Genomic DNA, 53,951 nt, shown 5'->3' with positions numbered 1-53,951 from the left:
TTTTTTCTCCTTCTTTTTTAGAATGATATCGCTTTCTATGGGACTATTATACTACTTTAAAAAGTTTTTGTACTTCTGAGCGCATGAGGTAGCGCCACCTAGCAAAGTTAGGACTGAGTGCGGCAATACTAAAAGTCTATCCCTTCAAAAAAGTCACCTCACAGGTGACTTTTACACTTATACAATCTTACTTTAAATGAGGCAGTGGTTTTTTCCATTCGTTTAGCCCAGCAATCAGCCTTTACGACGTTTAGAAATTAAGTCATAAGCTACGGCAACGATAACGACAAGCCCTTTGATGATAGAAACGATATCTGAAGAAACTCCCAAGATAGAAAGTCCCATATTCAGAACCCCCATGATAAGGGCACCAACAAGAGCGCCAGGAATTTTACCAACACCACCAGCAACAGCTGCTCCACCGATAAAACAAGCAGCAATGGCATCTAGTTCATAACCATTACCAGCTTGAGCTGACGCAGATGCAAAACGTGACAAGTCAACAATCCCTGCAATAGCAGCAATTAGTCCCATATTGAGGAAGATTTTCATATCAACTGCTTTAGAGTTAATCCCAGACAGAATCGCCGCTTTACGATTACCACCAACTGCATAAATGTCACGGCCCAAAACCATACGATTCAAGACAAACATATAAACAGTGACAACGGCAGCAATAACCACCAGAATAATTGGAATACCACCAGCGCTCTCATTACCAGATGAGGCAAACAGATAAGTGGCATAACCAATAACAAGGATACCAATAGCCAGTTTAATTCCTAACCAAGTGCTTGAATCCGCTTGTAATCCTTCGTGAAGATTATGATTGCGCTTACGAATTTGCAAATACACAAAAGCCACAATAGCAATCAAGCCTACAACGATTGAAAGTCCGTCAAAAGGTCCCCAGAAACCTAATATATTAGGCAAAAAGTTTGTTGAAATAGCAACAAAAGGACTTTGTGGATCAACTGGGATAGACTGACCCGCAACGTGTGTCGCAAGTCCCCGAAAGACAAGCATACCACCAAGGGTCGTTACAAAGGCAGGCACGCCAACATAAGCTACCCAGAAACCTTGCCACAAACCAACAATCAAACCAAGTGCAAGCATTAAGATTATCGCAAGCACCCAATTCAAATGCCAACTTTGCATGACATAAGCACCTATACCTCCGATAAAGGCAACAACCGAACCAACCGACAAGTCAATGTGTGTTCCGATGATGACAATCAACATACCTACAGCCAAAATCATGACATAGGCATTTTGTTGGAAAAGCGCGACAAAGTTATTTGGTTTTAAAAGTGTTCCTCCTGTTAAAAATTGGAAGAGCAGAACAATCACAACCAAGGCAAGATAAATTCCGTATTGCCGAGCATTTGCAATCAGATAATTTTTAATAGACTGTTCAGGAGCAGCTTTTGGTGCTGCTAAAGTCTTTGTTTGATTTTCAGACATTATTTACCTCTCTATTTTTGAGCCACAAGGTCTTCTGCAAAAACACTGTCACTATCAATCGGTGTCGTTGAAGTCATATACTTCATCAGTTCCTCTTGATTAGTCGTTTTAGCATCCAGACAAGCTGTTATAAGCCCCAAATTCATGGTATAAATTCGGTCACAAACCCCCAGTAACTCTGGCAATTCAGAAGAAATCACAACAACCGCTGCACCAACATCGGCAAGTTTATTGATAATCTCATAAATATCGTATTTGGCACCAACGTCAATACCACGCGTTGGTTCATCCAAAATCAAGACACGCGGACTTGTAGAAACCCATTTGGATAATACGACTTTTTGTTGATTACCACCAGACAGATTTCCTGCTGGAACTTCGATATTAGGTGCTTTGGTACGAAAATCTTTACGGAATTTTTCTGCCATTTTGATTTCCACATCTTGGTCAATCACACCGTGTTTTGAAAGATTTCTTAAATTGGCAAGTGAAGTGTTTTCACGAATAGTCGAAATAAGATTCAGACCATAAGTTTTTCTGTCTTCTGTTGCATAAGCTACACCTGCATCAACCGCCGAACGGACATTTGGAAAAGCGACCTCTTTCCCGTCAAGGAAGATCTTACCAGAAGCATTTGTCCCATACTGACGACCAAAAATAGACATGGCAGTTTCTGTCCGACCTGAGCCAACGAGTCCTGCGAAACCGATAATTTCGCCTGCTCGTACATTGAAACTGACACTCTTAGCGACCAGACGGCTGCTATCAATCGGGTGCTTCATTTGCCAGTTTTCGACACGGAAAAGTTCTTTACCAATCTTAGGTGAATGGTCTGGATAGCGATTATCCAAAGGGCGCCCTACCATATCGCGAATCAAAGCGTTTTCGTCAAGTGGACGCTCTGGCGTGATTTCAATATGAGAAATAGTTGTGCCATCACGAATAACTTGAACAGAATCCGCAGAAGCCGCAATTTCATTAAGCTTGTGCGAGATAATGATTGCTGTAATGCCTTTTGTTTTCCTGAGATTATCAATAATGCCGAGCAAGTGGAAAGAATCTTCATCATTAAGTGCGGCAGTCGGTTCGTCCAAAATAATCAATTTTGGATCTTTGATGAGTGCTTTAGCAATTTCTACAAGCTGTTGCTTACCGACACCGATATTAGAAATCAAGGTATCTGGGTCTTCTTTAAGACCAACTTGTGACAAGACATCTTGTGCTATTTTACGTTGTGCGGCATCATCTACTGCAAGTCCTTTTTTCATTGGATTACCAAGGAAAAGGTTGTCTGCAATCGTCATATAAGGGACAAGGGCAAGTTCTTGGTGAATGATGACAATCCCTTTTTCTTCTGAATCACGGATTGTCTTGAATTGGCAAACTTCGCCGTTGTAGATAATATCTCCCTCGTAAGTCCCATAGGGATAAACGCCTGAGAGCACATTCATCATCGTAGATTTTCCAGCACCATTTTCACCACAAATAGAGAAAATCTCGCCTCGTCTAACTTTTAGAGTAACATCTTTGAGTGCCGTAACAGGTCCGAAACGTTTGACGATATCTTTCATTTCAAGAATAATATCTGAATTATTTTCTTCTGTCACCGAATACTCCTTTCTTTACCAATGATAAAGTGTGTGGATACTTCAGTAGCATTCACACACTCATCGTCATATAAATTGCTGTTTGTTATTAGTTCAAGCCAGCATCTTTAGCAGAAATGTATCCTGTATCTACCAATTCAGATTTAACATTATCTTTTGTGATTGTTTGTGGTGTTAATTGAAGTGTAGGAACATCTTTTTTACCGTTGTTTGAGTTAGAGTCTGTTTTTGGTGTCTTTTTATTGTTGACATCAGAAATGATTTGCGAAACAGCATCTGCCAATTTCACGTCAGATTTGTAAACAGACATATATTGTTCACCTTTAACGATAAGTGGCACATTTTGAGTTTCACAGTCTTGACCTGTGATGACAACTTTCGTTGGGTCAACGCCCGCAGCTTTAAGGGCAGAGATGACACCAAAGGCTTGAGCATCATTAGGCGCTAAAACGGCATCTAATTTTTTACCACCATTGTAGAATGAAGTCAAACGAGTTTGCATTTCATTTTGAGCGGCTTTTTGTGTCCAATCAATGGCTACTTGTTGGAAATTATCATTCATTCCTTTTTTAGATTGGGAAACCAACGCACCTGACTTGAAGTAAGGGTCTAAAACGCTCATAGCACCTTTGAAGAATTGTGGTGCATTGTTGTCTGTTGCAGAACCACCGAGCAATTCGATATTAAAAGGTCCTTTAGCCCCTTTGTCCAAACCAAGTTTTTCGACAATACTTTGGGCTTGAAGTTTACCGACACCTTGTAGATTATAGGTTGCATAGTAATCTACATCAGGTGTATTCATGATTAAACGGTCATACGCAATGACTGTGGCTCCGTTTTTCTTAGCTGCTGCAACGGCTGGACCGAGGGTTGTACCGTCTTGAGCAGCAATAACAATATATTTTTCTCCTTTGTTTGCCATATTTTGGACTTGTTGAGATTGAGTAGAGGTTGAAGAATTGGCATATTGGATATCCAATTTGTAGCCTTTTTTAACAAGATCTTTCTTCAAATCCTTCGCAGCTGATGGCCAGCGTTGTAACGCTTTGTCTGGCATAGAAATCCCAACAGTGATACTTTTAGGATCTGTTGAACTAGAGCTGGAACGCGAATTTGAACACGCTGCAAGTGATAATGCAGCAAATCCAACTGTTGCAGCAAGTAATACTTTTGATGTTGGTTTCATATTTTAAAGCCTCCTTGACTTTAAATGAGTGGTGTAATCACCATAAAATTCTTAGCTGGTTAGTGTTTCTCTTACCCATAGGGTAAGAGAAAGGACGTCCTTTCTCTTACCCATAGGGTAAGAGAAAGGACGTCCTTTCAAATTTTTAAAATTACTTGAGTGGGGTAACTCCTCTCTTATTTTGCTTAATCGAAGCGCGATTCACTTGCTTTCCAAGTGTATGCACCGTCTTCGAGGACTTTATCGCCAAGTTCTTTATAATCAAAATCATAAAACTCTGCTTTGGCATCGTAGCCTGCGTAGTCAACAACTGCAAGACCAACGAATGCGCCTGTGAAGAATCCACCGTAGCTTTGGAGAACGTAGTCATCAGAGAGAATTGCTGCGTCTAAAGTCACAGGAATCTCCGTGAAGTTTGTGCCGTCAAAGCTGTATTCATAAGTGTAAGATTCTTTGCGAACTTTTGTACGGAACCAGACGTATTCAGTGCCTTCTGGGATTTTAATCGCATCATCTTTCAGGTACGAAGTGTAGTTTCCACGGTTATTTTCGCCAACTTCAATGACGTGACCGTTAATTTCGTTCCATGTGATAAATGCAAAGCTCCAATGGCGGTCGTTGTAATAGTTGGTCAAACCTGCCATTTGTTGGTAGCTGAATGGATCAAATTTTACTTTGACTTGAGCGTCAAAGTAGAAGGCTTGCCAACGGCGGGCAATCAATGACAAATCATGAGTGTTGGCAAGTGAACCTTGTCCAACCAAAGTCAATTTGCCGTCGCCTGTCGTACCCATTTTTTCGGTAAATGGGACACGCAGAGTATTCCAGTTGATATCAAGAGTTGGGCTTGTGAAGTCATCGTGTTGACTATGGTCTGCTGGTGCTTTTGTTAAGATAGCATCTTTTGGTCCTTCGACAAATGTAGTACCGCCATGTCCGCCAACGATACGTGGCCAGCCTGCTTCGTCCCATTCGACTTTTTGGATAGACGTTTCACGACCAAGTGTTGACCAACCGCGTGGGTCTGTGCTTGATTCATTTTTGTGGTTCCAAGGACGAGCCATGAGGGAAGCATAGTACCATTCTCCGCCAGGTGTTGAGACCAAACCACCGTGTCCTTGTTTTTGCACGTAGTTGTCTGGGGTATCAAGGTTTGTCAAGAATGGATCGCCTGGTTCTGTTTCAAAGCTGTAAGCATCCAAAGATTTAGAACGTGCGACTACTTCTTGGTGAGTGAAGACTGTACCACCTTGGGCAGCAAAGAGGTAATAGTAATCATTGATTTGATAGAGGTGTGGGCCCTCAACGAGTTTGACATGAGTACCTGTGTAGATGGTACGAGCTGTTTCTGGCTTCAACTTCATGGTTTCAACATCAAATTCAGTCAATGTGATACCGTCAAATGGATGATGATATTCGCGGTGATCCCAAGTTTGTTGAACGAGATATTTGCGACCGTCTTTATCATGGAAGAGTGAGGCGTCAAAACCGACACCGTTGAGTTTAATTGGGTCTGTCCATGGCCCTTTGATGTCTGTGGCAGTTGTCAGATAGTTGGTCATGTCTTTGAAAGCACCTTCTGTGACTTTCACGTCGGTATAAACCAACCAGAATTTACCGTCAGCGTAAGACAAATCTGGTGCCCAAATTCCTCCTGATGATGGATTACCTTTCATGTCAAGCAGGGTTGTAGTGGACAATGGGCTTGGCAAGAGATTCCAATGTTCTAAGTCTTTCGACTCATGCAAACGTACACCGGGGAACCACTCAAAAGTTGAGTTTGCGATGTAATAAGTATCCCCCACACGAATAATGCTTGGGTCAGCATTAAAGCCCGGAAGGATTGGATTTTGAATTGTTGACATTTGTCAAATCTCCTTTGTTTTAATTCTGTCAGTCCTATCAAATGATTGGGACTTTGTGAAGCTGACGAAAATGTCGTCAGCTTTCAAAATCTCGATCTAATGAATCACTTTTGAAACTATCCTTTCAATTCTGCACGTTTAGCATCAAGTTGTGTGTTGATGTCAACAATGTCTTTGTCAGAAATTGGGTAGAATTGCATGATAATCATTGATACGATAGCAAGAGCAGCTGGAATCCAGATTGCAGTCACGTTGATCCCTGCAATGGCATTAGCTGTTTGTGTTGCTGCTGCTTCGTTGAAATGGAATACAGACAAGAGTGCAAGTGGCAAAGCACCACCGAGTGTGAAACCAATCTTGAAGAAGAGTCCCATGATTGCGTTGATGATTGCAGCGTTACGTTTACCAGATTTCAATTCACCATAAGAAACGACTTCAGGTACAAGTGCCCACATGAAACCAGTTGCTGATGTCAAGCCCCATTGTTTGAGGAATGTTGACACGTAAGCCAGCCAGAGTGCATCATGCATCCCGTTCATTGACCAAACCCAAGTCAAGAGTTCACCAACGATGAACATACCAAGGAAGAAATGGAAGAAACCTTTTTTGCCAAAGATTTTTTTCAATTTAGGCCAGAAAACTGGGAAGACGATACCAGGAATAGATGAGACCAAACCAACGGCACCCATCCAAGGGCTGTGTTGGACAACGAATTGGTTGAAGAAACCATTTACAGTATTCATGAAGAACATGAATGTGAATGCCAACATGAAGAACAAACCAAGAATAACCAATGGGCGGTTGTTTTTCAATTCGACGAAAAGGTCGGTTGTTTTAACTTGTGCTGATTGCTCTGCTGTGGCTACGACACGTTCTTTTGTGAACTTGTAGCAGAGAATCAATGCAATGGCACCAAGAATAGCGTAAACCAGATAGACTGAGAACCATGCGTGTTGAGCTGAAGGGTCTGTATAAGTCCCCATGTGGAGTTTCAATCCAAAGAGTCCAGTATCTTGAAGTTTGTTGTCTTTTGGCGCTGCCATTTGGACGAACATTGGGAACAAGGTATAAACCAAAAGATTGGCGCCATTGGCAAGCATCATCCGTGTTGAAGTCAATTTGTCAACGGATTCTGGGTCACGAGTCAATGAAGCATTGAGGGAGCCGTAAGGAATGTTAACAACGGAATAAACTAAGTCCATTAAGAAGTAAGTGATAAATGCAAATGGAACATTTCCTTTGATACCAGGAAGTGGTGCAAACATCAAGAGGGCGAAAATCATCAGCGGAATACCTGCACGAAGCAACCAAGGACGATATTTACCAGCTCTGGACGTGTGCTTATCGACAAAAGTACCGACGAATGGATCCCAAACCACGTTGATGATACGCACAATCAAGAAGATTAAGGCTGCAGTCGCTGTACCAATGGCATTGACGGTAGTCATGTAAAGTGCCAAGAAGCCCCCTACTGTACCGAAAGTTAAGTTTTGGGCAAAGTCACCAAGACCATACCCGACACGTTCGCCAAGTGTGAGCTTTTTATACTCATCTTCGCGAATTTGAGTTGTTGTTTCACTCATATTATTAGTTCTCCTAACTAATTTTTAATAAAATATAAGCATTTTAAGTTACTGACAAATTTGCCAGCTAATTTCTTGAGCTTCTCCTTAGGAATTCACTCAAATTTTATTCTGCAGTGAAGACGAAAGTGCTGTGATAGCTCTTTTTCTGTCCTGCTGGCAGAGTGATGTCGCCCCATTCGGGATGATGAACGAGGTCTGGAATTTCTTGAAATTCTATGGCAATGCCACGATTTGCAGACATTGGACTGCCGTCAATCATAGACTGAGTTTCAGGATTGGTCGCCGTATAGATGACCACGGCTTGACGGTCTGTGGTAGCTGTCAATTGACGTCCAGAAGTTGGTTCGTAAAGGACTAATTTTTTCTCTGCTGCTACTTTGTCGAAAATAAAACAGTCGTCAAATCCTGTGGGATTTTTGGCTAAAATGTCCTTGATTGAAGCGCTTTCTCGCAAGTCATAAGAGGTGTCGTCAACATTAAGCAGACGACCCGTTGGTATATTTTCTGAATTTGTTTCAACTACAAAATCAGTATTGACTTGGAGGCGGTGATTTTCTGTTGTTGAACGACCTGCTGAGAGATTGAAATAGGGATGCCAAGCGGGATTAAAAATAGTGTCTGTTCCGGACAAACCTGTCAGAAAAACTTCCAATTTATTATCCGTTAATTTGTAGGTCACAGTTGCTTCAATGGAGCCAGGAATGCCAGATTGCCCGTCCGTCAGACTAAAAGTAATACCGATAGAATGTTCGTCTTGGAACATTTCATAATCCCAAAATTGTCTTTCCCAGCCGCGACTTCCTGAATGCAGTGAGTTTTTTCCTTCATTTGCCTCTAATCTGACAGATCCATAAGTAGCGCCTGCGATACGGCCAGCTACTGGGCCACAGATTACACCATAATATCCTCCGTCATTTGCATAGGATTCGGAATTGTCTTTGGACAAGAGGATATTTTCAAATGTTCCATTTTTATCAGGTGTGAGAATTTTGTGAACACGCGCCCCGAAATCATGGACGACAATGGTGAGTTGTTCATTTGACAGGGTAATCTGTCTGATAGACCTGTCAGCATTAAAAGGCAAGTTTTCTTCAGAAATGGTAAATGTCATAATTAGCCTTCTTCGTTAAAATCAACTAATTCGTGAGAAAGTCCAGCTGTTGCTTGGTAGGCTTTCTTCCAGATTTGGTAGACTTTTTCATAACGAGCAACATTAGCTGGTTTTGGTGTGAAAGTGGCTTCTTTGTAGTGAACAAAGGCTTTGGTTACTTCTTCCAATGTGTCGTAGAAACCACAACCGTAAGCGGCAATCATACAAGCACCAAGACCTGGCCCTTGCTCAACGGTCAAACGAATCATTTCAGCATTGAAGATATCTGCTTGCATTTGCATGATGTCTGGGTTTTGCGCCCCACCACCAACTGAAATCAATTGTTTAAATTTCTTCCCTTTGGTTGCTTCCATAATATCTTTGGAATCACGCAGTGAGAAAGTAATTCCTTCAAGAACAGCGCGTGAAAAATGACGTTGTTCATGATGTGCTGAGATTCCTACAAAACTACCACGAATTTTGGAATCAAAATGGGGTGTGCGTTCGCCAACGATATATGGTGTGAAAAGCAAACCTTCAGAACCCGGTGCAACCGTGTAGACTTCGGACAAGAGTTCGTTGAACGATAAGCCTTTGCCAAATGTTTCTTTGTACCAATTGAGCGAATTTCCAGCGGCTAAGGTCACACCCATTGAGTAATAAGCTCCTGGTACGGTGTGATCAAAGAAGTGTAATTTTCCTTTGTAATCTGCAATCTTTGGCTCGTAAGCTGAGACTACACCTGATGTTCCCATGGAAATCAAGCCGACTTCTTCGTTTATCAGACCCACACCAAGTGCGGCTGCGGCATTATCTGCTCCACCAGCGAAAACTTTGACTGCTTTGGTCAATTTGTAACGCTCAGCAATTTCTGCTTTGATAAGACCAGTTTGACCAGTGGATTCGGTCAATTCTGGCAAAATAGACAAATCAATATTGAAAGTTTCGGCAATTTCTTTAGACCATTCTCTTTTTTCAATATCAAGCAATAAAGTTCCTGCCGCATCAGAATATTCCGTATAGGCATTTCCTGTCAGCCATAGGCTTAGATAGTCTTTTGGCAACATGATTTTTTTCACGCGCGCCCAAACGGCTGGTTCGTTTTCTTGCAGCCAGAGAATTTTGGGTAATGTGAAGCCTTCAAGGGCAATATTTTTGGTGATTTCAAGCAGACGACTGCCTAGTTTGTCAGTGATTTCGACACATTGTTTGCTTGTTCTGACATCATTCCAGAGTATCGCTGGATAGACAGGGGTATTATTTTCATCTAGGACGACCAAAGAGTGCATTTGCCCAGAGAATGAAATCCCTGCTAGGTTTTGTCCAAAGTCTGAAACTTCTACTGACAGACCTGTCAGTACTGCTTCTAGGGCAACAACCCAATATTCAGGACGCTGCTCAGAATATCCTTGTTTAGGGGTATCAATCTTGTATTCTGCTGATTTGGTAGTGATTAAATCACCCGCTTCATTCATCAGAATTCCTTTTAGACTGGATGTTCCTAAATCAATTCCTAACACATAAGACATTATAGTTCCTCATCTTTAAAAATGGAGTTGAGGGGAGAACCCTCAACTCCTCTTTATTTCTAAACTGTTTTATACGAGATAGTCGTTCAATACTGATTTAACGTGTTCCAAGTGGTTAGAGTCAAGCTCGATATCATCACCATGTTCAAGGGCGAAGGCTGCCAATGTTTCAAATGTGGCTGTACCATTTTCGATAGATTGACCCACTTCAGTGTTTTTATATGAAGCGTAGCGTTCTGCAACAATGTCTGACAAGAATTTGTCTTCGACGATGGCTGCTGCACCTTTGAGGGCACGGGCATAAGTATCCATACCAGCGATGTGAGCAAGGAGCAAATCTTCAGCTTTGAATGAAGTACGACGTACTTTAGCGTCAAAGTTGATTCCACCTTTACCAAGGCCACCATTCAAGAGAATTTGATGCATCGCAAGGGTAATGTCAATAACGAGTGTTGGGAATTCATCTGTGTCCCATCCAAGCAAGTAGTTCCCTTGGTTCGCATCGATTGAGCCCAAAGCGTTGAAGCTACGTGCTGTGTTCAATTCATGTTCAAAGGTGTGACCTGCCAACCAAGCGTGATTTGTTTCCAAGTTGAGTTTGAAGTAGTCAGTCAGGTCATATTTTTGCAAGAAGGCCATCGCTGTTGCTGCATCGTAGTCGTATTGGTGAGTCATTGGTTCTTTTGGTTTTGGTTCGATCAAGAAGATTGGCAAATGGTCGATTGATTTAGCGTAATCAACTGCCATATGGAAGAATTTAGCCATGTGATCCATTTCAAGCGCCATATCTGTATTCAAAAGTGATTCGTAACCTTCACGACCACCCCAGAAGACATAGTTTTCACCACCGAGTTTTTTAGAAAGTTCAAGTCCTTTTTTAACTTGAGCAGCACCATAAGCGAATACTTCAGCACGGTTAGATGTTGAAACACCGTTCATGTAACGTGGGTTTGAGAACATATTTGCTGTGTTCCAAAGGAGTTTGATGCCTGTTTCTTTTTGTTTTTCAAGGAGGTGGTCTGTGATTTCGTCAAGGTTGGCGTAAAATTCTTTCAATGATTTTCCTTGAGGAGCGATATCAACATCGTGGAAGCAATAGTATTTCACGCCTAATTTTTCAGCGATTTCAAAGAAGGCATCAACACGACGGTGAGCAATTTCAAGTTCTGTACCGCCTTCAAGATCCCAAGGACGTTCCATTGTCGCACTACCAAATGGGTCAGCGCCATCCATCGTGATGGTATGCCAGAATGCAAGGGCAAAGTGAAGATGTTCTTCCATGGTTTTACCAAGCACCACTTCTTCTGGATTGTAGTGACGGAAAGCAAACATATTTTTTGTTTTTGTGCCTTCGTATTTGATTGGTGCGATGTTGTTAAAGTAAGCCATTTTATAGCTCCTCCTAAATTAAATTATTTTAATATTTTTCTAAACTCTGATATGTCTTGCACTTTTTTATGATACAATAGCTATCAGGAGGTAATAGACGTGAAAAATGAATTGGAGACTGTTACTCATCAACGAGTAAATAATCTCACTTTTTTGTTAGTGGATATTGCTTATCGCAGACCACACTTGCATTTTGATGTAGAAGTTTCTTTCCTACTTGAAGGAAGAGGCATCATCAGAACTCAAGATACTGAGTTTGAAATTAACCGCGGGGGAGGAATCATTTTTAATAGCTGTCAAACGCATGAGTTTGTTTCGATTGAGCCGATGAAATTGCTGATTTTGCAGTTTTCATCGACGCTTTTGGATGATGTTTATCCTCAGCTGGGTAAAATGATTTTTGAGAGTAAGCCTTTTAGCTTTACTGCCTCCCCTGAAGTGCTTCGTTTTGTCTTGCAAGCTGCGATGAGTTATTTTGAAACGTCGCTTAATTCGCCACTGCGTGTTTACGGTTATGCTTCTTTGGTTCTGGATGAACTTTTGAAACTTTGTAATCATGCAGTACTTTCGGGAACACAACAAAATAAACTGATGGATTTGCAGGAGCGTATTTCTCGTATCACTTCGTATATCCATGAACACTATACACAAAAGATTAGTTTGGATGATTTAGCTGCTCGCGAAAATTTTTCACGCACTTATTTTTCTCATTTCTTTAAAGCTAATTTTGGTATTACTTTTAAAGAATATTTGGATAATCTGCGTTGTGAAAAGGCTCGTTCTTTGCTTGCTTCAACAAATGATAGTTTGTTATCAATTTGTTATGCGTGTGGCTTTTCAGATATCCGCACGCTTAATAATGCTTTCTCCAAATGTTATGGGATTTCACCAAAACTTTTTCGTAAGCAACAAGGACAAACGGAGCTTTCGCTGCAAGCTTCATCTAATCAAAACTTTGATAATCAAGATTTTATTGATAACCAAAAGTTGTATGATGAGGTGGAAAGTTATCGTTATCTCCAACGTTTGTTCAAATCGAAATTTTCACAAAATCCTTTTGAGTTAACGGACTGACCTCTTTCTTACAGTACTAATGATATCGCTTTCTGTTTGCTTTTTCTTACAAGTTTTTCGATTTTAAAGTGGAATCGTTGTCATTTTCTGTTGAAAAATGCTGATGGTGCTTATTATTACTAGTTGGGATGACTTTTTTACTGACGGATGCTACGACAAGGGAGAGATTTTGCTGACGAAAATTTACGTCAGTATTTTCTCTGCTGGCTGACAAATCCGTCAGTGGTAGCTTTGGACTTTTTTACTGACGCGTTTGCGGGTAAGAAAAAACACATCTGCTTTATGAGCAAATGTGTTTTTTTATTACCAAATCTGAGTTTTAGAAATTGCTTCAAGGGTTGCGGCAAAGTCGTCCGTTAAAATCGTGAGGTGACCCATTTTGCGATTATGCTTGGCTTGGCTCTTGCCATAGTCGTGCTGATGCCAGTCGGGGTGCAGCTCAAGCAAATTTTCCGTGGGTGCAATGTGTTGGCCCAAAACATTGAGCATGATGGCTGGTTTTAGCAGTTGGGGAGTGGGCAACTTGTGTCCCAAGATTCCTTTGATGTGCAAGTCAAACTGATTGAAATCGCAGGCTTCAATGGTGTAATGCCCACTATTGTGTGGTCTCGGGGCTAATTCATTGACAAAAATTTCGCCGTCAGCAGACAAAAACATTTCTACGCACAAGGTGCCAGCCAGTTGTAATTTTTGGGCGATAGATAGGGCAATCTGGCGAGCTTGGTCAGCAATTTCTTCACTGACGCGTGCTGGGGCGATGGTTTGGTGCAAGATGTTTTCGCGGTGTTCATTTTCAGCGAGGGGAAAAGTCACAAAATCTTGACCATTTCCGCTGATGATGACTGAAATTTCTCGGTCGAAGCTGACGAAATCTTCAAGTACGCATTCGGCTTGTTCCGTCAGTAATTTCGCTGCGACCAAATCCTCGTCAGTGCTCAAAACGACTTGTCCGTGACCGTCATAGCCTCCTGTCGTTGTTTTGAGGACTTGTTTTTTTGTGACTTCTTCTGGCAAATCAGCCGGCCCTGAAATCAGCTGCCATGGGGCCACGTTGACCTTGGCTTCTTGGGTTAAAAATGTTTTCTCGAACTTCCGATTTTGACTTATTTCAAGCAGCCGAATCCCTTGTGGAATCTTCACACAGGATTCAATTTCATGAAGTGCTTCTGCCGAAACATTCTCAAACTCGTAAGTCACCACATCACAAGTGTAGGCCAATCCCAGCAGATGTTCGACGTCATCATAAGCAGCAATAATCATTTCATCAGAAACTTTTGCGGCTGGACAATTGGGGTCAGGATCAAGCGTGATCACTTTATGCCCCATGTATTGAGCTGCGATTGCCATCATTTGACCGAGCTGCCCACCACCGATAATTCCGATTGTTTTTTTCTTATTTTTCACGGCTTTTCCTCTCTTTTGATTTTTAAATCAATGCGTCGTTAGATTGCTTGACTAATTCAGTGGCTTGCAGCCGATAATGAACTATTTTTTCATGCAAAACTTCACTCTGATTGGCCAATAGCTCTACGGCAAACAGCGCTGCATTTTTTGCTCCCGCAGGACCAATTGCCATCGTCGCCACAGGGACGCCAGCAGGCATTTGCACAATCGAGTAAAGGGAATCCAGCCCAGATAAAGCGTTTGATTTTACAGGAACTCCAATCACAGGAAGCGTTGTTTGAGCTGCCACCATACCTGGCAAATGTGCCGCGCCACCAGCGCCAGCGATGATGACTTTGTAGCCATTTTCTCGAGCATTATTGGCAAATTCAGCCATTAGAGCTGGCGTGCGATGTGCTGAAATCACTTTTTTGTCGTAATTTACTTCAAATTCGTCGAGTAGATTTGCTGTTTCTTTCATTGTTGCCCAATCTGAGCTTGAACCCATGATAATCGCTACTTCTGCCACTTTTTCTCCTTTAGTTTAAGTGTTTTGCGCTTGCTTTATTTTACCGCTCTTGAACCAATGTCATGCCGGTAAAAAAAGCCCGTATGATCTAATTTTGCTAATTTTTGATAAAGCTTTTCTTGCGTGCTGGCTACATCTGCACCCGTTTGGGCGACCAGATAAACTCGCCCACCTGCTGAAACAAGTTGCTCTTGTTTTTTTGTCACTCCTGCATAGTATACTGTCAAATCTTCAGGTAGTTCTGGGAGCGCAAAGCCTGTTTTAGCTTGGGTTGGATAGCCTTCAGCTGCCACAACAACACCCAAGGTAATCCCTTTGTCCAACCATGTCAAGACGGGTGGCCGTTCGTCCAAAATATCAAGAATTGCTTGTGCCAAATCACTCGTCAAGCGAGGAAGCACTACCTGCGTTTCCGGATCGCCAAAGCGGGCATTGAATTCAATCGTTTTAGGGCCATCTTCCGTCAAAATCAACCCTGCATAAAGTACACCTGTAAAGGATTTTCCTTCGGCAATCATCCCGGCAACTGTTGGTTTCACAATTTTTTCAAGGGCTTCATTGATTACCTCTTCTGAGATATGGCTGACTGGACAATAAGCCCCCATCCCTCCAGTATTTGGCCCTTTATCACCATCAAAAGCTCGCTTGTGATCTTGCGCCAAAGGCATCGGGTAAATTTTTCCTGCGTGTACGAAACTAAAGAGTGAAAATTCTTCGCCATCCAAAAATTCTTCTATGACAACTTTTCCATTTGGCTCGGAAAAAATGGCCTCAAGTGCTGTTTCAGCAGTGGCGATATCAAAAGCTACCGTAACTCCTTTTCCCGCGGCTAAGCCATCTGCCTTGATGACAATTGGCGCACCCACTTGATGCAGATAAGCTAATGCAGGCGCTAAAGCTACAAATGTGGCATATTGAGCCGTTGGTACACCATATTTGGTCATGATGGATTTGGCAAAATCCTTTGATCCTTCCAGCTCTGCTGCTGCTTTCTTAGGTCCAAAAATCTGCAGATTGGCTTTTTCAAAAGCATCCACAACTCCATTCATCAAGGCTGTTTCCGGACCAACAAAAGTTAACGAAATGTTTTGCTTTTGAGCAAATTCTACTAATTTTTCGTTTGAAAGTTCGGAAATATCAACCAGTTGAATTCCTTCTTGAACCATTCCTAAATTCCCTGGTGCCACAAAGACTTCATCGACTTGTGGACTTTCCATAAACTTCCTTGCAATCGCGTGCTCTCGACCCCCAGAGCCAATTACTAAAATTTTCATTTCCCAACTCACTTTCTAATTCTATCTTATTTTAATTTTCAAAAATAGAAAAGTCTGAATAAAACATTCCACAAAGAAATTCGTTTAATGTTCGGAAATAGTCAAGAACTAAAAAAAGCTCACCGGCTGATGAGCTTTTCTTTTTTACTGAACAATTTCTTTTAAAACTTGGGTAAAAGCGGCTGAATCGTTAAAGGGATGAACAAAATCAAAAATTTCTCCGCCATTTTCAAGGAAGACTTTTTTGTTTTCAATTTCAAGCTCATAGCGTGTTTCTAAACAATCCGCGACAAAGGCGGGGGAGCAAATCAAGATTTTTTTGATTCCTTCGGAAGAGAATTTTGCCATACGTTCAATGGTTGCTGGGCCTAGCCACTTGTCTGGGCCAAATTTTGACTGATAAGTATGCTCATACTGCTCAGAATCAAGTCCTAATTTTGCCACAAGACGACGTGTTAGAGTTTGACATTGGGCTTTATAAGGATCTTTTTTCTTGGTCACATAAGCTTCTGGAATGCCGTGATAACTAAAAATAACTTTATCATAAGGCTGAGTCTGCCATTTTTCTCGAATGGTTTGTGCTAGTAAATCAATATAACTTTCGAACTGATAAAAATCACGAATCACTTTGATTTGAGCATCCACTTTTTTAACTTGTTGGATGATTGGCTCAACTGTCGTCAAAGAATACATTGGATAAAGCGGAAGGACGGTAATGTCATTCACTCCTGCTTGACGCATTTTGGCAATCGTTGTGTGAATCCGTGGTTCACCATAGGTCATCGCAAAATGGACTTCTTTTTCTGGACAGAGCCCTTGCAATTGTTTTGTTTGAGCGATGGTGTAAGTTAAAAGTGGTGAGCCTTTTTCTGTCCAGACTTGTTTGTACATTTCGGCTGATTTTGCAGGTCTTACCTTTAAGATTATTCCATTCAAAATAGGGAGCCACAACCAGCGCGGCTTTTGAATGACGAGGGGATCACTCAAAAATTCTTTCAAATAAGCTTTGACATCTTCTGTTTTATAAGAACGAGGTGTGCCAAGGGCGACAAGTAAAATTCCTTTTTTATTATCCAATTTTATTCCTCTCTATTTGTATTTTATTGAGCAAAAAAACTCATCACAAAAGATGAGCTCTTTTATTTTTATTGATCAACCAAAAGGCGCACTTTTTTGCCTTCGACAGGGACAAAATAAACCACTGTACGAATGGCTTGGATAATACGACCTTGTCGACCGATAATCCGCCCAATATCGCCTTCAGCGACTTTGAGATGATATTCCATAAATTCTTCGCCCTCAATGAGCTCCAAGGAAACTTCATCTGGTTGGGTAACCAAAGGTTTTACGATGGTTAAAACAAGTTCTTTCACATCTTTTTGCATTTCTTACCTCTACTCTGACTTAGTTGTTAAGTCCATTTTATGTGATTTTTTAAATGATTCACGAAAAGCTGCTAGAAAGCAGCTTTTTTCAAAATTATTTAGAAAGTTTTGATTCGTGGAATTTTTTCATAACGCCAGCTTTTGAAAGGAGGTTACGAACTGTATCTGAAGGTTGTGCACCGTTAGCCAACCATGCCAAAACACGTTCTTCTTTCAAAGTAACTTGGTTTTCAGCAACAAGTGGGTTGTATGTTCCAACTGTTTCGATGAATTTACCATCACGTGGAGCACGTGAATCAGCGATGTTAATACGGTAGAAAGGTTTTTTCTTAGAACCCATACGAGTCAAACGAATTTTTACAGACATTTATATATTTCCTATTTCTAATTTTTTAGTACTTCATTATTATAGCAGATGAAAAGAGTGCTGTCAAGAAAAAAACTTGACAGGTCATTTTATTTTTTAGGTGCTTTGCGAATGTCAGCCAAAAGCTTTTCTGCTACCGCTTGGTTCATTAGTTTTTCTTGGCGGAGACGGCTGGTGATTTTGGCGACTTCATCGCCTTTTGCTCCTACTGATAAAGCTAATGAACGAGCTTGTAAGCTCATGTGTCCTTGTTGAATGCCTTCTGAGACTAAGGCACGCAAGGCGGCTAGATTTTGGGCCAAGCCTACTGCGACGATGAGTTGGGCAAGTTTTTTAGCTTCGGTAATGGTTAAAATTTCCATTGCGGCTTGAGCTTTGGGTAAGACTTTCACGCCCCCGCCCACGGTGGCAACGGGTAATGGGAGTTCTAACTCTCCCACTAAAACATCAGCTTGCACACGCCAAGTGGCTAAGCCTTGATAGTGACCAGATTTTGCGGCATAGGCATGAATGCCCGCAGCAATGGCTCTTGTGTCATTACCTGTGGCCAAAACAACGGCGTTAATTCCATTCATAATTCCTTTATTATGAGTGGTGGCACGGTAGGGATCGAGTTTTGAAAACTGGGAAGCGGCAGCAATTTTTTCAGCAACTTCTGCGCCATTACTTGTTTTAGAGAGTCTAGCGACGGGGATTTCACAGCTGACTTTGACTAAAGATTCCGTAGCAAAGTTAGAAAGGATGCTAAATAATATTTTTTCTTCTGGGAACCATTCACGAAAAAGCTCGGCAACTCCTTCCAAGATAGAGTTGACAATATTAGCCCCCATTGCATCTTGAACATCAACTTTAAAGTCTACCGATAAAAACGACTGCTCATCAAAAAAGCGACTGGAAATACTGCGTAAACCTCCACCACGTTTGATAATTGAGGGATAAGTCTTTTCAGCGTGAGCAAAAATTTCGAGCTGATTTTCAGTGATTTTTTGAGCGATTGCTGTCGGATTTTTAACCTCATAAAAAACAATCTGTCCCCGCATAAGTCGCTCTTTTATAGTAGCAGTGAAATTGCCCGCAATTTTTGCACCATTGCTTGCGGCGGCAATAACTGAAGGTTCTTCCGTGACCATTGGTACAAGATAGCGTTCGTTGTTAACGATAAAATTTTGCGCCAGCCCCATTGGTAATTCAAATTCAGAAATTTGGTTTTCAATGAGATTGTTGGCAATGTCATACTCTAGGGTCATTTGGCTCAGAATTTGCTCAGTTTGGGCAGATAAATTAAGCGTTTGTCGGCGCTCATCTGGCGTCATTTGATAAAATTTCTTTTCCATTTTTTGCAAAAATGCCCAGAAATTCTGGGCAAATCCTCCGTTTTTGACAAGATGATTTTGTTAGCTTTTATTTTTTATAGTTTGGATTTTTGAGCAAAACAGCAAGTCCCAAACCACCACCGATACACAAGCTAGCAATACCGTATGCTTTTTGTTCGTGTTTTAGAGCGTAGCTCAAAGTCGTAAGAATTCTTGCGCCACTTGAACCAATCGCGTGTCCGAGTGCAATTGCACCGCCGTAGATATTGACTTTTTCCGCTGGGAGTTCTAGTTCTTGATTAACAGCGAGGCTTGATGCTGCAAAGGCTTCGTTGATTTCAAAGAGGTCAATTTCTGAGAGCGAAAGATTTGTGCGCTCTAGGAGTTTTTTGATAGCTTTGATGGGAGAAACACCCATGATTGCTGGGTCGATGCCGACTTCAGTGCTATCAATCAACTCAGCCAGATAAGGGATATGGTGTTGTTCAGCATAGGCTTTGGTTGCCAAGATGACTGCTGAGGCGCCGTCATTGACTGGTGATGAATTTCCAGCAGTGACTGTCCCGTTTTCTTTGAAAACTGTCCGTAAGGTTGCTAATTTTTCTAGGCTAGAGCTTGGACGTGGTGTTTCGTCGTCTTCAAGGTTACCAAGAGGAACGATTTCGGCTTTGAATGCTCCTGCTTGCGTGGCTGCGACGGCTTTTTCTTGAGAGTTTTGGGCAAATTCGTCTTGAGCTTTGCGACTCACGCCAAATTGTTCAGCGATTGTTTCGCCAACGATTCCCATAGAAATTCCTGAAAAGGCGTCAACTAAACCATCATTGAGCATACTAAGATTTTCTTCTTGCGTTTTACGGTTTTTAAGAATAGGAGCGTTAGACATTGATTCTGTGCCTCCGGCGATGACGACTTCGGCTTCTCCGAGTTGCAGGAGTTGTTTGGCAAGAATAATGGCTTTCATGCCTGAACCACATACTTCGTTAATGGTCGAGGCTGGAACTTCGTTTGATAAACCGCTTTGGATGGCGATTTGACGGGCGATGTTTTGACCGTTGCCTGCTTGGAGGACATTACCAAAAATGACTTGGTCGATGTCTGTTTTGAGTTGTTCATGTCTTTTTAGAAGGGATGAAACAACGTGCTGGCCTAGGTTTGCTGCTGTATATTCAGCGAGCGCACCGTCGTATCTTCCAACTGGGGTGCGCAAGGCGTCAATGATTACTATTTCTTTCACGAGTAAACCTCCGAAAGTCATTATAGCATATTTTGCTTATTTTTTGTCAAAAGCTCTTTACATTGTCTTTGCTGTGCAAAAGAACCTGAATTAGGTTTTCCTCACTTTTTATGATAAAATTGATACATTCGCAAAGAGATTTGAAAGGAGTTTCTCATTTTTAGGAAATGAGAAAATTTTTAAGATATGAAAGTCGGTATAGATAAACTTGCCTTTTTTGTTCCTGATACTTTTGTTGATATGACGGACTTAGCGCTGGCTCGTGGGGTAGATCCTGCGAAATTTCACATTGGTATCGGGCAAGACGAAATGGCAGTCAATCCTGCAACTCAAGATATTATTACTTTCGCGGCGAATGCGGCGGCAGGAATTTTGGATGAGGCGGACAAACAGGCGATTGACATGGTCATTGTCGGAACGGAATCAAGCGTGGATGAATCGAAGGCTTCGGCTGTGGTGGTTCATGATTTGCTCGGAATTCAACCTTTTGCTCGCAGTATTGAGATGAAGGAAGCTTGCTACGCAACGACTGCTGGGCTTATTTTGGCGCGAGATCATGTGACGTTGAATCCTGAGGCAAAGGTGCTTGTGATTGCTTCTGATATTGCTAAATATGGCTTAAACACAGGCGGAGAACCTACTCAAGGTGCTGGAAGTGTGGCTATGCTCGTGACGGCAAATCCACGAATCTTGGCTTTGAATAATGATAGTGTGGCGTTGAGCCAAGATATTTATGATTTCTGGCGTCCTTTTGGTCAAGCTTATCCTTCGGTGGATGGGCAATTTTCAAATGAGACTTATATCAATGCTTTTGCTCAGGTTTGGCAAGAATATACTCGTCGGACTGGCCTTGCTTTTGAGGATTTTGCGGCGCTTGCTTTCCATACCCCTTATACTAAAATGGGGAAAAAAGCCTTGTTGCCTATGCTTGAGGCACATCAGCCTGACAATGCGGCTGAGTTGATGGAGCAATTTGAAAAGGGGATTACTTATAATCGCCGTGTGGGTAATCTTTATACGGGTTCTCTCTACTTGAGTTTGATTTCACTTTTGGAAAATTCTGAGCAGCTTGTGGCTGGTGATCGACTGGGCTTGTTTAGTTATGGTTCGGGTACGGTCGCTGAATTTTTCTCAGGAGAGTTGGTTGAGGGCTATGAAAAACACTTACGTAAGACTGAACACCTGAACTTACTAGATGCTCGTAAACGCTTGTCAATTACGGAGTATGAGCAAATGTTTGATGAACATTTGGACTTGAATCACAATACTTCTTTTGCTGACGAAACTGCTTTTTCTGTGGCGGAGATTTTTGAAAATCATCGGCTTTATAAAAAATAACCACTGACTTAGGTCAGTGGTTTTTTTGAAAAATTTTGCTCCAGACATTTACGTCAGTAATTTCTCTGCGTACATTTGGCTAGAGAAATTGCTGACGTATTTTTTGAAGGGTAAAAAAGTCCCAAAGTGGACTTTTTTTATTTATTTTGTCAAAAGTGATGCTGCAGCTTCGTCAGCGATAACAATCACATTGTCATGTTTTTGAAGAATTGATGCTGGAAGGTCAACTGTTACTTCACCTTCTACCATACCTTTGATTGCGTCAGCTTTTTCTTTGCCGTAAGCCATCAAGACGATGTTTTTAGATTGCATAATTGATGCCAAGCCCATTGAAATCGCTTTACGTGGTACGTCTGCTTCTGTTTCGAAGAAACGTGCGTTTGCTTTGATTGTGCTTTCTTGAAGATCAACGACGTGAGTTGTGATTTCGGCTGGTGTTCCTGGTTCGTTGAAACCGATGTGTCCATTTTGACCGATACCGAGGATTTGCCAATCGATTGGGTTTTCAGCGATGATTTGGTCGTAATGTTTTGCTTCAGCTTCAAGATCTGCCGCTTTACCATTTGGCAAGAAGTTTTCTTTAAATGGTTTTTCTTCAAACAAATGTTTGTTCATGAAATAACGGTAAGATTGGTCGTTTGATCCGTCAAGTCCTACGTATTCGTCCAAGTTTACTGAGGTCATGTCTGTAAAATCAAGATCTGAGTTAACGATTTGATTGTAAAATTCAACTGGTGTTGAACCTGTTGCCAAGCCAAGTGTTTTTGTGCCATTTTCCATGGCTTCTTTAAGCAAATCGAATCCGATTTTTGCGCCTTCAAGTTGGTTTTTTACGACGATAACTTTCATTTTATCTGCTACTCCATTCTTAAATTGGTATATATCAATTTATCTACACTTTTATTATAGCATAAATTTTCATCCTGTCAACCGCTTTGTGTCGATTTTAACTAAAAAATAATGCCTGAATTGAGACATTATTTTATGTTCTTTTTTTAAATTAGTGACTAGAAGCACCTGTATCTGCATCGGCTGTTGTGTCAGATACTGGCGCTGAATGGTGTGATGCCGAGGCGCCTGTTGAAGCGTCGGCTTCTGGTGCTGAACTGTTTGTACTTGCGCCTGTCGCCGCATCTGTTGGCACGGCGGAAGAGTTTGCGCTAACTAAGCGTTGGCCTGTTTGTTGCAAATACCAGTCCAGCCAAGGTTTAAAATTGAATACAATTTCATTGATTCCGCCGTAATTGCCGTTTGGATAGTACATGGCTTGGTAGTTGTGGGTATTGATAAGCTTAGTGTGATCTCCAGGAATCATCGTTCTCACGTATTCTTCGTTACCACTACGCAGGCTAGCAATAACCCATTCCACATTTTTCATCCTTTGAGGAGGCAATGACGAATGAACGGTGCCCAGACGATTGCCTGATTGTTCGGGAACCCGTTTGGCCAGCATACTATTTGGGTCTTGATGGGCATTATTGTAATACAAAAACTGATTATTGTCATCTGCATAAGTCAGTTCAAAGGGCATTGATTTGAGGAACATATCAATCTGATCAACGGTTAAAATTCCGTGGTCAAGTTTGACATAAGTATTACCAGAAACGGCATTGGTCACAGCGGCTGCTTTTTCTACCCAGTCTGGGTCATCTGGATCAATTCCTTCAATTGTGGTCGCAATCGGTTTTGTGACATACAAGTCTTCTGGTTCTAATGGTTTTGGTTTTTTCAATGTTGAAACAACGCCAACATATTTCACAAAATTATCCAAGCAGAGCTCTAAAAATTTCACTGTGCCTGCATTTGTGATATTTCCAGCTGCGTCAAAAGCTTCTTTGGCTTTGCCAAGTAAAAATTCATTGCCAGGCAGAACGTAAGCATTAACTCCTGGCGCGTCCAAGATTTGGCGCAATTGCAGTTGGGCACGAGACGATCCTTGATCATAATAAGAGGCACCAACAATCATCACTGGCTTGCCTTCAAAGGGATGAAGATCGAAAGAAAGCCATTCTAGCAAGCTTTTCAGGGCGACTGGAATCGTGTGATTATGCTCTGGCGTAGCAATAATGACGCCATCAGCACGCGAGACTTTATTGTAGACAAAGCGTAAATTGAAATTATCTGACGCATCAACATCTTGGTTGAACATTGGAATCTCTGTAATTTCCAAAAGTTCCAGTTCGAATTTTTGTTTAAAATGGGATTGGATGAATTGTAACAACATCCGGTTATAAGATTGCTCAGCATTTGAGCCAACAATACCAACAAATTTCATCATGTTCTCCTTAAAAATACGGGAAGTTTACTAAAGGTGTACAAAACGCTTGTAAGTTTTGGGGCGTTTTTTCTCAGTTTTCTTTCCGAAAGTTCCTTATAAATTTTCCCAGTCAAAATTTTCTGCTTCTTTGTGCAGTAATTTTTGGGCGCTTGTAAGTTTGGCCGTCATTTTGACGTAAAGTCGAAAATCGGTAAAGAGGGCTTCTAGCTTTTCAACGGTTTCCAAATCAATTAAATTGCCTTCGCCGTCAAAAGCTTGCAATGAGTGAGCGAGCAAAAATTCTGAGCCTGGCATCACGGAAGCTTTGAGCTCTGGCGAGTTTAAGATGATACGCAATTGTGCTTGGGCGCGGGACGAGCCGAGCGTTCCATAAGATGCCCCTGTAATCATGACGGGTTTGTTGAGTAGGGGAAAAATGCCGTAAGATAGCCAAGCGAGTGCGTTCATCAAGACGGCGGGAATCGCGTGGTCATATTCAGGCGCACCGATAATGACACCATCTGCTTCGTCAATTTTTTGGGCAAGAGCAAGAACATTTTCAGGGAGAATTTTGCTTTCGGGCTTGTTGAACATGGGCAAGTCTTTGATTTCAACCACTTCAATCTCAGCTTGATTGGCAAAATGTTTTTGCATATATTGTAACAACTGTCGATTCGTTGATTTTTGGGAGTTTGTACCAACAATCGCGATAAGTTTCATGGTTGTTCTCTTTTCTATTTTTAAATATGAATTTTAGTTTCTTATCAAAAATGATAACGATAACAAATTCAGTTTCATTATAACATTTTCCGGTTCTGTTGCAAAGTTTGAAATTTTAAAATAACGTTTCTGCCCCGTGTTCCTCTTAAGCTGTTATTCCCATTAAAATTTTTATTTCAGTAGAGACCGAAAAGCCGAAGAGCGTTCCATTTCTTCGGTTCTTTTTGTATATTCCTCGAATGGTCTCCATGCCCTTAATCGTGGTTGAGGCAGTCCGGAGACTTCGATAAAATTTATTGCGACGTTTGACTGGTCTATGATCTTGCTCAATTAAGTTATTGAGATATTTCACGGTTCGATGCTCTGTTTTGGTGTATAACCCATTTCTCTGTAACTTTCTAAATGCAGAGCCAATAGAGGGTGCTTTATCAGTTACGATGACTCTAGGTTGTCCAAACTGTTTATGGAGCCTTTTTAAGAAAGCATACGCCGCCTGCGTGTCTCGTTTCTTTCGTAACCAGATATCTAAGGTTAAACCGTCCGCATCAATTGCTCGATAGAGATAATGCCAACGACCTTTGATTTTAATATAGGTTTCATCCATTTTCCACGAATAGAAGGACTGTCTATTTTTCTTTTTCCAGAGATGATAGAGCACTTTACTGTATTCTTGAACCCAACGATAAATCGTAGTGTGACAAACATTTATTCCACGGTCATAAAGCAATTCCTGAACTTCACGATAGCTCAGATTGTAACGGAGGTAGTAACCTACTGCGACAATAATCACATCTTTTTGGAATTGTTTGCCCTTAAAATGATTCATTTGGAACCCCTCGCTCTCTTTTCCCTTCCATTTTATAATAAATCTAGAAAACTTGGAAACTTCGCAACAGAACCGCTACTAGTACTACTACTCGCTCCTTTCTCCAACAATAAAAGGCTGCCCATTGGGCAACCTGTAATAAAATAATAATAGCAAGTCAGGGAATCGAACCCTGAGCGCCTACGTTCCCGTACCGTGCTTGCTACTAGCATTAAGTATAAACTCGCCACTTGTTATTTATACGTTAGTGATAAATAACTCCAAGCCTGCTATGTTTTAAATAACCCCGTTGTGAATGTAACGACAATCACTGTACAGTCGCAAGTTACCAAGCTGTTTTTATGGATTCAAACCATGGGAATATTATTATCAACCCATTATGTGACTGAGTGAGATTCGAACTCACGCCTCTGCATTAAAAGTGCAGTGTCTTAACCCCTTGACCATGCAGCCACAACAACGAAGTATGTCCAACCGAATAAATTGTAATTTTGCGCTTTCGTTGATAACTTCATGCTACCATTATCGCACTTAAATTCGGATATAAACGGGCAAAAAACGGGTTAAAAACGGAAAGTAAAATCAGCCCAAAGTACTTCTCCATAATCCATCTCTCAGTGTTTTTTTAAATGATGCATATTGTTTTCTTGCAGCATCTTCATCTAAGAATATCCTTTGTCCAACTTTTGACCACGACAAACGATATTTAAAACGAGCGATTATAATTTCTTTTACTTTTGTTCCGTGTATCACTTCCATCAACTCATCGAGTGTTTGCTTCTGATCATTAAGTCTGCCAAGTTCCTTATCAGCCTCCTTAATCAAATAGTTGCGCTCTTGTGGTGCGGTGTTTGAACTACTCCCACCGCTTCCGATTCTTTCCTCATGTTTTTCACGAGTGATCCAGCGTTCTCTCGAATTGATTTTAACTTGAAGCATACCTGTCATGTAATCACTTAATAACATATCTAATCTATCCGCCAATTCAAAAGCCTCCTGTGGTATAATAAGATTAGATGCAATCTTGCCGAAGCCCGTTCCCAGCGGGCTTTTTTTGTTTACCATAAAATTTGAATGAATGATTTATAAGTCTTAATTCCTAAAAAATTCTCTCCATGGATTTCTCTAAATGCTATGGCAAAACCATCACCGAGCTTTTCTTTTAAAAGAGAAGTTGTTTCTTTATTCCCTAGTCTCAACCTTAAATAACTATCACACTGATCACTTACTTGAATTCTAAAACCTGTATATCCTTTTTCGGCTGAAATCCTGATATTATTTTCTAAATTTGCTTTTTTGTACCATCTCTCAAACCATTTTTCATGCGATTCTTTTTGAGATGATTTAATTTCATCAATTAATGTCATTTTATTCTCCTAATATCCAAACCACAACATTTTTAGTAATAACAGTAATGCTGAAAATAAAAGCAGACAGACCAGAATAATTAATATCCAGGCGATGATATAACCAATTGCACTACTTATCTTCTTCATTTTTCTCCACCTCAATCCATGTGTTTATCAAGCCAAATATCAAGCCATCTTACTTGCAGCCCACATCTCCTGCAATATGGGTGAATATTATACAGACAATTGAATCTTAAATCATGCCCGAACAGCTTACACATTAGTTTCATTGGTTGTCCTCCTCAAATACTGATTGCAAATATTCATCAGAATATGGACAATAATTTTCATCATCAGTCATCCGTTTTTTCAGTTGTTGCCAGTTTGAAAACTGACCAATAATTAAATCATTGTCTCCACAAATATCACAAGTATCTTCGGCTTCTTCTAATTCTTCTCCTGGAGTATCTTCTGGCATCAGATAGATTCCTCCGTCCAAATGATTTTCAATTACCCAATATTGTTTCATTCAATCCCTCCAAGTTAAGTCTATCGCCAACTAATTTAATAGCACTTTTTATAAATTCTTTCTCTGATTCATTTGCTTGAATATAAGTTTTAATAATCCAATCTAAGTCAAAATCTTGAGCGCCCTCGTATCGAACTGGCATATCAGTATAGCCAAGTAGATATTTTACATCTACATCGAAAAAATCTGCAAGAATTTGAGCTTTTTCTGCATTAGGATTAATTCCTCTTGTTTCATAGCTTGATATGGTAGATTTTTTTATTCCTATTTTTTCTGCAAGTTCTACAAGGGTTATCCCCCTTTTTTTCCGTAGTTCTTTAATTCTATTCGAAGTTGTTGCCATTGCAGTACCTCCTTTCATCATCCCCACCAGTCATTGACCAGCGATATTAGTTTGTCGGTCATTCAAGCCTCGTCAAATAAACTCATCTGTCCTTTCTTTTCTTCTATGAGTGGAATCCAGTCAGGAAATTTACTTTCAATATGTTCAATTGCCTGTTCCGTCCATTCATGAATCCCTAAAAATTCCATTGCATCTTTGCTGTGAGGGATAACATTTATCTCTGAGAAACCAATCGGATTATTAGCACTGTTTTGAATGAAATAAACTTGCTTCACGGCCATTTCCAATGCATCACCATGAATGATTACACCATTCATTCCTCGAATTGCAAAAGCATGAATCAAGAATGAAATAGCTTCATCTGATAATTCTAATGCCTGGTACCAATAGTTACTCGGCAAATAGTTAAAAAAGTCAGTATTCATTCGGTCATCTTGCCATTTTTGAATGATTAGAGTTCCTGTTCCAGCTCCAGTTAAATCAGCACCTCCAGAACCACCTACAAGCAACGCTGTGAGCTTACCAAGTGCATCTGGTGTATAATGCTGTCCTTTTGCCGAAACAGCTGAGTGAGTCATAAAATAATCTCTGAAAAAATCAACACTCATGTCATGGTGGATATTTAAGATTTTAGAGTAAAATTCTTCACGTCCTTTTTTATCAAAAACAAGCTCTTGAATTTGATTTGTGAAATTCATATGTTCATCAACATTGAGCATGTCATAGAATTGCTGCTCAGTAATTGTCATCTATCCCCTCCAGTATTTTTAGTAATTTATGGAACCTTATAATATTATTCTTGAAAGAAGTCATTGGAGCTTTGTTTCTATAGCGTACTTATCCAATTTCATATTATTTAAACTCCTTTGTGTGTTTGTTTTCTTTTCGTGCGATGAAAGCCCCAACGCTTGCAAGGAGCATGATAACCACTCCTACAATAGTTGCGATGTTTGATAAGCTATCATCTGTACCAGTTGTTGGTAGTATTGCTGTGGCTAATCGTGGGGTCTGTGTTAGCGTTTGAGTTGGCTTTGGTGTGATAGGTTGGCTCGTTGTTTTAATGCTATCAGCTTGCTTTTGTGGGGTTTGCGGGGCAATACTAACAATTGTTTCAATTTGTTCGACTGGTTTTGCGTCCTTTGTTGGCTCGCTTACCGTTTTAATTGGTGCTGTTTCGGTTGGAACTTTAATTGGTTCAACTTTTTCAGTGTCTTTAATTGTTGTGGTTGGGAAAGTTTCAGGTTTTTGAGTTGTTTCAGTTGCTCCTTGCGTAATGTTAGACTTGTTCGGACGGTCTTCAATAACAGTAACCGGGAAAGTTTCGGCTGTTTGAGTTGGTAGAGGTGTATTATCCTGTGGATAAGTTTTAACTGGCACGTTTTCTACCTGTTGTAAAGGTTGGTTAGGTGTTTTAGTTGGCTCTTGTGGTGTTTCAGGCACTTGTGGCGTTTGATAAATTGGTTGCGGTGTTTCCTGTTTCGGTGTCGGCACTCCTTGAACTGGCGCTTGTGGTGTCGATTGTCGCTGTGGCGCTTGCTGACTTGGCACGGCTGGAGGTACAATGTCAGGCGCAAGAATAACCTCGCCTATGCCGTCCATATATACGTGATTGCCGTCAATGCGTGCGATTGAGCCGTCAGCAAGCGTAATCGTGTGACCGTCATTGCTTGTGACTTGCACGCCATTGATCGTGTCCGCTCCTGCGCTTGTTCCGCTTGCGGCTGCGATCGCTGCCACTGTTAAGAGTGTGATTGTTTTTTTCATTTTCTATCTTTCTTTTTGCTGATTTTTAAAGTCATAACTTAATGCTGCGCCGTCGTATCGTAAGCGTATATAAATTTCCTCGATCTCAACGTTTTCGTCTAAGTTGTTGCTGATTGCTGCTAAAGCTATGGGAACAATATGCCCGTAATCTTTGCGCTGTTCGGTTGGTGGTGGCGTCGCTCATTCTCCGTCCTCTCAATCCAAAACGATAATCGTTTCTTTCAATTTCCGCTCCAGTAATTTAAAAAGATGTGGGTAACTCATGGGCCTGCCCTGATTGTAAAGCGAACAAATATCTCGGTAAATTTGTACCTGCTGCTGCTTCGAGTTCCTAACGCCTTTTGTATCGCCTGGAACGTCAATCCAGACAGAGTTTCTCCGACCTGATAAATAACCCTGCTTTACATTCTCATAAAGCGCCAGAAGCGTTAGCGTGTCAAATGCTGCCATATTCAACCTCGTTTCAATCAATTTTTATTTTTTTGCGGTTTCCTTATATCTCCAACTAACTAGAAATCTGTGAACAGTATAGCCGTTAACTTGAATTGGTGCTGAGGCTCCAAGTACGTCATAATTAAGCACTGGTCCTTTTATCAAAGCTTTTGGTGCTCGGCCGATGTAGTTTTGATAATGGTCAGTTGATTGCACTGTGATAGCTAGCCAGTCCGTGTCTGGAATATGCCTGATCTCAGTTTTCAGTTTCATTTTTTACATCCTCTAAAATAGCTTCAAATTCGTTGTTCCTTTTAGCGGTTAGAGTAATTATTTTTCTCCATAAGAACCCAGCGTTGAAAATATCAGTACTATTTCCATGCTCGAAAATAATAAGCTCATTATTTTCTTTATCCACAAAAGTAATTACTGCTGGGTCTTCAATCGTTTTTAGTAAATCTTGTACTGTCATCTGTCCCAATCCCCCTTTGTAATTTCGGTTGCTAAAATACAGATATCTCCATCTTCGATCCATGGGTCTTTTATCCACTCTGCTTTAGCTTCTTCTAGTGAATCGAAACTGTCTTGTGTATAAACTGAAATTCGTTTAGGTTCTGAAAACACTAGGCAGCCTTGTTGAGTAACCCAGTGATACCCTTTAAATTTATATTTCATTCTATTTCTCCAAAAATAATAGGGCTGTCGGTGCTATCCCTCATATTTTAGCTTCTAAGCGCCTTTAGCTTGTTCGTGATAAATTATCCATGAAACAGTTTAAGCGCTCAATGTAACCGTAATTTTCATGAATTAAAGCCACTCTACTTCTTCAACTTCAATTTCAATCCGTGGTCGCAAGCTGTAACGCTTCTTTGCGTAAATATCACTGATTTGGTTGTCGTCTGGCCATGCGTGCTTGTTTAGCGCATCAAGTACAGATTTCTGCAAATTATCAATGTCCGGCTTTTTAACTACTGGAATTCTTTCTGCTTCAAGCGCTGCTTGATTCTTTTTTACTTTTACTAGCGCTATCGGTGGCTCAAGATAAAATCCCAATTTAACAAATAGTGGCCTTCCTGAAACTTCCTGTTTCAATTTCAGTAATTTCCACTTGAATAAGAGCTGAGCTTTCCAAGCCATGTATTCCTTGGGCATATAAGCTTTTGTAAATCCGCCTCTACTACTAAATCTAGGCCTTGGGCTTGCCATCGGATTCATTGCTATTTCAAATTTCACTCGCTTCTCCATAAATCATTATTTCGGTTGCTGCCTCGTTATCGATTTTCTTAACCGATGCGATAAAAGTTACCGGGTTCATCACAATTTCTTTTTCGTGAGCCCACTTGACATATCTGACAAACTGCTGATAAGTGACCCCTGGAACGAAACTCATGTAATGCTTCGAAAGTTCTTTATCAAAAGCGCTCTCAGGTATTTTCCAAGCCATTAAGCAATGCCTCCACTTCCTCATCTGTCATATACTTTCGATCCTTGAGCGTTTTGGCTTCTGACCACTCTGGAGCAGCTTTGACAGTTTTATTATTTCCGCTTTTGATCTGCGTCTGATTAAGATAGCTGTCAAACTTATTAGAGAATAGCGTTTTTGGCTGCAAATAATTTTCAGCAGGGACTCCATTAAAGTTCTTACCAGACCAATTGATCACCATATTGTCAATTACCGCTTTGAAGTCATTCAACTTATAGCCTTCATTCCATCTTGTTCTGATAAGCTTTTTATTTGCCTCAACATTCCTAAAGCTACGACTTGTTTTTTTATTTAGATAATCTAAAATTTCAGAATAAGGAATAACATCGTCAGATTTATCTGACATAGTATTATTACTCTTACCTAACCTATCCTTACCTAACCTATCCTTACCTGTGGATACCGTTGGTATGACGTCTGGTATACCAACTTTTGAATAAGTTCCGTTTTCTGCTATCACAAGCTGCTTTTTTTCCTCTAAATACTGCGTTTCGTTATATCTATCATTTCTGATGTAATTATGAATCTTCCAATCTTTGATTACGACAACTCCACTCTCAAATGGAATGATAAACTGCTTGACAATAAGTATTTTTAAGTCATCATCAGTAGCTCCGCTAATCAATTTAATTGTTTTAGGATTACCAACGAAACCATCATCATCAGCACTCATATTTAGGTAAAAATAGAGTAATTTTGCTGTTGGTGACATTTCCATAAAGAAATCTGTTTCAACTATTTTTTTACTAAACATTCTTCTTTGTGCCACAATCACTCCTTTCTATAAAATTTATTTTCAAGTTTTTAATTTCAAAATTTAAAGCTGGCTATGAGTGGTTATGCTATTGCATCTACTCATTGACTTTACGGCTCGTTCCGCCACCCTCCAGCAATAACTTAGTTAGAATGGTAGTTGGTCGTCTGAAATTTCCATTGGTGACCCACCAAATTGGTCATTCGCTTTTTGCTGTGTTTGTTGACCTCCACCGAAAGAAGCAAATTCTGGTCGTGACAAGAAAGTTTTAATCTCAGTACCTGTCGCAGCTTTCTCATCTCCGTTTTTATCAATATATGTTCCAGTTCGTTCTTTTACTAAAATAAATACACGTTTATTTTTCAAGAAGTTAAGTGTTTGTTCGTTGTGTCCATAATCAATCGGCGCAATGGTTTGGTTGTTATCTTCAATACTTACAAGGATTCTTTGCAAGTTACCGTCTGACCAAGGTTTACCAAACAAAAACCAATTATTTGCAGTTTCTCCATTATTACCTTCAATATCAAACTTGAACATTGGATCGCCATTTTTAGATTTTTGATTTTTAACATCAGTAATTGTTGCAAGATGCGCTCCTACTGTGAATTGTTGTCCTGAAAGTGCACTCATTTCGTTTCTGTTAAATTTCATTATTTTTGTTCTCCGTTTTCTGTGTTTTCTTGTTTTGATTGTTGACCAAACTTAAACAAGTCTTCGATTTTACATGCTATACGATCATCTAAGCGATTCTTTGCATAGACACCGTCACTTCCTTCAAGTATTGCCCCTCTTCCGTGTGTTGCTGGGTTAACTTGGATTCTTCCTACAACATCAGTAAGCCCAAGCAATTGATTTAAAACTTGATTGCGGACATCAGGGATATATTCTGTCAGCTTGGTTCCGTCCTCTAAATCAACATCTCTTTTAGATTCCCATGCTGTAGCATAAATATTGATTGGCAGAGAATATATTTTTGAAATAAGTCTTAAGAAATAGTTTGTATAATCTCCATAGTCTTGAATTTCATTTCGAATTCCATTCTTACTATTCAGCCCTCGAGCAACAAACCAATCTTTCTCAAATGCCGTGAGATTATCAATTACTAGGGTATTGTAGCCATTAATCAAGTTCTTTGACTCGTTGAGGAATTCCTTCATTGATTGAATCGGCTCTTCTCTATTAAATGAAATGACATCTACATTTTTTAAGCCTGCAAGGACACGACTTGAGCCGTCTAAATCAAGAACCAAAGTTTTTCCAGATAACCCTTTAATTGCACTTGTCTTTCCAAGTCCTGGCTTCCCGTATAATAGTACTTTCCAATTTTCAGTTCGATTAATATCAGTTGCTTTAGTTATTTTTATAGTCATAAATCACCTCAAACTTTCACTGTAAATTCTTCTGTTTTATCAAACTTGAAACCCTCTACGATTTCGCCATCTTCCGACATAAGCTGACCGCCATCTTTTACAAAAGCTTTGAGTGCCTTTTTATCGACACTCTCAATCGTTTTAGTCTTAACAGAGATGAATCTGTTGAGCCCTTTTTCTTTAAGCTCTGAGAGCAAATTGTCGTCATATGAAACATTTTCCTTTTTTGAAAATCGAACACTACCATTGATTGTTTTCTTGGGATTCTTTGTCTCAAGAGTTAAATAATACTGCTCAGCCAATCCTTTGAAATAGTCCATTTCCTTCTGTTCTTCAGCTTGAAGTTTCAATCGACGTTGCTCAATGCCATACAATTCCGAGTTATATTTTTCTTCAAGGATTTTTCTTGATTCCTCGGCTTGGATATCGTACTCATCAAATTGAATCTTATGCTCTTTGTATTTGCCAAGCGCCCAATTCAGTTGGCTGTCATTGGTAACTTCAAAGCGTTCGTTTTTTTCAGTCATGTTTTTCACTCAATCCTTTCAACGTTTCAACGAAATTAACATAAGCCTCATAATGCTTACCGCTGCTTTCGCTGTCTTTGTAGGCTTTTTCGATTAGCTCTCTTCCTGTCCCATAGAAGCAATCGACTACCCACATATCATTTGATTTTGTCCAAGTGAAGTAACGCCCAGACGACCAGTTATTTTTAAAAACAATGTAATCAGCATCACCATAGACCCAAGCATCACCATAGACCTGAGCATTACCATAGACCCAAGCATCACCATAGACCCGAGCATCACCATAGACCTGAGCATCACCATAGACCCAAGCATCACCATAGACCTGAGCATTACCATAGACCCAAGCATCACCATAGACCCGAGCATCACCATAGACCTGAGCATCACCAGAGACCCAAGCATCACCATAGACCCAAGCATCACCATAGACCTGAGCATCACCATAGACCCGAGCATCACCATAGACCTGAGCATCACAATAGACCCAAGCATCACCATAGACCTGAGCATTACCATAGACCCAAGCATCACCATAGACCCGAGCATCACCATAGACCTGAGCATCACCAGAGACCCAAGCATCACCATAGACCCGAGCATCACCATAGACCTGAGCATTACCATAGACCCAAGCATCACCATAGACCCAAGCATCACCATAGACCGACAAGTTCTTGATATCCTCGATATATCCGCCAACATCTCCTTTTTCTACACTTCCAAAACTCTTGAGCGCTTTAACTCGACGCATCGTGACACCAAATCGTGTGATTGTATCATCGGTTAATTCATATTTGTTGTTTAATGTATTTTCCATTTATGTTATAATTTCCTTATCTACTAGATTTAGTCCGCATTCCAGTGCGGGCTTTTTTATTTTGTATTTGTAATAAACTCAAAGCGGTCAAGCTTATGGTCTTGTTCCCACGCTTCACGATAAGTTTCGTTCTCCATTGCACGTTGGTACCAATAGCGCACCTGGGCACAAGCTTCAGCGTGTTCTTGCGAAAATCGAGCGCCTTGTGCTACTGCTTGTTCGTAAAGTGATTTATAATCAACCTCTACCTCTTGGAGTTTATGACCAAATGGTGTGGGGATCAACCGGACTTCTCGCCCGTTTCTGATTATTGTTTGCATTTTATTTTCCTTTCTCTCTAAATTCATCTAAGCTGATGTCTAGCGCATCGGCTATTTTTATCATCGTTAACCAGCGTGGATTTTCAGAGTTTCTTTTTTTAAGTTGATGAATTTGTTGTGGACCGAGCCCTGTTATTTTTCCAAGTTGATACTCAGTCATGTTTTTTTCATCAAGTTTATTTTTTATCTTAGACCACAACATTTAGTACCCCTTTCTTATTTTTTATATAATTAAACGCTATATATAGTGTTTTAAGTTAACTAAAATAATTTGTAGCAGTATAATATAGTTAATGAAATTCAGGACAAACCCGTTAATACCAACTAACATCCTCCTGGCTTTCAAAATATTAATGAAAGGAGACTATATGCCAGGTAAAAATCAACATGTTGTCCCAGATAGTAACGGTGGTTGGAATGTTAAAGGAGCAGGAAACTCTAAAGCTACTGCAAACTTCAGAACTCAAGCCGAAGCTATTAACAAAGCAATTCAGATTTCTCAAAATCAAAACTCTGAAATGTTTATCCACGGCCGTAACGGACGAATCCGTGAACGTAACAGCTATGGCAATGATCCATTTCCGCCTAAAGGCTAATTTTTAATTTTAGGCTTAATTCTAACTCTATAACCTTGCTCTGGTTTCACTGTATCTGCAGTGATTGTCGCAATGGTTATGGAGTTTTTTTCATCTGTTTCTACAACAATTGATTCTATTTCTTCAAAATTTATGCTCATCTTTTCTCTTTTCTAGCGGAGCACCGCATTTAATTTCTTAGCAATGAGCTTGATTGCTCTAATGTTTTGTGTGATTAAGTCGTGGAATAGGTCAAACAGGATTTCGCCCGTTTCTGGGTTGACTATGTATGTGTAAGTCATGAGTACCTCTTTTCATTTGATAACCGATTGGCGCTTTTTAAGTTCTTGCTTATACTCAGGAGTATTTACAAACTGCATGAAATCTCTGATTTCTTTGTATCGAAATCTACGTCCATTCATGAAAATACCAGACTTGAATTGTGGAAATAGCTCCATTGCCTTTCTACGTCGATAAACTGTTTGGTCATGGATGGAAAACTTTTCCGCTACTTGCTGAGTAGTCAAGTAATCATCATCTTTATATTCCATCTGGACTCCTTTCTAAGCTAGTTCCACTTGGTACTTAATAGCAAACTCTTTAACTACTTGAATATAAATTTGAGTAGCTTTTTTATCTGCTTCAATAACATCAAGCTTATTAAGTTTTTTAACTGCAGATTTGCTATAGCCTTTTTCTATTTGTCGGGTTTGCATATTTCTCAATCGAATATTAAACTTAAAACCACCACGTCGTTCTACTTCTGCATAAATTTGTTGATTGATTTCTTTAAAGGCAACTCCTCCTCCTTGCTTTAGTGCAATTTTACGAATGAAATTACCTGTTTCGTTACGCCAATTAGCAGTATTCAAAGCAACAATTTCAGAAATATTATCTACTTTGTCATTAACTTCAAGCAATTTTTGCTCCTGGTTTGCTACTGCTTGAAACATTTGATTAAACATTTGAAGTTCAGGGCTAAGATTTGAAATATCTGGTTGTTGTTTGATATGTTGCTCCATTTGGTTGAAACGACCGACATAACCTACGGTGAACTGCGTTCCTTTAGCCCCAGTCATACGGTTACCGAAAACTTCGCATCCTTGTTTCGTAACTAAATAACAAGGCAACTCTTTATTTTGAGCTGAACGATAGGTACTTTCTACGAAAAACGTGTTAATATCAATGGTTTCAGATGAGCCCCCACTTTTCGGTTCTCCTAAATCACTAATAATTTGGCGAATATCTGCCAATACGTGGTCATGGCGACGCCCAACCATTTCTGCAACTTCCAATGAAGTTAATGTATTTTCTAATTGATTCATGTTTTATGAATTCCTCTCTGTTGATATTGAAACTTTAGCATTCTTTAATTACAAAGAGATATCTATTTATTGAAATTGTACAATGCGTATAAAGTCTATTTTTTCCAAATATTCTTAACTTAATAACCTATGATAAACTTTGATAATTTTCCATAAATTATGCGTGTATCGTTATGATAAGCGCTGATAATTTTTGATAAGCTTTGTTAAGTTTGTGTTTTGTAAGCAAAAACCAACTGGCCAAAAACTCAATCAAGTTCAATCCCTAAAATATCAGCAGCTAACCAAATCTTTTGGCCTACTAAGTCAGCAAATTCTTTTTGAGTGATTTGTTCTCCGTCTTCATTTTGAATTCCATAGTCCGAGAAGGCTGCTTTAATTAATTCATTTGCTTCGATAAGTGAAGATTTAACTGTTACTTCTTGTTCGTCATTTTCATTTGACGAAATTTCAATTAATTTGTTCATTTTTGAATCCTTTCTAGTTTCGTTCTTTTTCGGGAACGTTTGCTTTAAAAAAAATGCCTAAATCTTCTTTATCGTATCCAAAAATAGAAGCCAATTTGATAAGCTCATTAGCCCCAATAGACACAATGCCGTTTTCTCGTTTTGCATAAGCGGCTCTTGTTTTCCACCCCATTCGCTTAGCAACTTCGTCTTGTGTCAAATCATTTGCGATTCGTTCTGCTTTGATTCTATTTAAATCAATAGTCATATTCATTTCTCCTTTCGTTCTTTTTTGGGAACAAATCAATAATATCACTATCGTTCTCTTTTGTCAACAGAAAAGTTATAAAAAAAAACAAAAAAACTTTTTTAATTTACATCTTGTACTTTTTCGGGAACAGTGGTATAATGTTTTTATCAAGTTTATAGAGAGAAAATCATGCGAACAAATGAAGAAATTGTAAGAATACTAATAGATGAAAAAAATAAACAAAATCTTTCCATATCTGAATTAGCTAGAAGAGTTGATATGGCGAAATCTGCTATATCTAGATATTTTAATTTTAGTAGAGAATTCCCGTTGAATCGTGCTGATGATTTTGCTAGAGTCCTAGGAATATCTACAGAGTATCTGTTAGGTATATCTAAAGATGAAATGCCTAATAAAACAAAAAAACAGTCTCCTATAGTAGAAGAAATAAATAAAATCAGTTCACAACTCGAAGAGCCAAGACAAAAAGTAGTCTTAGATACTGCAAAAATTCAATTAAAAGAACAAGATGAGCAAAATAAAGTTAAACAAATAGAAGATTATCGTCTAAGCGATGAATATCTTGAAGAACAAATAAGTAAAGCCAGCGCCTATGGCGGCGGTCAGCTTAACGACAATGATAAAGAATTCTTCAAACGTTTGTTGAAAAATACTCTTAAAGAGAAAATTGATAAAGGCGATTTATGAGTAAACTTAGAGAGCTTTCTCGAGAGCTTGGTGCTGAAATTATATATTTTATTCCATCAGAAAATGAAGTTGTATTAATTGATGATATTAAGGGATTGTATCTTCCTGAATATAATATTATCTATATCAGAGATGATTTGACGATAATAGAACAAGAAAACGTTATTCTTCATGAATTAGGCCACTGTTATTGTGGACACACTCATTATAATTGCCATTCTAAAATGTTTGGGAGTAAGCAAGAGGCACAAGCTGACCGTTTCATGGTAGTTCACAGATTCAATGAATGGCTTTCTAAATGGGATTTTGCACCAGAGCCAAATGAAATTAATATCAGTCAATTCATGGATGCGTATGAACTCAATAATAAACTTAAGTGGATATGCGAATCAGTTATTGAAGAGTATACTGCTGAATATCATGAAGTTATTTAAATAAAAAATACGAGCAACATCTTGAACCTCGTTAAAAGCTAGGTTAGGAAATATAAACTTATGAAAAATGGAAAAACTCCTAAAGCTAAAAAACCAATTTATAAAAGAATTTGGTTCTGGATTGTTGTAGTAATCGTAGTAGCTGTTATAGGTAGCGCAATTGGAGGAGGCGGAAAAGACAAAGATAAAGATTCATCAGATTCTAAGTCTACTGCAACATCTAAATCTTCTAGCCAAGCCAAAACTTCTTCTAGTTCTTCTGAAAAACCAAAATCAGGATGGACACAAGAAATTTATGATTCTGTGGTATCTGCAAAAACTAACTTTAACGATGATGGAACCATAGCTTATTCTGGCGGTACTCCTTTTGCTGAAATTGAAGCAAAAGTTGGTAAACCAGATACTACTTCAGAATCAAGTGTTGGAGATCAAACAACTGTACTAGCAAATTGGACTTCTATCTCATGGACTAAAGGTGAGACTCAAAGTATCACTATCCAATATGATAAAGCTACAGGACAAATAACAAGCAAATCTAAATTTAATTCATAATAAATAAAAAGCCGCCCAAGTTTGGCGACGAGGGGCGACTTTAAACTAGATATATAATAAAACATTCCAATCAGGAAGGTTTTTATTATACCATTTTAACAGAAATGAGGTATAAAAATCAACAATGGCAAGATATATTAAACGAGGTAAAGTCTGGCAATACGAAATATCTTACAAAGATACTGACGGCAAATATAAAAAACTTAGAAAGAGCGGTTTTCCCAAAAAGGCCGATGCGATTTCAGAAGCTGGTGAAATTGAAGCAAATCTAGCCAAGGGGTTTTACACTGTCAGTCAAGATATTTTACTCACTGACCATTTCAAGCAATGGATAGAAATATTTAAAAAAGGGAAAGTATCGGACGGAACATACCGAAAATATCTTTACACATTATCTGTTCTAAAAAAGCACTTCTCAACAGCAACTATTAAAACAATGAATCGTGTGAAATATCAAGAGATGTTAAATGAATTTGCTAAGGTACATTCCGATTCATCTGTAAAACAAATCAATGTTCATGTAAGAGCAAGTTTAGAAAATTTACTTGATGATTTTATTATAAAAAATGATTTTACAAAAGGAGCTATTTCTAAAGGAGGAAAAGGTTCAAAAAGCGCTGAATTAAAATATTTAGATTTTAAAGATTTCACAAAATTGATTGCGTTAGCTAAACAAAAAATAGATCCTATTTACTCTTCGCCGTTTTTGATATATATTGCTGCCATGACGGGCATGAGATTCAGTGAGCTTTTAGGCTTGACATGGGATAATGTTGATTTTGAAAAAGGTCAGATAAATGTGAAAAGAACTTGGGATGTTTACAAGAATAACTTTGCTCCAACTAAGAACGACCAGTCAGTGCGATTTTTAGCCGTTGACAGCTCTACTTTGCAAATCATGGCAAATTATAAGGAGCAACAAGAAAAACTCTTGAGACAGCTCGAAATCGAGCGAGAACACCCCTTTGTATTTTATAATGCAAAGAATGGCTTAATCACAAATAACGCTGCCAACAAACAACTAAAACAACTATGTGAAAAATTGGGATTTGAAAAAACAATTACTTGCCATGGTTTAAGGCATACACACGCTTCTACAATGCTTTATAAAGGGATAAATATTCTATATGTTTCTAAAAGGCTAGGACATAGCAGCTTGAACGTGACAATGTCCGTATATTCTCATATCTTAAAAGAACTCGAGGAAAAAGATAACGAAAATATAAAGAAAATATTTAATGAAATAAACAAAAAGTGATTTGGCACAAATTTGGCACAAGTCGATAAAAAAGCAACAAAAAAACCTTGCTACGAAGGCAAGGTTAGGTTTGGCACCTATGATCCGAGGGGGACTCGAACCAGCGACCGAACGGTTATGAGCCGTTAGCTCTGACCAACTGAGCTAAAGAACCGAAATGTACGCATTAATCGTACACTCTGTATCACAGTCTAGTACTGCGATCCTGTCATTATATATTATATCATATTTGATATTTTATCAAATAGCACAATTTGTCAGCTTTCTATTTGATATTTTATCAGATAGATTGACAAAAGGGCTGTTTTGTTAAACATCATATTTAGGCGACCATCAAAAATGAGGGTCACAAACCGCACAATACCAAATTTTGCTGACGTCGGCAAAAATGAACCGGTGACAATTTGTCGCCTGATGGATTTAGTTCATGAAATAAAAATATGCGAATTCGCGGACGATTAAATAGCTCTACATCAACATTTTGCTAAATTCTACGGACGATTCACGGACGATTAGGTTTAATTTGGAAAATAAAATCAGTACCACTGTTGAGGCATTTGTTAGTTATTTTTAGTAGAAAAAGTTTAATTGAGAAAACAAAAAAAGCCCGCCGAAGCGGGATTTCACTTACTTTTTACCGAGTGCGGATTTAATGCCGTCAAATTCTGCTTGGTTCACGGTGTCAACGTCAGAGTCTTTAAAGCCTAAGACCCGCTTAACGCCAATCCATTCCTGAGCGGTTAGCGTTGTGACGCCTGTAGAGCGCACCAGATAATAGGTTGCATTGTTTGGGAGCTTAATAATTTTCATGATTTCTTCCTCGTTTATTTCTTTTGTTTTTGATGAGCTACTTGCTGTAGCTTCTCCTGCGATTTCCTTTGCACGATTGACAATCCAGTCAATGTCAAGTCCGCCCGAACAAGCCGTCTGACAATTTGGCATTTCCCGATGACGAACAATGTGATTACGGTCAATTGGAATGCCACGTCTTTTACAGATTTCGGCAACTAATTGAGCCGACTTTTCTTGATTTTCGGCAGATACTTTCCAATCTGGTGCGCCTGTCGAGTTCTGATGTTCGATTCCAATGGTATGTGAGTTGTTATCTACTCCTGAAGCCCCACAATGCCACGCTGTGATATCTTCATCGAGACAAGAGATGATTGTGCCGTTTTCGATTTGGTAGTGTGCTGAGGCTTGACGACCGACCCAGCAATTAGGAACTACTCCTGAGCCAGTCCCCGCATTGTGGTGCAACACAAGTTTGTTAATCGGCTTTCGAGCAATCTGACCGAAATTCCCTCCGCGTTGCCAGCTATACTTGCTGACCGTTGCTAATTTTGAGACTGTCATTTTTCTCCTTTCTTCGCTTCTTTCAAAAATTCATCCGCAAGTTTAGCATGAGGAGTGAAGCTATTATTTTTCCACCACGCCCAGATGGCAAAGCCAGCCGTGATTAGCGTGGTGACGATGTTGTCATCGATAGGTAAAGGATTTTTGCCAGTTGCTGTGAGAATTTGATTGCCGATAGCCAACCAGACTCCGACTGTCCGGATGATTGTTCCTGCGCTTGTTTTATTCATTTGAGTTCTCCTTATTTTTTTCCTTCAGGTATTTGACTAATTCTTGAACCATTGGATTGACTTGGCAAAAAAGTTGAATCATTCGACCGAAAAAGAAAATCAGCGATCCGTTAATGACCCATTCTGTTTCATTGACGTAGTAATTCGGATTCATATTACTCACGAATTCAAAGACAATCCAAAACAAAGCAATCGTCATTAAATCAATGATGATTCTTTTTTTCAAAGGTGGGTCCATTTTTTCGCCCTCCTTAAACCATGTCAGCCCCAATATAATCAAGACTAGACCAGAAATTCCTAATAATTGATATTCCATAACCCCTGCTCTCTATGCCTTATCTGTGATAAAAAAACCAATCACATATCGAGATCCAGCCGTCAGAGCCAGCGGTGGAATAACACTTAATTTACCGCCACTGATTCGTGCTCGTCCTTGAAGTGGATTTAGATTATTGGCATCAAAAAAAGTAAGAGAGAAATCACTACCGCTTGCTAGTTCGGGGTGCCCTGAAAGGGTTAAAACTTCATAAAATGAACCAGCAGGGATATCCTTGGTAGGCTTTAGCCCATAAGCCTTTATTTCGATGTGGTCGCCAATTACCCTATATTGAGTTAATACACCAGAAACTGCACCCCACCCTGAAGAGAGAGCGACCCCAGTCCACGGAATATCACCTGTTTGTAATTTTATTAAATCATTATTTACCTTAGTGAAATTTTCGTCGATTGCTTCGGGGCCATTCGCCATCCCGGTTGTGATTTTTTTCAAATCTGTCATTTATTTTCTCCTTTTTTAAGCTTTATAGCCCTTCGTTATTTTTGCGCCCGACATTTCAAAGCAAAGCGTCTGTGGTTTGTCGATAATCACAAGCGTTTTGTCGTCAATGATGGTGATATCACCATCAATTTTAAAAGATGTTGGCATTTCGACATATGCCTTTTTCCTATCATAGCTTAGACTGACTGGCACATTGTAAAGTCGCTCCCTACCAAAAATTGGGCCTGTTCCCAAGCCATTGACCTCTGTTCCTAAAGCGTTCTTGTAGCTTGTAACTTTAACTTCTGGCTGATATTCTGAATCGTGTTCTAAAATGAACGTAAATCCAGTTGGAATATATTTTTCGGTTTTTTGTTTTAAATCCGTAAGTTCTGCGAGCAATTGTCCGCCTGGATCCACTGCTTCAATAATTGCCTTTACAGAAGTCACCCAACTTTGAAGATCAGTTTTGCTGGTGTCCATGAAATTTTCCATGTTCGTCAGCTCAACTTGCAAATCTGCTTTTACCGTCGCGAACCATTCTGAGAAGACGATTCCATTCGCCTCAAGCTGAGATTTGAATTGAGCTAAGAGGTCACCTGTTTTTAAAATACCATTTGGCCCATAATAGCCACAAACTTTCTCGTCAGCTCGCATATCCGTAATATTTGCATTAACAATCTTAGTCCCATTTCTTGGCACAAGTATTTTAGCAATTTGCAATTCAAAAATTGTTGATGTCCGAGTTACCGTCACATCTGCTTCTTTGTAAAGAAGGAGGGCTTCTCGTTGAGATTTATTGAATTGAATGACAATGCTGTCTGTCCGGTCTTGTAAAGTACTTGCAAGCGGAACAGTGACTTCTTCGTCTAAAGTATGAATATACGTGCGACCAAAAGCGCTAAAAGCTGCTCCGGCAGAAAATTTAACTCGCATTCCCAAGCTGCCTGATTCCGTAATTTGTAAAGCATTCCCATTACTTGCGTTAGGAACCACTCCGGGCTTAAATAGAATGGAAAAGAACTCCCCAAAGTCATCCGAACCATATTCCCTATCACCACCATGGTCATCCCAGGGAAATGATTTTTCATTTGTAGCCATTATTATTTCCTTCCTAAAAGTTTAAAAATTGTGGGTGTTTCTTTGTCGTATGTCAACTCTAAATATTCTCCTTTTTCGTTGTAAGTTTTTTTAGCTTGTGAAATAACCGCTGTTTTAGAGGCTCCATAACGTTTGCTGAGCAACTTCACTTTGTCACCGACAAAAAAATCACGACCAAATTTAATGAGTTTTGATTCTAAAATAAAATCACCATTTAGTGTGATGACCTCTTGCCTATCCGCTAGTGCCTGAGCACCCCGCTCTTTTAGCATATTATTATATGTCGCGGCAGGAATTGTAGTCGTGTCATTTTTGCTTTGCAGGTCGCGTGCATCCACGTAGGTTTCTTTTCTGCCCAAGCCTTTTAAATTCGGGTTGACGACAATTTTTGTACGAGCCGTACCCTCTCCTTCTCCTAAAGCATAAGCCACGGTTTTCTCATCAAAAGTTGTATGTTCAAACTCAACTTCACTCAAATTGTCGTAACCATCCGCATCGTCGGAAAATACAACCCACTTTGAAACATCCCTTCCTTTAAAAAACTGAATTTGATTGCTTACTTTTCCTTTTGAGCCAATCTCCCTAAAGCCAAAGTCATAAGTTTCACAAAGCTTCTCTACTTGCTCGTCAACTCCTCCGTAGGAATTTTGATAGTCGATTGAAGCCAAATTTAATCCATCTGCTGCAGCTAAAGCCAAGTATTCAATCTTTCTATCTGAGCCATTGTGAGAACCGTTGACGTCTGTATAATTTGCGGGATTTATCATTTCTTGATTGATGTGATCCCAAGCGATTAAAGCAGGACTTTTACTAGCAGTATATACCCTGTCAATAATTCGAGTGTCATATTTGCCAGCTAAAGATTTTCCGCAAACTTTTAATTGGTCATTTTTCCCTGAAACGTCGTCAACGTAATAGTAAATCCCTTCAAATTTAAAAACGCTCTCCGGACGAAAAATCGCATTATTTTCAAAACTGAACGGAATATCCAATTCAAACGTATTGCACTTACCGTAATTTTCATAAATAATCAAGGATTCAAAGCCATCAAAAATCTTAGCTTTTGCAAAATTAAAATCTCCTAACCATTGATAAGCAAGTAAAATTTTTTGCATCTTAAACTCCTATCACTTTTGGACTAATTCTCACAGTACCAAGCATATTTTCTGCTCCTGAATCGGCCTGCAATTGAAAAAAGTTATTTCCTTTATCCAATTGCAAGAAAATGCTATTTTCGTCCCAAAATTCAAGGTCATTTTCTTCTGTGCCGCCAGATTTAGTCAGTGTGATTTCTTTCTCCCCTCGAAGCGTGTTGATGGTGAGTAGCTCACCAGCGGAATATGCCTTTTCAAGTCTGAAATATTCGCCGGTGGTCACATTTAAAACCTTGGGATTAGTTACGCCGCTCAAAAAATTTAAAGTGATAATCATTCCCACTCGAACGTCTCCTTCGTTTGAAATGACTTGAATATTATTTTCAGAGTGAATTGCAAAAGTAAATGAACTCGTGATTCGCAAAGGAAAGGTAAGGTTTTTCTTTAACGAAGATAACATAATCAGCTTGTCTGCTTGATTTTTGTCAATCCAATAAGAATCAAGAGAGATGAAACGAATTGAATAGCTTTGAGTAAGGTTATTAGACGAGTTGTCCATTACCGGAGCTTGCTCGACTACAACATCAATTTGATAAACGTTCCCATTATCCGGGAAATAAGTTAACGTCCCGGATAATTTGGGATTATGAAGGCTGGCCAATTGCTTTCGCTTATTTTGTAAATCAACCGCACTGCTCGCAATAAATTCACCTTCGATTTCAAGCGTTCGATCATCAAGTTGCTGATTGACTAAAATAGAGCCGTCTAAACCGTATTGTTGTTGCTTGGTGATGATATTCTCAACCGCACCAAAACCTTTTTTTGATGTTACTAAAAAAGGAGGCTGTTGCCCAAAAACAACCTGACCTCCTTCTGAATTTTTATAGACAATTTGCATGATTAACTCCTTATCCGTAATGTGCGCAACATATCCTTGCCGTCTCTCTTGGCATATTTCGACGCTGTACGTGCATCAATATTTTCTGGACTGTAGTTGTATTGGTTGAATATTAATCCATTACTACTTCCGCCAGAAGCATCACTGATACCCTTCCCAATTTGCCCAAGAACTTTCTCATTAAGCGGAAGAATCGCCTCACGACCTGCTTCACCACCAATCATAGGATTAATTCCATTGAATCCGAATAAAGTGGGACCGTCCATGATTCCACCTTTTGCATAGAAATCAATTTTAGGCATTTTACCATTCTTTACCCAATCAATTGGATTAAGACTACCGCTAATATGAAGTGTTGGCACCTTTATGCCACTAAATATAGCACCGATAGCATCTGGAATTCCTCTAAAGAAATCTGCAATTCTATCACCAATTCCACTGAAAAAACCTGCTATTTTACTCGGAATACCTGAAACAAAAGATACTGCATTGTTAAAGGCATTTCTTATATTGTTGCTCACATTATTGAAATATCCCCCAATAGTTGAACCAACACTACTAAAGAAACCTGTAATTCTACCTGGAATGGAACCAACAAAGCTTACTACAGCATTAAAAATATTTCTAATATTGTTACCAGCACTTGTAAAGAAACCGCCTATAGCCGAACCAATACCACTGAAGAATCCTGAAATCTTACCAGGTATCGATTGGAAAAACGATACAACACCATTCCAGATGTTTTGAGCGGTATTACCAGCATTTCGGAAAAACCCAATGATGCCTTGCCACAATCCAGAAAAGAATGAACTGATTGAAGTCCAAGCTGATTGTAACCAATTCATGAACCCTTGCCAGATTTGTTGCCCTGTTTTGGTTTGAGTAAAAAAGTATATTAAACCAGCTGCTATCGCAGTGATTAAACCAATAATTATCCCAATTGGATTTGCATTCATTGCTGCGTTTAAAAGCCATTGAGCAGCTGCCGATGCCTTTGTAACAGCAGTAGAAATTATTAAACTAGTTTTATATGCTGCAATAACAGCAACAATTCCCACGATAGCAGCCTTTAATACATCCATAGCTGGTCCGCTTTGTTGAAGTTGGGTTAGAAATCCTCCGACACTATTAACTGCATTAGTTGCATTATCAGCAAAACTTTTCACTGCGTCTGCTAAGCCCTTCATCATATCCTTAGACGAAGCTCCACCAGTGAAACTTTGCCACAGTTGACCGATAATATCTTTTACTGTACCAATTGCTATTTGAATAGAGCTAAAAAGCTGTTTGAAGGAATCGATCGCTCCATTTTCTTTTAAACGGTCTTGAAATTCTCCGATAAGCTTTTTACCCTGATTGACCCATGTGACAACCTTGTTAAAAGCTCCTTCTACTCCTGATCCAAATTGAGTGATGGCATTGGTCATTCCGCCTTTACCGAGAGCGTCAATGACATTATTTAACCCCGTAACAACTGAGGCCTGCATATTCCCGATAGCGCCCTCGAAGGTCTTGGTGCTTTTAGCCGCTTCAACCGCCACTGGTTTATTTCCCAATTCCTCAATAGCTTGGTTAAATTCGTCAGCGGTAATTTGTCCGGCAGCCATAGCATCGCGGAAATTACCCGTGTAAGCCCCATTGTCTTTCATGGCTTTCTGGAGCATTCCAGAAGCTCCGGGAATTGCATCCGCCATTTGATTCCAGTTTTCAGTGGTTAATTTACCAGCTCCCGCTGTTTGAGTCATTACCATTGCTACTGATTTGAAAGTGTCCGCATTTCCCCCGGCAACTGCATTCAAGTTACCAGCCGAAAGGGTCAAACTTTGGAAGTTTTTAATCCCATTTGCTGCTAACTGCGCTCCAGTATTTGTAATCGTTTCTAAATCGTAGACCGTGTCGTCTGCGTATTTTTTGAAAACGTTACGTGACCTGTTGATATCTGCATCTTTAAAACCTGCAAATTTCATGGTGGAAGTGTATTTATTGAGGGCGTCACTGGCATTCATTGCTTCACCAGCAAAAGATGCAATTTTTTGAGCACCTTGAACAATCATATTCCCGATACCCATTCCAATCCCTTGTAAAATGGACTTAAATTTTCCGCCGGAACTTTCGGCAGAGCCGACCGCTTTATTCAGTTCGTTATCTACATCACTTCCGTCAATTGCGATCGTACCCAGAATTTTGAATAATTCGTTCATTCTTTTCCTCCTTCCCCATTAAAATTGATAAATTGACTCGCTCTTTTCAGGCGTTTGATTTCCTCCTCTTGAGTGACTGCTTCTTTTTTCTCTTGCTTGCTTTGTCTCAAAGGCTTATAGCCAAGCGCTTTTTTGAATTCCACAAAGCTAACTGTCATGTCGGTGTGAAGGTATTGTTGGTAAATCCGTTCTTCTTGTTCTTCAGATTGGACGTAAAAATAAAAATCCACTGCTTTACTCAAAGAAAAACTCATAAGTAAGGCTTGTGGATTGCTATATCTTCTGAAAAATAAATCTTTAAATTTGTAATACCCGTCTGGGTTATGTTCTAAGAACGCATAGAGCCGAAAAAATCAGTAATCTGCCCATCCTCAAAAATAGCTTTGACTCCGTTCAAATAATCCAGCAAACGAACCTTGTTGATTTCTTCAACAGTCAGACCCGACAAAGAAGCAAGGAGTTCATCCAGCTCTTTTTTGATTGGTTTGATGTTCGTGATAGCTTTTTTAGCCAATTTCGCAAAAACACTAATTCCAGTTTTTTCAACATCTGCACCCTCAAGCGAGAGATTTTCTGGATGTTCAAAAATAGCCGTCAGTTCATCGATGATGTCAAGTTTCGCAAAAATCGTGAGCAATTGCTCCAAATCGCCGCCGTTAAGTTCTCGTAATTCTAAAGTCATTTATTTTATTTTCCTTTCAAAGTAAGCTTTTAAGCTTTTGTCAATACTACCGGATCACTCCAAGACGAACCCGTAAAAGGCCCATCGTGCAAATAGCGGGCTTTGTCTACATCGCTTGCGCCAATGCCTTTTTGTTTGTACGCTTGGACATAGATTAGAATTTTATCCCCCACAGATAGCGTCGGAACATCCTTGGCGTCCAAAGTCCATGAGTTTGTTTCTGAATACCCCATATATACCGCTTTATGCGGGTCTAATTCATTAGCGTCGGCATAATGCGTTAAATAAGCTTCTGCTCCCTCTACTTGCTCCCAATCCACTTTTACTGAACCATCCGCATTTAAAACCCCAGTTACCAACTGGGGAGCCTTAGGGTGTGGTAGAAGGGTAGAAAATTCGGCAAGGCATTTCTCCTGCCAGCATTTGATCTGGCGTGGCATGAGCCGTAAACTCAAGGTCACTTGTCGCTTCATCCTTGTCTTTTGTGTCAAGCCCAAATGTACTTGTCACAAGGCAATTATCGAGCACAACAATGATCTCTTTTCCTGTTCCCCGCTGGAAGCCATAAATCGCAACGTTATCGATGTAATCACCATCTTTTACCTGGCGTTCAAATTCAATGATTTGATAGCCATCTGGTGCTTCGTCTTCTGTTGCGGCACGAGCTGTCCCGCCAGAGATTAAAGCAATCGTCTCCGGGCTAAACTCTTTGAGTTTTGAGGACATTTTAGCCGTAAAGCTTTCTGTTACTTCCAATCCTTTTACTGGCGTAATATAGGCACCATCGACGTCCATTAAACGTTTCTTGATGTCAATTTCTACCTTAGTTCCTCCAGAAGTCGCACCGATAGGTGTGCCTGAAAAACCTTTTGTTTTATCAAATTTAAAATCTCGGACAATCACTCCTGCATCCACAATGAAATTCTGTGGACTATCGGGAGTAAATCCCACTTTTGGTAATGCCATTACAATGTTCTCCAATCTATTGTAATTTCCAACTGCAAAGACCGTCTAAGCAGTCCATTTTGACCCGTTGGAATGTTATTTGCTCGAACATATCTCCAAGTTGCACCAAAATATTCATTAAGGCCACGCTTGTAAGCAAGTTCTTGTTTAATTTTTGTTTCAATATCAAAGATATTTTTATAACTTGGGTTTAAGTCAAAAATATCTAAGTCAATCGAAACCGTCTCTTGATTTCTATCTTCCTCAAAGCTAGTATCAACATCAAAAGTGCAGTAAGGATAAGTGACTTTTTCGCTGTTATTCCTATCATAATAAGTTTCGGAATGGATTCCCTGCAAGATAAGCGTGAGATAATTTATGAGTTTATCCATTTAATTTCCCCATTTCTGCATTGATAATTGATTTGATGTTTTTCTTATTCTCTCGAAAAGCGCTGCGCAAGAATTTCTTAGGTTTTGTTCCTCTTGTAAAATGCGTTTTACCGTCTGGACCTTCATAGACCCAGCCGCCCTTTCGTCCTGCGCCATTTTCCGCAAATTCACCCGTTCCAAATTCTTGATAAATCGCATACTGAAGTCCGCTTCCGACTTTAGCCGTCATTCTACTCCCAGTAGCCCCAACTTTGCGAGTAATGCTTCGCCTTAACTCTCCTGAATCAACAGGGGCTCTATCTTTAACTTCTCCTACCATATGAAGGCTAGCGGATTCAAGTGCTCGTTCAGCCGCTTGCAAGATCGCCTTATTGATAGCGGCCGCATTCGTTTCAATTTTAAACTCATTTTTGGCCATTATCTTCCTCCTTTTTGAAAGTTAGATAAAGTTCAAGGTGGTGATGAATACCCATCGGATCATCAACGTAAGTAATCGCGTATATTTTCCCTTGTTCATCTACCAATTCCATATCTTTTTTTATTCCGCTCACATATTTAGGAATAATGGCGTAATGCGTCGATTCTTCAACGATTGCATTTTGATTGACTGCTTGGTCTGTACCCGATGCCAAATCAATATAACCTTTGAGAGTTATGAAATCTACAAAATCAACATTAAAACCCCCGAGTCCATCAGGGGTCCGTTCCTTTTTTCTAATCACAAGATTCTGAGTTGGGTACATTTCACCACCTCATTTTCTTGTATTTTTTAATAAATCCAAATAAGCTGGCAGGATAGCCATTGATTGATTCATTCGAATTAACATCGTAATAAGTTACGCTCATCCGAGAAATGCTTTCGGACTTAATGCCAAGCTTATCTCCCATAGATACATCATATTGGAGCAGTTTTTTGACCCCCTCAACAACGTCAGGCGGATAGGATATCTTAGTGATGAAAGCACTTTGGAAGCTGCCGTTAAACAGCGTTGCATCTTTGAGTTTAATCGTTTTATCGTTGATTTCTTCAATCACACACAAGCCATCATTGACCCCTATATCCTGATTCAATCCTGAGCCCGTCTGACTCCAAGTATTACTAATTTCAATCGTGTCATTAGGACGAAGATAAGCTAGTGCTTCGTTAAATTCTAGCGTATCCTCGTTCGTGACTTTGAATTGATAGAAGCGGATGTTGAGATTTTGAAACTTATTATGAGTCAATGCTCGAATTGATTGTTCTAATCCATCTAATGCCGATTGGTCAATAGACGGATTTATTAACTGGGCGTCATCTAATGTAATGATCATAATCTAACACCTCTCTATTTTTTCATTGTCATCTCTACAACGCTAGACCATTCAGAACCGTAAGCGTTGACATTCAAATATTCAGCTTTTTCAGTTTCATCAGCACCTACACCAACTTCATCGAACGCTTGAACCCAATAGCGAAGAACATCGCCTGGTTGATGAGGTTGTAAATTAGATGGCGTGAAGCGATAACTTGGGTTTTCTGTGTAGTACATGAAAATGGCTTTATGCGGATCAGATTCATTAGCTGGTGATGCATGGACGACATACGCCTTTGTCTTACCGGTAGAATCAGCATCCCAAGCTAAATCAACTGCTCCTGTGCCATCTTCGTTACCCGTTACCCCTTGCGGTACAAGGGGGCGATTAGGGTTTGGCAGGAGCAGTTGCTTTAAGCACAGCTTTTTTATTGTCATCAAGCATGAATTGGCCACCTTTAGCGTGGCCTTGCAAAGCTTTACCATCGAAGTCTTCGGAATCAATTGTACGAGCTGTTGCAATCCCAACAAAAGGAATAGCCACTTGGTCAGCGGTGAAGTATGCGACTTCGCCAGAAACAAAGTATTTATCAGGAGTTTCTTCAAGTTTGAACCCTTTGTATTTTGGAACAGTGTTGTTATCAAGACTGACAGTTGCACCTTTTAGTGAGGTTGCATTAGTCAAATCAACAACAGCATTGTATAAATCCGGTGCAAGATAAGCTGTTTTATCTGCATCAATTTCATTATTAGCAAATTTTTTAGAAGCTTCATTGAACAAAGTGTTGATATTATCTTGTGTGTAATCAGTTTTATCACCTTTTACCATTGCAAGAGTTTCGCTTGCATTGTCAGATAAGAATTTGCCGTTCTTTTGGTTCATGTAACGAACTTGCGCCACTGATTGGGCTTCTAAGCGGTCAGCGACTGCATCATTAAGCCCTTTATTCACAGTAGAGATATCAATGCCTTCGTGAATCGCCATTTCATAGCTGAAATCAACGTCTGTATCAGCATAAATCACTTCAGTACGATTGCCAAAACGTGAAGAATTCCCTGTGCCGGTTCCAAATCCGACATTAGCATCTTTACTGTAAGTGCCAATTACAACAGGCGTTGCATTTGTTTTTACAGAAAAAGCCTTGGTTGTCGAAGTAATCCCGTCCATTGCTTGAATTGGTGCAAAAGCGCCTGAGAAAGCTGCTTTAGCATTAAATACCGCTTTTAGAATTCCTTTATACTGAGGTTCAAAGCGTTGAGCATCTTGTTGGTTGTTATTAGTTGTCATATTTTTTTACCTTCCTTATTTTGCTGGTGGTGCATATTTTGCGACTTTATCAGCGAATGGGTCAGGTTTCCCTTTATCATCTGCTGCTTCATCATTTTGTGGTTCAAGCTTTTTAAGTCCGTCTGTGAGGTCTTGTAAAGCTTTAACTACATTTGCATCATCTTCGTTGTTAATTGCATCAGTAACGTCAGAAAGAAGCTTGTCAATCCCAGCGTCTTTCAATTCAGCAACCGTCACGGGTTGTTTTTCTTTGTCATCCAAAGTTAATTCCTCCTATTTGGTGTATTTGGCCATTTTTTCCTCAAATGGATCAATGGTAATTTCTTTTCCATCTTTAGGAGCATTCCCTAAAGGTGTCCAATCGTTCTGTTTTTCTTCAACTACAGGCTCTTCAGGTTTGAAGTATTTAGGATAGCTTTCTTTCAACTCATTGAGCGTATCATCGAAATTGGTAAACTCTCCATCTTCTCCAACTTCTAAATCTTCTCCACCCCGCATTTTATAGTTGAGAATATAGTCAATGTCATTAACACCAGCTTTAGTCAGCATTTTTTCAAGCTTAGTAGTGCGCTTGATTGAGCTATTTTCGCTTGTCAGTGTTTCAACTTGACTTTGAAGTTCTTCAAGTTTTTCTAATTCAGATTGATTAGACTCTAAAGTTTTTTTGAATCTCTTCAGCAGATGCTTCAAGTTCTGTGATGCGCTCATCACGTTCTTTAAGCTGTCCTTTGACTTCGTTGAGCTGTCCAACAGCCTTTTGATAACGTTTCTCCAAGTTCTCTTCGCTTGCTAGGTAGAACTTATTTTCAGCCATTCCTGCAGTAATGGACGTCACTTGCTCATCCTCTAGTCCCAGAGATTTCAGATACTCTTCAAATGTCATTTTCTTCCTCCTCACACCTACGCTTTTTACAAGGTGGCATCTTGTAGTGCTTGCACTTTTTACGACGTGTCTAGTCGAATTTGAACAGTTTTAAGCCATATTCAGGGCATAAGAAAAAACCCGCGGAATCCCAAGGGTTTAAAAATTATTTTTCTACAATTTGCCAATCTTCAGCAAAGA

74 protein-coding genes and 1 tRNA gene are annotated in these 53,951 nt (G+C 39.7%); 7 read left to right on the top strand and 68 right to left on the bottom strand.

Going from position 1 to position 53,951, the window contains the following annotated elements:
- Positions 1–234: 234 nt before the first annotated feature.
- The 8 genes from mmsB to xylA all read right to left on the bottom strand — a co-directional run bounded on the left by mmsB (position 235) and on the right by xylA (position 11,716).
- A complete protein-coding gene (gene mmsB, locus EQJ87_RS00360; RefSeq protein ID WP_130122799.1) occupies positions 235–1,464 on the bottom strand; it encodes a multiple monosaccharide ABC transporter permease in 1,230 nt (409 codons plus the stop codon).
- A gap of 11 nt (positions 1,465–1,475) precedes the next feature.
- Positions 1,476–3,035: a sugar ABC transporter ATP-binding protein gene (locus tag EQJ87_RS00355; RefSeq protein ID WP_130124540.1), complete on the bottom strand. Its 1,560-nt coding sequence runs from the start codon at positions 3,033–3,035 to the stop codon at positions 1,476–1,478.
- Positions 3,036–3,159: 124 nt separating this feature from the next.
- Entirely contained in the window at positions 3,160–4,257 is a 1,098-nt protein-coding gene (locus EQJ87_RS00350) for a substrate-binding domain-containing protein (protein ID WP_130122798.1), read from the bottom strand.
- Between the two features lie 185 nt (positions 4,258–4,442).
- Entirely contained in the window at positions 4,443–6,122 is a 1,680-nt protein-coding gene (locus EQJ87_RS00345; RefSeq protein WP_130122797.1) for a glycoside hydrolase family 43 protein, read from the bottom strand.
- A gap of 116 nt (positions 6,123–6,238) precedes the next feature.
- On the bottom strand, positions 6,239–7,705 hold the full coding sequence (locus EQJ87_RS00340) for an MFS transporter (protein WP_130122796.1): 1,467 nt from the start codon (positions 7,703–7,705) through the stop codon (positions 6,239–6,241).
- 106 nt (positions 7,706–7,811) lie between these two features.
- Positions 7,812–8,819, bottom strand: coding sequence for an aldose epimerase family protein (locus EQJ87_RS00335; protein WP_130122795.1), 1,008 nt, complete (start codon positions 8,817–8,819; stop codon positions 7,812–7,814).
- A 2-nt stretch (positions 8,820–8,821) separates the two neighbouring features.
- Positions 8,822–10,327 carry a xylulokinase gene (gene xylB / locus EQJ87_RS00330; protein ID WP_130122794.1) on the bottom strand — a complete coding sequence of 502 codons (1,506 nt, stop codon included), beginning with the start codon at positions 10,325–10,327 and terminating at the stop codon, positions 8,822–8,824.
- Between the two features lie 69 nt (positions 10,328–10,396).
- The gene (gene xylA, locus EQJ87_RS00325) at positions 10,397–11,716 is read right to left on the bottom strand and encodes a xylose isomerase (protein ID WP_130122793.1); all 1,320 of its coding nucleotides are present in this window, start codon (positions 11,714–11,716) and stop codon (positions 10,397–10,399) included.
- A gap of 99 nt (positions 11,717–11,815) precedes the next feature.
- On the opposite strand from xylA, the gene EQJ87_RS00320 reads away from it, so the two are divergent.
- Positions 11,816–12,790, top strand: coding sequence for a helix-turn-helix domain-containing protein (locus EQJ87_RS00320; protein ID WP_130122792.1), 975 nt, complete (start codon positions 11,816–11,818; stop codon positions 12,788–12,790).
- Positions 12,791–13,093: 303 nt separating this feature from the next.
- Here the strand turns inward: EQJ87_RS00320 and purK are convergent, their stop codons facing one another.
- The 8 genes from purK to EQJ87_RS00280 all read right to left on the bottom strand — a co-directional run bounded on the left by purK (position 13,094) and on the right by EQJ87_RS00280 (position 20,275).
- On the bottom strand, positions 13,094–14,194 hold the full coding sequence (gene purK / locus EQJ87_RS00315; protein WP_190289007.1) for a 5-(carboxyamino)imidazole ribonucleotide synthase: 1,101 nt from the start codon (positions 14,192–14,194) through the stop codon (positions 13,094–13,096).
- A 22-nt stretch (positions 14,195–14,216) separates the two neighbouring features.
- On the bottom strand, positions 14,217–14,702 hold the full coding sequence (gene purE / locus EQJ87_RS00310; RefSeq protein WP_130122791.1) for a 5-(carboxyamino)imidazole ribonucleotide mutase: 486 nt from the start codon (positions 14,700–14,702) through the stop codon (positions 14,217–14,219).
- 35 nt (positions 14,703–14,737) lie between these two features.
- Positions 14,738–15,976, bottom strand: coding sequence for a phosphoribosylamine--glycine ligase (gene purD, locus EQJ87_RS00305; RefSeq protein ID WP_130122790.1), 1,239 nt, complete (start codon positions 15,974–15,976; stop codon positions 14,738–14,740).
- 144 nt (positions 15,977–16,120) lie between these two features.
- Positions 16,121–17,053: a ferrochelatase gene (gene hemH / locus EQJ87_RS00300; RefSeq protein ID WP_130122789.1), complete on the bottom strand. Its 933-nt coding sequence runs from the start codon at positions 17,051–17,053 to the stop codon at positions 16,121–16,123.
- 68 nt (positions 17,054–17,121) lie between these two features.
- Positions 17,122–17,361: a KH domain-containing protein gene (locus tag EQJ87_RS00295; protein ID WP_003130710.1), complete on the bottom strand. Its 240-nt coding sequence runs from the start codon at positions 17,359–17,361 to the stop codon at positions 17,122–17,124.
- Between the two features lie 94 nt (positions 17,362–17,455).
- Positions 17,456–17,728: a 30S ribosomal protein S16 gene (gene rpsP / locus EQJ87_RS00290; protein ID WP_130122788.1), complete on the bottom strand. Its 273-nt coding sequence runs from the start codon at positions 17,726–17,728 to the stop codon at positions 17,456–17,458.
- An 89-nt stretch (positions 17,729–17,817) separates the two neighbouring features.
- Positions 17,818–19,062 (bottom strand): hydroxymethylglutaryl-CoA reductase, degradative, encoded by a 1,245-nt coding sequence (locus EQJ87_RS00285; protein WP_130122787.1) that lies wholly within the window; start codon positions 19,060–19,062, stop codon positions 17,818–17,820.
- A 67-nt stretch (positions 19,063–19,129) separates the two neighbouring features.
- A complete protein-coding gene (locus tag EQJ87_RS00280; protein ID WP_130122786.1) occupies positions 19,130–20,275 on the bottom strand; it encodes a thiolase family protein in 1,146 nt (381 codons plus the stop codon).
- 186 nt (positions 20,276–20,461) lie between these two features.
- On the opposite strand from EQJ87_RS00280, the gene EQJ87_RS00275 reads away from it, so the two are divergent.
- On the top strand, positions 20,462–21,613 hold the full coding sequence (locus EQJ87_RS00275; RefSeq protein ID WP_130122785.1) for a hydroxymethylglutaryl-CoA synthase: 1,152 nt from the start codon (positions 20,462–20,464) through the stop codon (positions 21,611–21,613).
- Positions 21,614–21,754: 141 nt separating this feature from the next.
- Here EQJ87_RS00275 and EQJ87_RS00270 read toward each other — a convergent pair whose 3' ends face one another.
- The 25 genes from EQJ87_RS00270 to EQJ87_RS00155 all read right to left on the bottom strand — a co-directional run bounded on the left by EQJ87_RS00270 (position 21,755) and on the right by EQJ87_RS00155 (position 35,309).
- Positions 21,755–22,462 carry a glucosamine-6-phosphate deaminase gene (locus tag EQJ87_RS00270; RefSeq protein ID WP_130122784.1) on the bottom strand — a complete coding sequence of 236 codons (708 nt, stop codon included), beginning with the start codon at positions 22,460–22,462 and terminating at the stop codon, positions 21,755–21,757.
- A gap of 151 nt (positions 22,463–22,613) precedes the next feature.
- On the bottom strand, positions 22,614–23,888 hold the full coding sequence (locus tag EQJ87_RS00265) for an NAD(P)H-dependent oxidoreductase (protein WP_130124538.1): 1,275 nt from the start codon (positions 23,886–23,888) through the stop codon (positions 22,614–22,616).
- A 96-nt stretch (positions 23,889–23,984) separates the two neighbouring features.
- Positions 23,985–24,590 (bottom strand): NADPH-dependent FMN reductase, encoded by a 606-nt coding sequence (locus tag EQJ87_RS00260; protein WP_130122783.1) that lies wholly within the window; start codon positions 24,588–24,590, stop codon positions 23,985–23,987.
- Between the two features lie 145 nt (positions 24,591–24,735).
- Complete coding sequence (locus tag EQJ87_RS00255) at positions 24,736–25,416, bottom strand: IS6 family transposase (protein ID WP_130122782.1); 681 nt, start codon at positions 25,414–25,416, stop codon at positions 24,736–24,738.
- Positions 25,417–25,796: 380 nt separating this feature from the next.
- Positions 25,797–25,871 (bottom strand) — tRNA-Lys (locus EQJ87_RS00250).
- 127 nt (positions 25,872–25,998) lie between these two features.
- Positions 25,999–26,400, bottom strand: coding sequence for a DUF722 domain-containing protein (locus EQJ87_RS00245; RefSeq protein WP_130124537.1), 402 nt, complete (start codon positions 26,398–26,400; stop codon positions 25,999–26,001).
- Between the two features lie 74 nt (positions 26,401–26,474).
- Positions 26,475–26,783, bottom strand: a complete 309-nt coding sequence (locus EQJ87_RS00240; protein WP_130122781.1) for a hypothetical protein — start codon at positions 26,781–26,783, stop codon at positions 26,475–26,477.
- Positions 26,784–26,923: 140 nt separating this feature from the next.
- A complete protein-coding gene (locus EQJ87_RS11800) occupies positions 26,924–27,046 on the bottom strand; it encodes a DUF1660 domain-containing protein (protein WP_223804531.1) in 123 nt (40 codons plus the stop codon).
- A gap of 5 nt (positions 27,047–27,051) precedes the next feature.
- Positions 27,052–27,294 (bottom strand): hypothetical protein, encoded by a 243-nt coding sequence (locus EQJ87_RS00230; protein WP_130122779.1) that lies wholly within the window; start codon positions 27,292–27,294, stop codon positions 27,052–27,054.
- The gene (locus tag EQJ87_RS00225; RefSeq protein WP_130122778.1) at positions 27,272–27,637 is read right to left on the bottom strand and encodes a helix-turn-helix domain-containing protein; all 366 of its coding nucleotides are present in this window, start codon (positions 27,635–27,637) and stop codon (positions 27,272–27,274) included. The genes EQJ87_RS00230 and EQJ87_RS00225 overlap by 23 nt, the downstream gene beginning before the upstream one ends.
- Positions 27,638–27,699: 62 nt before the next feature.
- Entirely contained in the window at positions 27,700–28,386 is a 687-nt protein-coding gene (locus tag EQJ87_RS00220; protein WP_130122777.1) for a hypothetical protein, read from the bottom strand.
- Between the two features lie 103 nt (positions 28,387–28,489).
- A complete protein-coding gene (locus tag EQJ87_RS00215; protein WP_130122776.1) occupies positions 28,490–29,401 on the bottom strand; it encodes an LPXTG cell wall anchor domain-containing protein in 912 nt (303 codons plus the stop codon).
- Positions 29,402–29,596: 195 nt separating this feature from the next.
- Positions 29,597–29,851, bottom strand: a complete 255-nt coding sequence (locus EQJ87_RS00210; protein ID WP_130122775.1) for a DUF1031 family protein — start codon at positions 29,849–29,851, stop codon at positions 29,597–29,599.
- A 24-nt stretch (positions 29,852–29,875) separates the two neighbouring features.
- Complete coding sequence (locus tag EQJ87_RS00205; RefSeq protein WP_130122774.1) at positions 29,876–30,106, bottom strand: hypothetical protein; 231 nt, start codon at positions 30,104–30,106, stop codon at positions 29,876–29,878.
- Positions 30,090–30,305, bottom strand: coding sequence for a DUF1125 domain-containing protein (locus tag EQJ87_RS00200; protein ID WP_190289005.1), 216 nt, complete (start codon positions 30,303–30,305; stop codon positions 30,090–30,092). The genes EQJ87_RS00205 and EQJ87_RS00200 overlap by 17 nt, the downstream gene beginning before the upstream one ends.
- A complete protein-coding gene (locus EQJ87_RS11465; RefSeq protein ID WP_190289004.1) occupies positions 30,302–30,508 on the bottom strand; it encodes a hypothetical protein in 207 nt (68 codons plus the stop codon). The genes EQJ87_RS00200 and EQJ87_RS11465 overlap by 4 nt, the downstream gene beginning before the upstream one ends.
- Before the next feature lie 132 nt (positions 30,509–30,640).
- Positions 30,641–31,066 (bottom strand): RusA family crossover junction endodeoxyribonuclease, encoded by a 426-nt coding sequence (locus EQJ87_RS00195; protein ID WP_190289003.1) that lies wholly within the window; start codon positions 31,064–31,066, stop codon positions 30,641–30,643.
- Positions 31,056–31,277 carry a hypothetical protein gene (locus tag EQJ87_RS00190; protein WP_130122771.1) on the bottom strand — a complete coding sequence of 74 codons (222 nt, stop codon included), beginning with the start codon at positions 31,275–31,277 and terminating at the stop codon, positions 31,056–31,058. Before EQJ87_RS00190 ends, EQJ87_RS00195 begins: the two co-directional genes overlap by 11 nt.
- Positions 31,258–32,085: a conserved phage C-terminal domain-containing protein gene (locus EQJ87_RS00185; RefSeq protein ID WP_130122770.1), complete on the bottom strand. Its 828-nt coding sequence runs from the start codon at positions 32,083–32,085 to the stop codon at positions 31,258–31,260. The genes EQJ87_RS00190 and EQJ87_RS00185 overlap by 20 nt, the downstream gene beginning before the upstream one ends.
- 132 nt (positions 32,086–32,217) lie before the next feature.
- On the bottom strand, positions 32,218–32,721 hold the full coding sequence (locus EQJ87_RS00180; protein WP_130122769.1) for a single-stranded DNA-binding protein: 504 nt from the start codon (positions 32,719–32,721) through the stop codon (positions 32,218–32,220).
- Entirely contained in the window at positions 32,721–33,440 is a 720-nt protein-coding gene (locus EQJ87_RS00175; RefSeq protein WP_130122768.1) for an AAA family ATPase, read from the bottom strand. Before EQJ87_RS00175 ends, EQJ87_RS00180 begins: the two co-directional genes overlap by 1 nt.
- 8 nt (positions 33,441–33,448) lie before the next feature.
- On the bottom strand, positions 33,449–33,967 hold the full coding sequence (locus tag EQJ87_RS00170; protein WP_130122767.1) for a host-nuclease inhibitor Gam family protein: 519 nt from the start codon (positions 33,965–33,967) through the stop codon (positions 33,449–33,451).
- A complete protein-coding gene (locus tag EQJ87_RS00165) occupies positions 33,960–34,787 on the bottom strand; it encodes a polymer-forming cytoskeletal protein (protein WP_130122766.1) in 828 nt (275 codons plus the stop codon). Before EQJ87_RS00165 ends, EQJ87_RS00170 begins: the two co-directional genes overlap by 8 nt.
- 56 nt (positions 34,788–34,843) lie before the next feature.
- A complete protein-coding gene (locus EQJ87_RS00160) occupies positions 34,844–35,107 on the bottom strand; it encodes a hypothetical protein (protein ID WP_130122765.1) in 264 nt (87 codons plus the stop codon).
- A 1-nt stretch (position 35,108) separates the two neighbouring features.
- Positions 35,109–35,309 (bottom strand): helix-turn-helix domain-containing protein, encoded by a 201-nt coding sequence (locus EQJ87_RS00155; protein ID WP_130122764.1) that lies wholly within the window; start codon positions 35,307–35,309, stop codon positions 35,109–35,111.
- A gap of 166 nt (positions 35,310–35,475) precedes the next feature.
- On the opposite strand from EQJ87_RS00155, the gene EQJ87_RS00150 reads away from it, so the two are divergent.
- Positions 35,476–35,703, top strand: coding sequence for a DUF2188 domain-containing protein (locus EQJ87_RS00150; protein WP_130122763.1), 228 nt, complete (start codon positions 35,476–35,478; stop codon positions 35,701–35,703).
- Here the strand turns inward: EQJ87_RS00150 and EQJ87_RS11460 are convergent.
- From EQJ87_RS11460 to EQJ87_RS00130, 6 genes are all read right to left on the bottom strand, one after another.
- Positions 35,700–35,843, bottom strand: coding sequence for a hypothetical protein (locus EQJ87_RS11460; protein WP_190289001.1), 144 nt, complete (start codon positions 35,841–35,843; stop codon positions 35,700–35,702). The two genes, EQJ87_RS00150 and EQJ87_RS11460, sit on opposite strands and share 4 nt — an antisense overlap.
- A gap of 12 nt (positions 35,844–35,855) precedes the next feature.
- Positions 35,856–35,984: a hypothetical protein gene (locus tag EQJ87_RS11755; protein WP_015966768.1), complete on the bottom strand. Its 129-nt coding sequence runs from the start codon at positions 35,982–35,984 to the stop codon at positions 35,856–35,858.
- 12 nt (positions 35,985–35,996) lie between these two features.
- Complete coding sequence (locus EQJ87_RS00145; RefSeq protein ID WP_011834775.1) at positions 35,997–36,233, bottom strand: helix-turn-helix domain-containing protein; 237 nt, start codon at positions 36,231–36,233, stop codon at positions 35,997–35,999.
- A gap of 12 nt (positions 36,234–36,245) precedes the next feature.
- Positions 36,246–37,007, bottom strand: coding sequence for a Rha family transcriptional regulator (locus EQJ87_RS00140; RefSeq protein ID WP_058220938.1), 762 nt, complete (start codon positions 37,005–37,007; stop codon positions 36,246–36,248).
- Between the two features lie 248 nt (positions 37,008–37,255).
- Entirely contained in the window at positions 37,256–37,474 is a 219-nt protein-coding gene (locus EQJ87_RS00135; protein ID WP_130122762.1) for a hypothetical protein, read from the bottom strand.
- 13 nt (positions 37,475–37,487) lie between these two features.
- Entirely contained in the window at positions 37,488–37,721 is a 234-nt protein-coding gene (locus EQJ87_RS00130) for a helix-turn-helix domain-containing protein (protein ID WP_003131906.1), read from the bottom strand.
- Between the two features lie 171 nt (positions 37,722–37,892).
- Here EQJ87_RS00130 and EQJ87_RS00125 point away from each other — a divergent pair, with 171 nt between their 5' ends.
- The 4 genes from EQJ87_RS00125 to EQJ87_RS00110 all read left to right on the top strand — a co-directional run bounded on the left by EQJ87_RS00125 (position 37,893) and on the right by EQJ87_RS00110 (position 40,655).
- The gene (locus EQJ87_RS00125) at positions 37,893–38,411 is read left to right on the top strand and encodes a helix-turn-helix domain-containing protein (protein ID WP_130122761.1); all 519 of its coding nucleotides are present in this window, start codon (positions 37,893–37,895) and stop codon (positions 38,409–38,411) included.
- Positions 38,408–38,845 carry an ImmA/IrrE family metallo-endopeptidase gene (locus EQJ87_RS00120; RefSeq protein WP_130122760.1) on the top strand — a complete coding sequence of 146 codons (438 nt, stop codon included), beginning with the start codon at positions 38,408–38,410 and terminating at the stop codon, positions 38,843–38,845. The genes EQJ87_RS00125 and EQJ87_RS00120 overlap by 4 nt, the downstream gene beginning before the upstream one ends.
- 60 nt (positions 38,846–38,905) lie before the next feature.
- Positions 38,906–39,397 (top strand): hypothetical protein, encoded by a 492-nt coding sequence (locus tag EQJ87_RS00115; RefSeq protein ID WP_130122759.1) that lies wholly within the window; start codon positions 38,906–38,908, stop codon positions 39,395–39,397.
- A 124-nt stretch (positions 39,398–39,521) separates the two neighbouring features.
- The gene (locus EQJ87_RS00110) at positions 39,522–40,655 is read left to right on the top strand and encodes a site-specific integrase (protein ID WP_130122758.1); all 1,134 of its coding nucleotides are present in this window, start codon (positions 39,522–39,524) and stop codon (positions 40,653–40,655) included.
- Between the two features lie 627 nt (positions 40,656–41,282).
- Here EQJ87_RS00110 and EQJ87_RS00105 read toward each other — a convergent pair.
- The 21 genes from EQJ87_RS00105 to EQJ87_RS00005 all read right to left on the bottom strand — a co-directional run bounded on the left by EQJ87_RS00105 (position 41,283) and on the right by EQJ87_RS00005 (position 53,771).
- Positions 41,283–42,008 (bottom strand): peptidoglycan recognition protein family protein, encoded by a 726-nt coding sequence (locus EQJ87_RS00105; RefSeq protein ID WP_130122757.1) that lies wholly within the window; start codon positions 42,006–42,008, stop codon positions 41,283–41,285.
- Positions 42,005–42,238 (bottom strand): phage holin, encoded by a 234-nt coding sequence (locus tag EQJ87_RS00100; protein WP_130122756.1) that lies wholly within the window; start codon positions 42,236–42,238, stop codon positions 42,005–42,007. The genes EQJ87_RS00105 and EQJ87_RS00100 overlap by 4 nt, the downstream gene beginning before the upstream one ends.
- Positions 42,231–42,554 carry a holin gene (locus EQJ87_RS00095; RefSeq protein WP_130122755.1) on the bottom strand — a complete coding sequence of 108 codons (324 nt, stop codon included), beginning with the start codon at positions 42,552–42,554 and terminating at the stop codon, positions 42,231–42,233. Before EQJ87_RS00095 ends, EQJ87_RS00100 begins: the two co-directional genes overlap by 8 nt.
- A gap of 12 nt (positions 42,555–42,566) precedes the next feature.
- Entirely contained in the window at positions 42,567–43,016 is a 450-nt protein-coding gene (locus EQJ87_RS00090) for a hypothetical protein (protein WP_130122754.1), read from the bottom strand.
- 15 nt (positions 43,017–43,031) lie between these two features.
- On the bottom strand, positions 43,032–44,096 hold the full coding sequence (locus tag EQJ87_RS11625) for a hypothetical protein (RefSeq protein ID WP_130122753.1): 1,065 nt from the start codon (positions 44,094–44,096) through the stop codon (positions 43,032–43,034).
- Between the two features lie 2 nt (positions 44,097–44,098).
- On the bottom strand, positions 44,099–45,211 hold the full coding sequence (locus tag EQJ87_RS00080; protein WP_130122752.1) for a siphovirus ReqiPepy6 Gp37-like family protein: 1,113 nt from the start codon (positions 45,209–45,211) through the stop codon (positions 44,099–44,101).
- A gap of 1 nt (position 45,212) precedes the next feature.
- Positions 45,213–46,088 (bottom strand): phage tail family protein, encoded by an 876-nt coding sequence (locus tag EQJ87_RS00075; RefSeq protein WP_130122751.1) that lies wholly within the window; start codon positions 46,086–46,088, stop codon positions 45,213–45,215.
- A gap of 2 nt (positions 46,089–46,090) precedes the next feature.
- Positions 46,091–48,289, bottom strand: coding sequence for a tape measure protein (locus EQJ87_RS00070; RefSeq protein ID WP_130122750.1), 2,199 nt, complete (start codon positions 48,287–48,289; stop codon positions 46,091–46,093).
- On the bottom strand, positions 48,286–48,531 hold the full coding sequence (locus EQJ87_RS00065) for a peptide methionine sulfoxide reductase (protein WP_223804460.1): 246 nt from the start codon (positions 48,529–48,531) through the stop codon (positions 48,286–48,288). The genes EQJ87_RS00070 and EQJ87_RS00065 overlap by 4 nt, the downstream gene beginning before the upstream one ends.
- A gap of 86 nt (positions 48,532–48,617) precedes the next feature.
- Positions 48,618–48,971 (bottom strand): hypothetical protein, encoded by a 354-nt coding sequence (locus EQJ87_RS00060; protein ID WP_130122749.1) that lies wholly within the window; start codon positions 48,969–48,971, stop codon positions 48,618–48,620.
- A 29-nt stretch (positions 48,972–49,000) separates the two neighbouring features.
- Positions 49,001–49,330, bottom strand: coding sequence for a fibronectin type III domain-containing protein (locus EQJ87_RS00055; RefSeq protein WP_130122748.1), 330 nt, complete (start codon positions 49,328–49,330; stop codon positions 49,001–49,003).
- A 10-nt stretch (positions 49,331–49,340) separates the two neighbouring features.
- On the bottom strand, positions 49,341–49,937 hold the full coding sequence (locus EQJ87_RS00050) for a hypothetical protein (protein ID WP_130122747.1): 597 nt from the start codon (positions 49,935–49,937) through the stop codon (positions 49,341–49,343).
- Positions 49,937–50,308: a hypothetical protein gene (locus EQJ87_RS00045; protein WP_130122746.1), complete on the bottom strand. Its 372-nt coding sequence runs from the start codon at positions 50,306–50,308 to the stop codon at positions 49,937–49,939. Before EQJ87_RS00045 ends, EQJ87_RS00050 begins: the two co-directional genes overlap by 1 nt.
- Positions 50,301–50,726 carry an HK97-gp10 family putative phage morphogenesis protein gene (locus tag EQJ87_RS00040; RefSeq protein ID WP_130122745.1) on the bottom strand — a complete coding sequence of 142 codons (426 nt, stop codon included), beginning with the start codon at positions 50,724–50,726 and terminating at the stop codon, positions 50,301–50,303. The genes EQJ87_RS00045 and EQJ87_RS00040 overlap by 8 nt, the downstream gene beginning before the upstream one ends.
- Positions 50,713–51,051, bottom strand: coding sequence for a head-tail adaptor protein (locus tag EQJ87_RS00035; RefSeq protein ID WP_130122744.1), 339 nt, complete (start codon positions 51,049–51,051; stop codon positions 50,713–50,715). The genes EQJ87_RS00040 and EQJ87_RS00035 overlap by 14 nt, the downstream gene beginning before the upstream one ends.
- Before the next feature lies 1 nt (position 51,052).
- Entirely contained in the window at positions 51,053–51,619 is a 567-nt protein-coding gene (locus tag EQJ87_RS00030; RefSeq protein ID WP_130122743.1) for a hypothetical protein, read from the bottom strand.
- Between the two features lie 14 nt (positions 51,620–51,633).
- Positions 51,634–52,038 carry a fibronectin type III domain-containing protein gene (locus tag EQJ87_RS00025; RefSeq protein WP_130122742.1) on the bottom strand — a complete coding sequence of 135 codons (405 nt, stop codon included), beginning with the start codon at positions 52,036–52,038 and terminating at the stop codon, positions 51,634–51,636.
- Positions 51,989–52,888 (bottom strand): phage capsid protein, encoded by a 900-nt coding sequence (locus tag EQJ87_RS00020; protein ID WP_130122741.1) that lies wholly within the window; start codon positions 52,886–52,888, stop codon positions 51,989–51,991. Before EQJ87_RS00020 ends, EQJ87_RS00025 begins: the two co-directional genes overlap by 50 nt.
- 15 nt (positions 52,889–52,903) lie before the next feature.
- Positions 52,904–53,149, bottom strand: coding sequence for a hypothetical protein (locus EQJ87_RS00015; RefSeq protein ID WP_130122740.1), 246 nt, complete (start codon positions 53,147–53,149; stop codon positions 52,904–52,906).
- Between the two features lie 12 nt (positions 53,150–53,161).
- Positions 53,162–53,596 carry a phage scaffolding protein gene (locus EQJ87_RS00010; protein ID WP_130122739.1) on the bottom strand — a complete coding sequence of 145 codons (435 nt, stop codon included), beginning with the start codon at positions 53,594–53,596 and terminating at the stop codon, positions 53,162–53,164.
- Entirely contained in the window at positions 53,535–53,771 is a 237-nt protein-coding gene (locus EQJ87_RS00005) for a phage scaffolding protein (RefSeq protein WP_130122738.1), read from the bottom strand. The genes EQJ87_RS00010 and EQJ87_RS00005 overlap by 62 nt, the downstream gene beginning before the upstream one ends.
- Positions 53,772–53,951 lie beyond the last annotated feature (180 nt).

This window comes from Lactococcus sp. S-13 (genome assembly GCF_004210295.1).
Classification (GTDB): domain Bacteria; phylum Bacillota; class Bacilli; order Lactobacillales; family Streptococcaceae; genus Lactococcus.
This window is presented reverse-complemented; position numbering and strand designations above follow the sequence as displayed.

Coding starts and splice junctions, on each gene's coding strand:
- EQJ87_RS00110 (WP_130122758.1), top strand. CDS start 39,522: ATGGCAAGATATATTAAACGAGGTAAAGTCTGGCAATACGAAATATCT.
- EQJ87_RS00355 (WP_130124540.1), bottom strand. CDS start 3,035: ATGAAAGATATCGTCAAACGTTTCGGACCTGTTACGGCACTCAAAGAT.
- EQJ87_RS00025 (WP_130122742.1), bottom strand. CDS start 52,038: ATGACAATAAAAAAGCTGTGCTTAAAGCAACTGCTCCTGCCAAACCCT.
- EQJ87_RS00345 (WP_130122797.1), bottom strand. CDS start 6,122: ATGTCAACAATTCAAAATCCAATCCTTCCGGGCTTTAATGCTGACCCA.
- EQJ87_RS00210 (WP_130122775.1), bottom strand. CDS start 29,851: ATGGCAGCATTTGACACGCTAACGCTTCTGGCGCTTTATGAGAATGTA.
- EQJ87_RS11465 (WP_190289004.1), bottom strand. CDS start 30,508: ATGAAATATAAATTTAAAGGGTATCACTGGGTTACTCAACAAGGCTGC.
- EQJ87_RS00105 (WP_130122757.1), bottom strand. CDS start 42,008: ATGACAGTCTCAAAATTAGCAACGGTCAGCAAGTATAGCTGGCAACGC.
- EQJ87_RS00275 (WP_130122785.1), top strand. CDS start 20,462: ATGAAAGTCGGTATAGATAAACTTGCCTTTTTTGTTCCTGATACTTTT.
- EQJ87_RS00160 (WP_130122765.1), bottom strand. CDS start 35,107: ATGCAAACAATAATCAGAAACGGGCGAGAAGTCCGGTTGATCCCCACA.
- EQJ87_RS00260 (WP_130122783.1), bottom strand. CDS start 24,590: ATGAAACTTATCGCGATTGTTGGTACAAACTCCCAAAAATCAACGAAT.
- EQJ87_RS00190 (WP_130122771.1), bottom strand. CDS start 31,277: ATGGCTTGGAAAATACCTGAGAGCGCTTTTGATAAAGAACTTTCGAAG.
- EQJ87_RS00215 (WP_130122776.1), bottom strand. CDS start 29,401: ATGAAAAAAACAATCACACTCTTAACAGTGGCAGCGATCGCAGCCGCA.
- EQJ87_RS00165 (WP_130122766.1), bottom strand. CDS start 34,787: ATGGAAAATACATTAAACAACAAATATGAATTAACCGATGATACAATC.
- EQJ87_RS00155 (WP_130122764.1), bottom strand. CDS start 35,309: ATGTTGTGGTCTAAGATAAAAAATAAACTTGATGAAAAAAACATGACT.
- EQJ87_RS00205 (WP_130122774.1), bottom strand. CDS start 30,106: ATGAAACTGAAAACTGAGATCAGGCATATTCCAGACACGGACTGGCTA.
- EQJ87_RS00135 (WP_130122762.1), bottom strand. CDS start 37,474: ATGAACAAATTAATTGAAATTTCGTCAAATGAAAATGACGAACAAGAA.
- EQJ87_RS00115 (WP_130122759.1), top strand. CDS start 38,906: ATGAAAAATGGAAAAACTCCTAAAGCTAAAAAACCAATTTATAAAAGA.
- EQJ87_RS00040 (WP_130122745.1), bottom strand. CDS start 50,726: ATGGCCAAAAATGAGTTTAAAATTGAAACGAATGCGGCCGCTATCAAT.
- EQJ87_RS00295 (WP_003130710.1), bottom strand. CDS start 17,361: ATGCAAAAAGATGTGAAAGAACTTGTTTTAACCATCGTAAAACCTTTG.
- xylB (WP_130122794.1), bottom strand. CDS start 10,327: ATGTCTTATGTGTTAGGAATTGATTTAGGAACATCCAGTCTAAAAGGA.
- EQJ87_RS00100 (WP_130122756.1), bottom strand. CDS start 42,238: ATGAATAAAACAAGCGCAGGAACAATCATCCGGACAGTCGGAGTCTGG.
- EQJ87_RS00010 (WP_130122739.1), bottom strand. CDS start 53,596: ATGAGCGCATCACAGAACTTGAAGCATCTGCTGAAGAGATTCAAAAAA.
- EQJ87_RS00270 (WP_130122784.1), bottom strand. CDS start 22,462: ATGAAAGTTATCGTCGTAAAAAACCAACTTGAAGGCGCAAAAATCGGA.
- EQJ87_RS00285 (WP_130122787.1), bottom strand. CDS start 19,062: ATGGAAAAGAAATTTTATCAAATGACGCCAGATGAGCGCCGACAAACG.
- EQJ87_RS00075 (WP_130122751.1), bottom strand. CDS start 46,088: ATGCAAATTGTCTATAAAAATTCAGAAGGAGGTCAGGTTGTTTTTGGG.
- rpsP (WP_130122788.1), bottom strand. CDS start 17,728: ATGTCTGTAAAAATTCGTTTGACTCGTATGGGTTCTAAGAAAAAACCT.
- EQJ87_RS00225 (WP_130122778.1), bottom strand. CDS start 27,637: ATGGCAACAACTTCGAATAGAATTAAAGAACTACGGAAAAAAAGGGGG.
- EQJ87_RS00035 (WP_130122744.1), bottom strand. CDS start 51,051: ATGTACCCAACTCAGAATCTTGTGATTAGAAAAAAGGAACGGACCCCT.
- EQJ87_RS11755 (WP_015966768.1), bottom strand. CDS start 35,984: ATGACTTACACATACATAGTCAACCCAGAAACGGGCGAAATCCTGTTT.
- EQJ87_RS00140 (WP_058220938.1), bottom strand. CDS start 37,007: ATGAATCAATTAGAAAATACATTAACTTCATTGGAAGTTGCAGAAATG.
- EQJ87_RS11625 (WP_130122753.1), bottom strand. CDS start 44,096: ATGGCTACAAATGAAAAATCATTTCCCTGGGATGACCATGGTGGTGAT.
- xylA (WP_130122793.1), bottom strand. CDS start 11,716: ATGGCTTACTTTAACAACATCGCACCAATCAAATACGAAGGCACAAAA.
- EQJ87_RS00335 (WP_130122795.1), bottom strand. CDS start 8,819: ATGACATTTACCATTTCTGAAGAAAACTTGCCTTTTAATGCTGACAGG.
- EQJ87_RS00045 (WP_130122746.1), bottom strand. CDS start 50,308: ATGGATAAACTCATAAATTATCTCACGCTTATCTTGCAGGGAATCCAT.
- EQJ87_RS00220 (WP_130122777.1), bottom strand. CDS start 28,386: ATGACAATTACTGAGCAGCAATTCTATGACATGCTCAATGTTGATGAA.
- EQJ87_RS00265 (WP_130124538.1), bottom strand. CDS start 23,888: ATGAAATTTGTTGGTATTGTTGGCTCAAATGCTGAGCAATCTTATAAC.
- EQJ87_RS00170 (WP_130122767.1), bottom strand. CDS start 33,967: ATGACTGAAAAAAACGAACGCTTTGAAGTTACCAATGACAGCCAACTG.
- EQJ87_RS00200 (WP_190289005.1), bottom strand. CDS start 30,305: ATGACAGTACAAGATTTACTAAAAACGATTGAAGACCCAGCAGTAATT.
- EQJ87_RS00340 (WP_130122796.1), bottom strand. CDS start 7,705: ATGAGTGAAACAACAACTCAAATTCGCGAAGATGAGTATAAAAAGCTC.
- EQJ87_RS00095 (WP_130122755.1), bottom strand. CDS start 42,554: ATGGAATATCAATTATTAGGAATTTCTGGTCTAGTCTTGATTATATTG.
- EQJ87_RS00180 (WP_130122769.1), bottom strand. CDS start 32,721: ATGAAATTTAACAGAAACGAAATGAGTGCACTTTCAGGACAACAATTC.
- EQJ87_RS00350 (WP_130122798.1), bottom strand. CDS start 4,257: ATGAAACCAACATCAAAAGTATTACTTGCTGCAACAGTTGGATTTGCT.
- EQJ87_RS00060 (WP_130122749.1), bottom strand. CDS start 48,971: ATGACTTTAGAATTACGAGAACTTAACGGCGGCGATTTGGAGCAATTG.
- EQJ87_RS00125 (WP_130122761.1), top strand. CDS start 37,893: ATGCGAACAAATGAAGAAATTGTAAGAATACTAATAGATGAAAAAAAT.
- EQJ87_RS00050 (WP_130122747.1), bottom strand. CDS start 49,937: ATGGCATTACCAAAAGTGGGATTTACTCCCGATAGTCCACAGAATTTC.
- purD (WP_130122790.1), bottom strand. CDS start 15,976: ATGAAAATTTTAGTAATTGGCTCTGGGGGTCGAGAGCACGCGATTGCA.
- EQJ87_RS11460 (WP_190289001.1), bottom strand. CDS start 35,843: ATGAGCATAAATTTTGAAGAAATAGAATCAATTGTTGTAGAAACAGAT.
- EQJ87_RS00020 (WP_130122741.1), bottom strand. CDS start 52,888: ATGACAACTAATAACAACCAACAAGATGCTCAACGCTTTGAACCTCAG.
- EQJ87_RS00005 (WP_130122738.1), bottom strand. CDS start 53,771: ATGACATTTGAAGAGTATCTGAAATCTCTGGGACTAGAGGATGAGCAA.
- EQJ87_RS00255 (WP_130122782.1), bottom strand. CDS start 25,416: ATGAATCATTTTAAGGGCAAACAATTCCAAAAAGATGTGATTATTGTC.
- EQJ87_RS00230 (WP_130122779.1), bottom strand. CDS start 27,294: ATGAAACAATATTGGGTAATTGAAAATCATTTGGACGGAGGAATCTAT.
- mmsB (WP_130122799.1), bottom strand. CDS start 1,464: ATGTCTGAAAATCAAACAAAGACTTTAGCAGCACCAAAAGCTGCTCCT.
- EQJ87_RS00030 (WP_130122743.1), bottom strand. CDS start 51,619: ATGATCATTACATTAGATGACGCCCAGTTAATAAATCCGTCTATTGAC.
- EQJ87_RS00080 (WP_130122752.1), bottom strand. CDS start 45,211: ATGCAAAAAATTTTACTTGCTTATCAATGGTTAGGAGATTTTAATTTT.
- EQJ87_RS00130 (WP_003131906.1), bottom strand. CDS start 37,721: ATGACTATTGATTTAAATAGAATCAAAGCAGAACGAATCGCAAATGAT.
- EQJ87_RS00150 (WP_130122763.1), top strand. CDS start 35,476: ATGCCAGGTAAAAATCAACATGTTGTCCCAGATAGTAACGGTGGTTGG.
- EQJ87_RS00070 (WP_130122750.1), bottom strand. CDS start 48,289: ATGAACGAATTATTCAAAATTCTGGGTACGATCGCAATTGACGGAAGT.
- EQJ87_RS11800 (WP_223804531.1), bottom strand. CDS start 27,046: ATGTGTAAGCTGTTCGGGCATGATTTAAGATTCAATTGTCTGTATAAT.
- EQJ87_RS00240 (WP_130122781.1), bottom strand. CDS start 26,783: ATGACATTAATTGATGAAATTAAATCATCTCAAAAAGAATCGCATGAA.
- EQJ87_RS00175 (WP_130122768.1), bottom strand. CDS start 33,440: ATGACTATAAAAATAACTAAAGCAACTGATATTAATCGAACTGAAAAT.
- EQJ87_RS00120 (WP_130122760.1), top strand. CDS start 38,408: ATGAGTAAACTTAGAGAGCTTTCTCGAGAGCTTGGTGCTGAAATTATA.
- EQJ87_RS00145 (WP_011834775.1), bottom strand. CDS start 36,233: ATGGAATATAAAGATGATGATTACTTGACTACTCAGCAAGTAGCGGAA.
- EQJ87_RS00090 (WP_130122754.1), bottom strand. CDS start 43,016: ATGACAGATTTGAAAAAAATCACAACCGGGATGGCGAATGGCCCCGAA.